A 57671-nucleotide genomic window follows, 5' to 3' on the forward strand; every position below is an offset into this window, starting at 1 on the left:
TAGCGAAACGACCGCCGTCCTGGGCGGCACCCTGACCGTCGGTGGGGCCGGAACCAACGCCGGCAGCTACACCCTGACCCCGGGCGGCCTCACCGCCACCAACTACGACATCAGCTACGCCACCGGCACGCTGACCGTGAACAGGGCCGCCCTGACCGTCGCCGCCAACGATGTCACCGTCGCCTTCGGTGGTACGCCAGTCTACACCGCCAATTACACCGGCTTCGTGAATGGGGAGACCGCCGCCGTCCTGGGCGGGACCCTGAGCTTCACCGGCGGCGGCACAGCCGCCGGAACCTATCGTGTCACGCCCGGCGGCCTGACCTCCCCGAACTACGTCATCACCTATATCGCCGGGACGCTAACGGTTCAGGCCGATCCCACGCCCACCGTCCTGCCGGAGGTGCCGTCCTCCACCCATTTCGTCGACCCGCCCTCAGGCAAGGTGCCCTTCGCCCCCACCCAGCCGCTTGTGGGCTCGGATGTCTCGCAAGGCGTCTATCGCGTCATCTACCTGGCGCCAGCCGCGTCGATCCCGTCCCCGGGCACCGTGATCACCAACACCTCGACCTTCTCCGCCGCCGGCCAGGACGGCACGACGGAAACGGAGTTCGAAATCGCCAAGCGTTGGCGCTGACCGCCGCCATGCCCCTCCTTTTCCGCCCCGCCATCGCCTTCATGTCCAGGAAATCCATGTCCGACCCCAAGGCACGCGTTCACCCGGCCGGCGCTTCCAGGGCGCCTTTCCTCGCCGCCCTGTTGGGCGGCCTGTCGTTAACCGCGCAGCCGGCCCAGGCGCAGAGCTATGACCGCATCGCGCCCAAGGAATTGCCGGCCAAGCCCCCCGCCGACCAGGCACCGGCACCGCCCGTACCGCCCGCGCCAGCCGCCAATTCGGACAAGGTGATCCTGCCCGCGCTGAAGGGCCTGGCCTTCGTGCCCGACCCGGCGGCGGTCCGCCCCCAGGGCAGCGCCGTCACCGGCGTTGACACGGGCGGCATCGATCTGCTGTCACGACCCGCTTTCCGCCCCATCGCGGAAAGCTATCTGGGCAAACCCCTGCGGCTGGCCGACCTGAACGACCTGGCGCGCCGCATCGTCGCCTTCTACCGCGAGAACGACCACCCGCTGGTCGACGTGCTGGTGCCGGAACAGGACATCGACAATGGCACCGTCCAGGTGGTGGTGCGCGAATTCACCGTGGGCAAGGTGGTGGCCCAGGGCAATGAGTGGTTCGACAGCGACCTGCTGACCCGCCATGTGAGCGCCAGCCCCGGCGACCGTGTGAGGGGCAGTCAACTATTGAACGAGGTCAACAGCCTGAATGAAAACCCCTTCCGCCAAGTGGATCTGGTCTACCGCCCGGGGGTGGCGCCGGGCACCACCGACCTGGTGCTGTCCACCCGTGACCGCTTTCCCGTGCGGATCTATGCCGGATATGACAACAGCGGCGCGCCCAGCACCGGCCGCGACCGCTGGAACCTGGGCTTCAACTGGGGCAACGCCTTTTGGCAAGACCACCAGCTGTCCTACCAGCTGACCACCAGCGACGATTTCTGGCACGACCGACCGGGGGACCGCGGCGCCTCCTTCATCGGGCACGCGGTCAGCTGGTTGGCCCCCCTGCCCTGGCAGGACCGCCTGATGATCTTCGGCAGCTATGAAGAGAGCGTGCCCCGGGTGGGCGGCGATTTCGGCCTGGTGGGCAAGAGCGGGCAGGCCAGCCTCCGGTACCAGATGCCCCTCGCGCGCACGTCCAGCTTCGCCCACCAGCTGGAATTCGGCTACGATTTCAAGACCACCAACAACAATCTGGCCTTCGGTGGCGTACAGATCTCGCGGACCGCTACGGAGATCAGCCAGTTCTCGGCCAAGTACGACGCCACGCTGGCGGACAGATGGGGCAGCATGGGCTGGGGCGCGACACTGGTCTGGAGCCCCGGGGGACTGACCGGTGACAACACCGACGCCGCCTTCCAGCCGGGCGACAGCCAATCCGGCCGCCTGGGAGCCAAGGCCAACTACCTCTATGTCCGCAGCGAACTGAACGGCCTGGTGAAGCTGCCGGCCGACGCCGCCTGGGCCACCAGGGTGGTGGGTCAGCTCAGCAACCGGCCATTGCTGGATACGGAACAGCTGGGCGCCGGCGGCGCCGACATCCTGCGGGGCTATGACGAGCGCGCGGTCAACGGCGATCAGGGCGTGCTGATCAGCACGGAACTGCGCAGCCCCGCCTTCAAACTGGTCGAGAGCGGACCCGGCGACGCCCTGCAGTTGCTGGCCTTCCTGGACTACGGCAGCCTGTGGAACCGCAACATCCCCGCCGGCGAAAGCGAGAACGTCAACCTGGCCAGCACGGGCGTGGGCCTGGGCTACACCTACGGCACCTACCTGACCGTGAAGGTCGCCTACGGCTGGCAGCTGCGCAAGCTGCCGGGTGCGGCGGAAAAGGGCGAGCTGAGCCACGTCTCGGTGACCCTGAGTTACTAGGGGGTATCATCGGCTCAGGTGGTATCCCCTGAGCCATGAGAGCCGGGCGGTGGTGGCGCGATACCGTCCTCAGCCCTCGGCCGCGACAAGGCCCAGGATCCAGTCCTGAAACGCCACGATGCCCGGGGTGGCCGGCCGGGACATCAACCGGGTTAGCCAGTAGGACCCGACCGTGACGCACAGGGCGAACGGCTGGACGAGGCGACCCTCGTCCAGCTCGCGCCGGAACAGGGCGGGCGGGGCCAGCGCCACGCCCTCCCCGTGGATCGCCGCCTGGACCATCACGGCGGAGGCGTCGAACAGGGGGCCCCGCGCCGTGACCTCCGGCACGCCGGCGGCCGTCAGCCACGCCGGCCAATCCTGGGCGCGGTAGGACCGCAGCAGGGGAATCCGCGCCAGATCGTGCGGCGCCGACAGGGTGGCGGCGATGGCCGGTGAGCAAAGCGGCGTCATCGGCGCGTCCATCAGGTGCCGGGCCTCGACACCGTGCCAGGCACCGTCACCGAAGCGGATGGCCAGGTCCAGGCTTTCGGTCCACAGATCCACCTTGTTGTTGTTGGTCATGATCCGCAGGTCGACGCGCGGATGCCGCGTCCGGAAATCCGCCAGGCGCGCGAACAGGAAGCCGACGGCGAAGGTCCCAACGACCCCCAGGTTCACGGTCTCCATGGGCCCCGTGGCGCTGACGGCCGTCAGCATGCGGTCCATCGTGGCGAAGGCGGAGACGATGGTGGGGGCCAGCGCCTGACCCTCATCGGTGAGGATCAGGCCCTTCGTGCTGCGCCGGAACAGGCTGACGCCCAGCTGTTCCTCCAAGGCCCGCACCTGATGGCTGACCGCCGATTGGGTCACGTGGAGTTCCTCCGCCGCCCGGGTCAGGCTGAGATGGCGGGAGGCTGACTCGAAGGCCCGCAGGGCGTTCAGCGAAATGGCGCTGAGGGTCATGGCCGATCCTGAGAAAAACTTGGGATGCGGCCAAGGTATCGTCGGTTGTGCCGCCAATCAAATCCAATGATCATAAGGGGCTAGTGGGAGACCTCCACAAATCCCCCCGAGGAAAAATACGATAGTGGCGGCATCCTGCCGCCGCCGTCAGCGCTCTCGCCACCTGCCTGGCGCCCCGCCCGCCCGCGTCCGTGAACCAGAAGGCCCATCGATGAACCGTCGCATCCCCCTGCTTGTCGCCCTCCTGTCCCTGGTGGCCAGCGCCCCCGTCCTGGCGCAGACCCCCGTTTGGCAACCCCCGGCCGGCCAGACGCAAACCCCGCTCTGGCCGGGCGCCGCCCCCGACGCGCGGCCCCTCCCCGGGCCGGAGACGGTGCGCACGAAACCGGATGGCTCGATGACGGTGGTGGAGAATGTTTCGCAGCCCACCATGACCGTCTATCCGGCCAAGGGGCCCAACACCGGCGCCGCCGTCGTCGTGTTTCCCGGCGGGGGCTTCCAGATTCTGGCCATCGATCTTGAGGGCACGGAGGTGTGCGACTGGCTGACGTCCAAGGGCGTCACCTGCGTCGTGCTGAAATACCGCGTGCCCAGTATCCCCTATGTCTGGCAATGCGATTGCCGTCCGCACAATCTGGATCTGTCGGTGCCATCGTTGCAGGACGCGCAGCGCGGCATGCGGCTGGTCCGCGCCCATGCCGCGGAATGGCGCATCGATCCGCACAAGATCGGCGTGCTCGGCTTTTCAGCGGGCGGATTCCTGGTGGCGGAAATCAGCACGCACTTCAATGATCGCCTCTATGCGCCGGTGGACGCGGCGGACCAGGAAAGCGCCCGGCCGGATTTCGCGGTCGCCATTTATCCCGGGCATCTGTCCGTGGCCAAAGGCGGCATCGCGCTCAACCCCGTCATCAAGAGCCACATCACCCGCCAGACACCGCCAACCTTCCTTCTGCAAAACGGGGACGACCATGTCGACAGGGTCGAGGATTCGCTGAGCTACTACATGGGGCTGAAGCAGGCGGGCGTGCCGGTGGAACTGCACGCCTATGCCCAGGGCGGCCACGCCTTCGGCCTGCGGCCGAGCACGCTGCCGGTATCGCAATGGCCCCGCCTGGTGGAAGCCTGGCTGGGAACGCTGGGGGTGATGTAGGGGGTGATGTAGACCCTGGATTTCGTCACCCGCCGCCATAAGCTGGGGGCGACCCGCCGGAAAAGCGACCGACCGGTGTCGGCGTGGGCGGGCCGCCTTCGTCGTTCCGATGCGGGCCGGCCAAGGCCGCTCAATCAAGGAGACGGGCGATGCGCGTGATGGTGTTGGTCAAGGCCACCGACGACAGCGAAAAAGGCATGCTCCCCACGGCGGACATGCTGGACGCGATGGGACGATTCAACGAGGAGCTGGCCCGGGCGGGCATCCTGCGCCAAGCCGATGGCCTCAAGCCCTCCTCCCAAGGCAAACGCGTCGCCTTTGACGGTGCCGGCCGGACGGTCATCGACGGGCCCTTCGCCGAAGCCAGCACGCTGGTCGCCGGCTTCTGGCTCTGGGAGGTCAAGGACATGGATGAGGCGGTCGCCTGGGTCAGGCGCTGCCCCAACCCCATGCCGGGACCCAGCGAGATCGAAATCCGGCCGCTGTACGAGAGGGCTGACCTGGTGCCGTGAAATCGCAAAGCCGGGGATCACAGCGGGGCGATGCCAGCGCTTGTGACGATCGTTTTTCTGCCACTTCCAAGCCATTAAAGCAAAATTCTGGCGGTAAAGACGCAAATATCTATTTTAATATTGCAAATTATTACAGATTCCGCCTTTTATAGCACTATTACAATCGACTTTTGCGCGTTTATTTTTGAGAACTTGCGTGAAATTTTGCCATTTAGCTGAGATTTCAACCAAGAGCGGAAATTTATACTTCCAATATCGGTGATTGTGACCTATCATACTGAAATCTGAGCATAGATCGCTAACATGTTGCTTCTTTGCATGCCGTAATAGCATGTGCTCAGAATCGAAAAAAATTAAACTCCACCTATCTTAGAGAGAAGATTGGGGCTCTCATGCAAACAAAATTAGCTTCTCTGACTCTGGCTGTGTCTTTGCTCAGTTCAGCATCAGCTCTTGCCGGCAGTGGTAATGCCATATTGCCATTATGGAGTGCGAACACATCGACGGGGGTCTCCGCAGGCACCAATGTGTACGTCACTAATATCACGAGCCATACGCTCAACATTGGTATGACCTTCTATGCCGGCGACGGCACGGTCACCTCGTGCCCAGTAACGGTGTCGAACCTAACCAATAGCAATACCCAAATTGCCGCTGGCGTCACCGCGCAGATCTCCGTGACCTGCTCGACGCTCACCACTGGTATCGCCCGTATCCAATGGTCGAACCAGTCTACCGATATCGACAATGTCGGTTTGGTGGCGTTTGGTATCCGCTACATAAATTACACCAGTGCCGGTGTAAGCAGCCACACCAGTGTTCCCGTGAATGGCTCTAACCCATTTTGATATCCCTCCAGGGTCGACCTGGATGCGCTGGAATTGACCAGCGAAATTCCAGCGTCGGTAAGGCCAGCTTCGGTAAGGGTTGCCATTCCACGCCATGGCCAGGAGGCCGATAGGCATACGGCATCCCATCCTTTGCACCTTTGCGCATCATCGCGCTGTAGCTGCCACCGCGCCCGGTAAACCACTGGACGCGGTGGCAGGCAAGAAACGACCGTCCAAAGGCCTAAGCCCGAAAGCGGGCGGATATCCTGCATGCCGACCCATCCAACCATGACAGTCGCTTGGGCCTGACCGGCCTGCGCGCCGTCGTGTCGGGCATGAGGATCAACTTAAGAGCGGAAGGACCACGCCAATGTTCTCGCCGCCCTAGTGACGCTGAGATAGGTGCCGTGGGGCGTTCCCCATTGGGCCAGCCAGGCCGGTTTTCGTCTGCGACCGGTCCGGAATGCCGGGCGGCCCGTCTAATTTCGTTCCTCGTCACCCTTTAAAGAAAAGGCGGAAAGGACCAACAGCCTTTTCAAGCTCCCGGACCCCGGCTATAAGCAAGTTGAGAGTGATTTGCATTTGCTAAGGGGCGCGGCGCGCCTGGGGACGGGACAGTGAGCAGTGTGACCAGAGAGCGGGCCGGCGACGCCGCGCCGGGGCGGAACGTTGTCGCGGGCCGGAACGCCGGCCGCCTTTCCTGGCGCGGGCCGGCGGGGGGCGTCACCGGCCGCTGGGTGATCTATCAACTCCACTGGCTGCTGGGCATCACCCTGGGTTTCGTCCTGGCGCTGATGGGCCTGACCGGCGCCACCATGAGCTTCGAGGATCAGATCATGCGGGCGCTGAGCCCCGGCGTGATCACCGTCGCGGCCCGCGACGCGCCGGCGCTGTCCCCCGACGCGCTGGTGGCCCGGGTGCGGGAGCAGCGGCCGGACACCCGGATCGAAGCCCTGGTCCTGTCCGCCCACAAGGATGAGGCAGCACGGGTGCTGTTCGCCGGCGGCGTGGGCGGCAACCGGGGGGAGCGCGCCTATGTCGACCCCTATGACGGCACGGTGCTGGGCCGTGCCACGGGGGAGGAGTTCTTCGCCTTCGTCCGCCGGCTGCACCGCTGGCTGGCCCTGCCCGGCAACGGCGACGGGGTGGGCCGGCAGATCACCGGTGCCGCCGTGCTGGCCCTGCTGTTCTTCTGCGCCTCGGGCCTGTATCTGCGCTGGCCCCGCCGGCCGCTGGACTGGCGCGCCTGGCTGAAACTGGACACCCAGGCCCAGGGCCGCGCCTTCCTGTGGTCGCTGCACGCGGTCGTCGGCACCTGGGTGCTGCTGGTCTATCTGGTCATCGCATTGACCGGGCTGTGGTGGTCATACGATTGGTACCGCGACGGGGTGGTCCAACTGCTGACCGGCCAGCCCCTGCCGGCGCGCGAAGGACCGCCCCGGGGTGGGCGCGAAGGTGGCGGGCGGGAGGGCGGCAAGGGCGGCGGCGAGGCCGCACCCGTGTCCGTCGATGCCGCCTGGGCCGGCTTCCTGCGTCAGGCCGGCGACCGCTACGCCGTGGCCCTGCTGAGCCTGCCGGGCAAGCCAGGTGGCCCCACGCGCATCCGCTATCGCCTGGAGGGCGCGCCGGCGGACCAGGCCTATGACGAGATGGCGCTGGACACCGCCAGCGGTGCCGCGAAATCCGAAAGCCGCTATCAGGACAAGGCGCTGGGCGCCCAGCTGATCGCCAGCGTGCTGGCCGTGCATCGCGGCAGCTATTTCGGCACCGGCGGGGCGGTGGTGTTCATGGTCGCGGCGGGCGCCATGCCCCTGTTCACCATCACCGGCCTGCTGCTGTACCTGGACCGCCGCCGCAAGAAGAAGGCGGCGCGCCTGGCGCGGGGCGCCGCTTCCATGGCGCCTGTCGCCGCTGGGTCCGATACCACCCTGACCATCGCCTACGCCAGCCAGACCGGCACGGCGGAGCAGTTGGCCTGGCGCACGGCGGGCGTGTTGCGGGGCGGCGGCCTGGCGCCGGAGGTGGTACCACTGGCCAAGCTGGACCCGAAGACCCTGCGGGGACGCCTGCTAGTGGTGGCCAGCACCTATGGCGAGGGCGAACCGCCCGACGACGCCCACGGCTTCGCCAGGAAGCGCATGGCCGCCCCCGCCGATCTGGCTGGCGTGGAGTATGCCGTGCTGGCCCTGGGCGACCGGCAGTACGAGACCTTCTGCGGCTTCGGCCGGGCGTTGGACCGCTGGCTGGCCGACAGTGGCGCCACCCGCCTGTTCGACGCCGTGCTGGTGGATGCCAATGCCGAGGGGGGGGATGCCCAAGCCCTGCACCAATGGCAGGAACAGCTGCGCCAGATCGGCGCCATCGCCGCCCCCGATTGGGCACCGGAGGCCTATAGCCGCTGGCGCCTGGTCGAGCGCCGCCTGCTGAACCCAGGCAGCGCCGGCGGCCCCGCCTATCACCTGTCGCTGGAACCGTTGGACCAGCCCCTGCCGGCTTGGGGCCCTGGCGACATCGCCCAGATCCTGCCGGACAACGACGCCACCGCCCACCATCGCGACTATTCCATCGCCAGTTTGCCGTTGGACGGCCGTTTGGACCTGTTGGTGCGCCAGCAGACGCGGCCCGACGGCAGCCTGGGCCTGGGCTCCGGCTGGCTGACGGCCGGGGCGGCGCTGGGGGGCGAGGTGCGGGTGCGCCTGCGGCCCAACCCCGGCTTCCACGCCCCCACAGCCCCCGTTCCCATGATCCTGATCGGCGCCGGCACCGGCCTGGCCGGCCTGCGCAGCCACCTGAAGCACCGCCAGGCCCGGGGCCTGGGTGATGCCTGGCTGCTGTTCGGGGAGCGGAGTGCCGCCACCGACGCCTTCCATGCCGGGGAGATCGCCGCCTGGCAGGCCGACGGCACGCTAGCCCGCGTGGACCTGGTCTATTCCCGCGACGGCGGCGGCTATGTCCAGGACCGTCTGGCAGCACAGGGTGACACCGTGCGGGCCTGGGTGGAGCGCGGCGCCGTGATCTATGTCTGCGGTAGCCTGCATGGCATGGCCCCGGGCGTGGACCGGGCGCTGGAAGCCATCCTGGGCCGCGAGCGCCTGGACGCGCTGTCGGCCGAGGGGCGCTATCGGCGGGACGTTTACTGAGCCATCCACCACCCCACACCAACAGGCGATACATGTTGTCTGTTGGTTAGGCCGCGACCGCGGCCGCCGGAGATTTCTGGGGAACGCAGTGGACTGGAAATCGAGGAAGCCAAGCGGCCGGATGGCCGCGCCCGGCATTTGAGGGGCGCGCGACTTAAGTCGCGCGCACAACCAAACGTGTCGGCAGGATCACCGAATCCGGATGTTCGCCGTTGATCAGCGCCAGCACGCTTTGCGCCAGGCGCACGCCGCCCTCCGTCCAGTTCTGGTGGACGGAGGTCAAGGCGGGGGTGTGGAAGGCGGCCATGGGCGTGTCGTCATAGCCGATGACGGACACGTCATCCGGCACCGTCAGCTTGGCCTCCGTCAGCGCGCGCATGGCGCCGAGCGCGATGGCGTCACTGCAGGCGAAGATGCCGTCGAAACCGCCTGACGCGTCGGCCAGCAGGCCCTGAACCGCCGCCACGCCGGCGTTGAAGGTGAAGTCGCACGGCACCAGGGCCGCCAGCACCGCCCCGGCCGAGGCCAGCGTTTCGGTGAAGCCATGCAGGCGTTCCGCGTTCTCGCGATGGCGGGTGTCGCCCAGGAAGACCAGACGGCGCCGGCCGGTCTCGACCAGGCGGGCGGCGGCCAGCGCCCCGCCCTGGTGGTTGTCGCTACCGACGAAGACGGGGTCGACACCCGGCTGCGGCGCCCCCCACACCACCAGCGGCACGCCGATGGGCAGCAGCTGGCGCACGGCGGTGTCGTCGGCGCCCTGGCCCAGCAGGATGGCGCCGTCCGCCGCATGCACCGCCGCCGCCGGCTGCGACTGGCCGGTGGTCAGCAGCACGTTGTATCCGGCGGTCGTCAGTTCCTGGCAAATGCCGCCCAGCAGATCCAGGGGGAAGGGGCCGGACATGGGACGTTCGGGCGTGGGCTTCATGTCCACCACCACGGCGATGGTGTGGCTGCGCTGCAGGCGCAGGTTGCGGGCCGTGGCGTTGAAGCGATAGCCCATCTCGCGGGCCAGGTCCTGGATGCGGCGGCGGGTATCCTCACGCACCGAGGGGCTGTCGCGCAGCGCGCGCGACACGGTGATGATGGACACCTGCGCCCGTGCCGCCAGGTCGGCCATGGTCAGCCGGCCCGCGTCCGTCCCCGGGATCGCATCGGCCGCCGTCTCAGGCGGGGCCGCCGGGCTGCGGGACTTGGCGGTGCGCGTGCTCATGCGGGATTCCGAAACCAGGAAGGGGGCCAGGAAGGGAAGATGCGCGGGTAAGCGGACATTCCGGGCGAAGACTGTTCCATAGCACCCCCTCGCTTGCCAAGCGGGGCCTCGCCGCCCGGCATGATGGAACCCATCCGGAGCCCGATGGCGCCCCGAGTCGAGCCGCCAGCCGGGCTGCGACCGACGGTGCCGCCCCGGCCTGTCCCCGTTCATGCGATACCGCGCCGCACAGTGCGTGACGGGCGATCGGCACACGGTCCCGCCGCTCTGGCCTACCATCGAATGACATCGATAACAACAGTGGCGGCGGCCGCCGCCCCTTGGAGGGGGTGGCACGGCCTTTCACACCAGAGACTTGGGACCGCTCCGGGCCAAATTCCAGCTGTTTTGCTGCATCCGCGAAGTGCAGGCGCAGCATAGATCCCCGGATCGTGGCCCGGATCGTGGCATAGATTCCACACTCCCCAGCGCGACGAAGACAAAATGATATCGATGTCTTGTTATCGATGTCATTCGATGATATCGCTGCATCCATTCAAGCAGGGGTGGCAACCGACCCAACCTGGGCGTGCCATTCCGATAAAGAAGCCTTGGGTCAGGGCGCGACGGGGCGAGCCAGTCCAAGTCACGATCACCACCAAGACAAATGGGGAGGGAAGAATGTCACGTCCGCAGAGGATAGGTGCGTTGTTGGGCAGTGTGGCGCTGGCGGCACTGCTGTTGCCGGCCTGGGGCCAGGCCCAGACGGCGGCACCCGTAGCACAAGGGGCCGCGGCCCCGCAGGCGGCCGCCGGGGCCGCCGACGAATTGCAGGAAATCATCGTCACCGGCACGGCGCGCAGCGACGGCATGAAGAAGCTGGACGCCAGCTTCGCCATCAGCACCATCAAGGCCGAGGATATCGTCGCCCAGCAGCCCAACGGCACCGCCGACCTGCTGAAGCTGACGCCCGGCCTGTGGGTGGAATCGACCGGCGGCACCGCCGGCCCCAACATCGACGTGCGCGGTTTCCCCGGCGGCGGCGACGCCCCCTTCATCACCATGCAGATCGACGGGTCGCCCATCTATCCGGCACCCACCCTGTCGTTCATGGACAACTCCACCCTCATCCGCCTGGACGACACGGTGGAGCGGGTGGAGGTGCTGCGCGGCGGGCCGGCCACCGTCTTCTCCAACGCCCAGCCGGGCGCCACCGTCAACTTCATCCAGCGCAAGGGCACGGACAATCCTGAAGGCAGCATCCGCCTGACCGTGGGTGACGAGGGGCTATACCGGGTCGACACCTATTACGGCGGCCCGATCACCAAGGACCTGAACTTCATGGTCGGCGGCTTCTACCGCTATAACGAGGGCATCCGCAGCACCCAGTATCCGGCCGACAACGGCGGCCAGGTGGTGGCCAACTTCACCAAGAAGTTCGACAATGGCGAGTTCACCTTCTACGGCCGCCGCACGGACGACAAGAACGCCTTCTACACCGCCATCCCGCTGGTCAGCAGCAACGGCGGCAAGACCATCTCGGCCTTCCCCGGCACCGATCCCGGCACCTTCAGCCTGTACAGCAACGACGTCCGCAACGTCACCATCGAGACCGCGCCCGGCCAGTCCAAGAACGTGGACATCGGCGACGGCCGCGGCATCCAGCTGACCACCCTGGGCAACACCCTGGATTTGGACCTGAAGGGCTGGCAGCTCAGCAACAAGATGAACTTCGTCACCGGCCGGGCCTTCACCCAGTCGGAATTCACCGGCTCCAACCCCGAGACGCTGGGCCAGTTCATCAGCGACACCGTCGCCTCGGCCAACGCCAATTCCGCCGTGGTGGCCGCGGCCGGCGGACTTGCCACCGGCGGATCGGCCAAGATCGTGGGCTCGGGTGCGGCGCTGACCAACATGAACCAGCAGGTCATTTCCGTCGGCATGTGGTCGGTGGACAAGCGCATCCAGTCCTTCACCGACGACGCGCGCCTCAGCCATGAGCTGTTCCCCGGCAACACCCTGACGGTGGGCGCCTATTTCGCCCAGTATTCGTCCAAGGACCAGTGGTACCTGGGCAACAACTACCTGCTGACCATGACCAACCACCCGCAGGCGGTGGACGTGGTGCTGAACAACGGCGCCAAGGCGTCGCGCGGCGGCCTGACCTCCGGCTCCTTCTACGCGCTGGACGCCAGCTATGACGGCACCGCCGTGGCCGGCTTCATCTCCGACGAATGGAAGATCACGCCGGACCTGCGCATCGACGCCGGTTTCCGCATGGAACACCAGAGCATCAACGGCACCATCAGTAACGACAGCACGGGCGATTTGGATAGCAACCCGCTGACGCTGTACGACAACGCCGCCAGCTACACCAACGGCACCTATTACGGCGTCAGTTCCCACCGGACGGAGCCGTCCTGGACGGTGGGCGCCAACTACTACCTGACCGACGACCTCAGCGTGTACGCCCGCGTCAACAGCGGCCATGAGTTCCCGCAGTTCGACGCCCTGCGCGGCGGCGACTATCAGATGGTCAACATCCAGCAGCAGGAAGTGGGCCTGAAGACGGCGTCGCGCTACTACAGCGCCTATGTCACCGGCTTCCACAACACCTTCTCCGGCCTGCTGTACCAGGCGGAGGTGGTGAACCCCGACGGCAGCGGCAGCCTGATCAACGAGATCTATGGATCGGAAGCCTGGGGTGCGGAGTTCGAGCTGGCGGTACGGCCCGTCACCAACCTGACGGTCAGCTTCCGCGGCACCTATCTGGACGCCAAGTACCAGGACAACCCCAGCTTCAACGGCAACGAGGTGCTGCGCCAACCCAAGTTCCAGTTCTCCATCGCCCCGTCCTACGAGATCCCGCTGGATTGGGCCATGCTCCGCCTGTTCGGCACCTACACCCACGTGGGCGACCGCTATGGCGACCCGAACAACCAGCAGCCGCTGCCGGCCTACGACACCCTCGACCTGGGCGTCTCCGCCGACTTCGACCGCTACACCGTGCAACTGACCGCCACCAACATCACCGACGAGCTGGGCATCACTGAGGGCAACGCCCGCGTGGTGGGCTCGGGCACCAGCAACAGCGGCGTGTTCCTGGGCCGTCCCCTGTTCGGCCGGTCCGTCCACCTCAGTGCCGCGGCCAAGTTCTGACCGCGTGGAGACAGGGAGGGCCGTCATGGCAAGGCGGCACTCCCCTCGCATGAGGCCGTCGCCCCGAAGACGGCCTCTGGGGATGGGCGGGCTCGGCCCCGATCCTTGGCCGCCCATCCCTCTTTTCCCTGTTCAATCGCCCACAAGGTGCCCGACCCGTGTCCACCGCCACCTCGATCACCAGCCCGTCGTCACCGTCATCCGCCGGCTTGACCGAAACCGACATCCCCGCCCGGCTGGACCGCCTGCCCTGGGGCCGGTTCCACAGCCTGGTGGTAGGCGCCCTGGGCATCACCTGGGTGCTGGACGGGCTGGAGGTGACGCTGGCCGGGGCCGTGGCCGGGGCCATGAAGGAAAGCCCGGTCCTGGGGCTGAGCAATGCCCAGGTCTCCGCCGCCAGCAGCGCCTATCTCATCGGCTGCGTGCTGGGCGGCCTGTTCTTCGGCTGGCTGACCGACAAGCTGGGCCGCAAGAAGCTGTTCAGCATCACCCTGCTGGTCTATCTGACCGCAACCGCCGCCACCGCCTTCAGCTGGGATTTCACCAGCCTGCTGCTGTTCCGCTTCCTGACCGGGGCCGGCATCGGCGGCGAATACGTGGCCATCAACTCCACCATCCAGGAACTGATCCCGGCCCGCGCGCGCGGCTGGGTCACCCTGGTGATCAACGGCAGCTACTGGCTGGGCGCCGCCCTGGGGGCCGTGGGCTCCGTCGTGCTGCTGAACCCCAACCTGCTGGGGCCGGACATGGGCTGGCGCGCCAGCTTTTTCACCGGCGCCGTGCTGGGCCTGTTCATCCTGCTGCTGCGCCGGGCCATTCCGGAAAGCCCGCGCTGGCTGATGACCCATGGCCGCGTGCCGGAGGGGGAGGCCATCGTGGCGCGCATCGAGGCCGGGATCGAGGCGGAAGGCCAGACCCTGCCCCCCGCCGGCCCGCCGGTGCGCCTGCGGGAGCTGAAAAGCGTGTCGACCGCCGCCGTGGCCAAGTCCCTGCTGCGCGACTATGGCCGGCGCACGGTGCTGGGCCTGTCGCTGATGACGGCCCAGGCCTTTTTCTACAACGCCATCTTCTTCACCGAGGCGCTGGTCCTGACCTCGTTCTTCGACGTGCCGTCCAGCGCCGTCGGCTGGTACATCCTGCCCTTCGCCGCCGGCAACTTCCTGGGCCCCCTGATCATCGGCCGCTTCTTCGACACCATCGGCCGTGTGCCCATGATCGCCGGCACCTACGCCCTGTCAGGCGTGTTGCTGATCGGCACCGGCATCCTGTTCCAGCAGGGCCTGCTGACCGCCACCACCATCACGCTGGCCTGGAGCGTCATCTTCTTTTTCGCCTCGGCCGCCGCCAGTTCCGCCTATCTGACGGTCAGCGAATGCTTCCCCCTGGAAATCCGGGCCGTCGCCATCTCGCTGTTCTTCGCCTTCGGCACCGGCGTGGGCGGCGTCTGCGGCCCGCTGGTGTTCGGCGCCCTGATCGACACCGGTTCACGCACCAACGTGCTGTGGGGCTACGTCCTGGGCGCCGGCCTGATGATCGCCGCCGCGGTGGCGGAGCTGGTGCTAGGCGTCAAGGCCGAAGGCAAGTCGCTGGAGGACATCGCCGCCCCCCTGTCGTCCAGCCCGCGGCACTAAGCCGCTGTTTCTTCCCGGGAACCGGCAGCGCCGCCGCCCGGTTATCCCTTCGACCCCTTCTCCGTTCGCAGATCAAAAAAGCGTGGATCGCCCGTGACAGCCTCCCTCCCCCCCCTCCCCGCCGCCCCCGACCAGACCGACCCGTGGATCGTCATCGCCCAGGGCGACAGCCCGGCGGCCCTGAAATGCGCGGAATCCCTGTTCACGCTGGGCAACGGCTTCATCGGCGTGCGCGGCGGGGTGGAGGAGGACGCGCGGTCCAGCGCGCCCGTTGTCCACCTCAACGGCGTCTACGAGGTGACCCCCATCCGCTATCATGAGAAGGCGCCGGGCTTCGCCGAGGCCAGCGACACCCGCATCCCCGTGCCGGACGGCACCCTGATCGGCCTGACCGTGGCGGGCGAGGCCCTGGACCTGGCCACCGGCACCGTGTTGGCCCATCACCGCTGGCTGGATCTGCGCACCGGCGTGCTGCACCGCGCCCTGCGCTGGCGTTCCCCCGCCGGGCGCACGGTGCGGGTGGCCAGCGAGCGGCTGGTGGTGGAAGACCACCCCGGCCCCGTCATCATCCAGTACCAGGTGACGGCGGAGGATTTCACCGACGAGGTGGTGATCGATTCCTGCCTGGCGCCGCATCAGCCGCCTGCGGCGGCCGAGGGCGGCGTGCACGACCCCCGCGTGGGGCCCCAGCCGGCGGAACCGGCCCTGGCCTTCCGCCGCTGGATCGAGAGCGGCGGCGAAGAGGGCGGCATCGAGGGTATGGTGCTGCGGGCCGGGCGCAGCCGGCAGGGCGTGGCCTCCGCCATGGCCCATACCGTGGCCGTCACCCACGCCGTTCCCATCCAGACCGCCCGCATCAAGGATGCCCATGCCGACAGCGGGGGCGCCGCCACCCACACCATCCGCGCCACCCTGTCGCCGGGCGCCGTCGTGACCGTGGTGAAGAGCGTCGCCTATGCCGCCGACAAGGATGTGGAGGGCGGACCGGCGGATGACGAGGCGCTGGCCCAGGCCGCCATCGCCGCCCTGAAGGCCGCCGCCGGCATCGGCCTGCCCGCCTTGCGCCAGGCCCGCACCCAGGCGCTGCAGGACTTCTGGCTGTCGTCTGACCTCGCCATCGACGGCGCGCCGGACCTGGAGCGCGCGGTCCGCTTCAACCTGTTCCAGCTGTTGCAGGGGGCGGGCCGCGACGGCCGCACCTCCGTCGGCGCCAAGGGGCAGAGCGGCGAGGGCTATGAGGGCCATTATTTCTGGGATGCCGAGATCTTCGCCCTGCCGGTGCTGGTCTATACCCGGCCGGCCGTGGCCCGCGCCATCCTGGAATACCGCCACCGCACCCTGGACGGCGCCCGCACCCATGCCCGCCTGATGGGCCACCGCAAGGGCGCGCTGTACCCCTGGCGCACCATCGGCGGGGCGGAGTGCTCCGCCTATTTCCCCGCCGGCTCCGCCCAGTACCATATCAACGCCGACATCGCCCACGCCGTGCGCCAATACATGGACGCCACCCGCGACGACGACTTCCTGGTGCGCTTCGGTGCCGAGATCCTGTTCGAGACGGCGCGCCTGTGGCTGGACATGGGGCACTACAACCCCCGCCGGGGTGGCCGCTTCTGCATCCATGAAGTGACCGGGCCGGACGAATACACGGCCATGGTGGACAACAACCTCTACACCAACGCCATGGCCCAGGCCCATCTGGAGTACGCGGCCGAGGTGGCGGAGCGCCTGGGCGCCGAGAGGCCCGAGGCCCTGGCCCACATCTCCGGCGCCATCGGCCTGGGCGCCGACGAACCCCAGGCCTGGCGCCAGGCGGCGGCGGCCATGTACCTGCCCTATGACGCGGCCAGCGGCATCCATCCGCAGGACGACAGCTTCCTGGACAAGAAGCCCTGGGATTTCGCCGGCACGCCCGCCGACCACCATCCCCTGCTGATGCACTATCACCCGCTGGTGCTGTACCGCCACCAGGTGTGCAAGCAGGCGGACGCCGTGCTGGCCTTCTGCCTGCTGCCCCACCGCTTCGAGCCAGAGGCGGTGCGCCGGTCCTTCGCCTTCTATGAGTCGGTGACGGTGCACGACAGCACCCTGTCGGCCGGCGTGTTCGCCCTGCTGGCGGCACGACTGGGCCAGATGGACAAGGCCCTGGCCTATTTCAATGAAACCGCGCTGGTGGACCTGCGCGATCTGCACCGCAACACCGGCCATGGCCTGCACATGGCGGCCATGGCCGGCAGTTGGATGGCCCTGGCGCAGGGCTTCGCCGGCCTGCACGCCCTGGGCGGCATCCTGCGCTTCAACCCCACCCTGCCGCCGGGCTGGACGGGCTATCGCTTCCGACTGGAGTTCCAGGGCAACCGGGTGGAGGTGGCCGTTGGTTGCGACGCCGCAACCTATCGCCTGCTGGCCGGGCCGGGCCTGGCGCTGAACCACGCCGGCCAGGTGGTGCACCTGACGCCGGCCGCCGCCGAACAGACCGCCCCAGTGGCCACCAGCCCGCTGGCCACCAGTGAGGGAGGCCCCCATGCCCCGCTTTGATGCCGTGCTGTTCGACCTGGATGGCGTGCTGGCCGACACCGCCCACATCCACTTCGCCGCCTGGCGCCGCCTGGCCGAGGAACTGGGCATTCCTCTGGAGCCCCGGTTCGAGGACAGGCTGAAGGGCGTGGACCGCATGACCTCGCTGGACCTGATCCTGGCCCACGGCAATGTCGAGCGGACGGTGGAGGAACGCCGCGTGCTGGCCGACCGCAAGAACGGCTATTACCAGGCCGCCATCGCGGAGCAATCACCCGACGACCTGTTGCCCGGCGCCCGCCGCGTGCTGGAGGAGGTGCGCGCCGCCGGCCTGAAAACGGCCCTGGCCTCGGCCAGCCACAACGCCCCGCCCCTGCTGGACCAGCTGGGCATCCGCCCGCTGATCGACGCCATCGCCAACCCGGCGGCGGTGAAGGCGCCCAAGCCGGCGCCCGACCTGTTCCTGGAGGCCGCCCGCCTTGTGGGCGTGGCCCCCGGCCGCTGCCTGGGCGTGGAAGACGCGGTGGCCGGCATCACCAGCATCAAGGAGGCCGGCATGGTGGCGGTGGGCATCGGCGACCCCACCATCCTGACCCGGGCCGATCATGTCGTGCCCGCCATCGCCGACTTCCACATCGGGGATTATCTGGGCTGACGGCGCCGCGCCGGCACCCTTACCGCTTGGGGGCGTTTGGGGGAATGTACCGCCGCTGGACGGCCGGTCGGCGTCAGTCCCGGGCTCAAAGCGCCGGTTCCGGCACCCGGGCGCCCTCGGCTTTCTGGGCATGGTGGAAATAGGACCGCCCCCAGGAGGTGCGGATCTCGTCATGCCGGGGGGCGCGGGCGAAGCCCGGCTGGCGCAGCGGCAGGGCCAGCAACTCCTCCCCCTCGCGCAGCAGCAGGTCCAACGCCTCCAGCCCGGTGACCGCCGCCATGACCGCGTCGGCGCCGAAGCGGGGCGCCAGGGCCTTCACCAGCGGCCCCGCCCCCTGGATTTCCATGCAGGCGTCCAGCACGGCGGCGGCGCAGGCGTCCAGCGCATGGCGCCGGGGCGCTCCGTCAACCGCGCGGCCATCCTCCACCAATGCCGTGCCGTCGGCGGCCGACGTCAGGGTCAGGGTCGCGTCCGCCGCGCGCCAGATATCCAGCTGTGCCGCCAGTGCTGCGTGCGCCGCCTCAAGCGCCGCGTCCGGCCGGTCCGGAATCATGTCGAAGTGATAGGCCAGGCGGGCCACGCTGTCGGCGGCGTGCGGGTAGATCTGGCTGTAGCCCGGCACCGGGCGGATGGTGACGCCGAAGGCCGCCGGGGTGTTGAAGTAAGGACTGAAGCGGTCGGCGCGCACGCGGTTGAAACCGCCCGGCGGGTGCAGGTGCGTCACCTTGGGCACCACGGCGGCGGCGGCCCGGTAATGGTCCGCCGTCTCGCCGGGGAAGCCGTAGAGATGGGACCAGTCCACCAGCACGCCGGCCTCCGCCGCCAGGCGCAGGGTCTGGACGTTGCGCAGCATGGTGGTGCCCTTGCGCATCAGCGCCAGCACGGGGCTGCTGAGCGATTCCACGCCCGGCTGGATCTTGCGCACGCCGGCCTGGCCCAGCAGGGCCAGCTGGCCCGCCCGCAGGTTGGCCTTGACCTCGTAATGCAGCAGCAGCGGCCGGTCCAGCGCCGCCAGGCGGGGCAGGAAGTCGGCGAAATAGCGGCTGTCCAGGATGTTGTCGACCACCATGATCTCGCGCCCGAAGCGCTCCGCCACATCGGTCAGCTCGGCATAGGCGCGGTCCTGGCTTTTGCTGCGATAGGCCATGCCCAGGCCGTTCAGGCCGCAGAAGGTACAGTGGTGCTTCTGCCCCCACCAGCAGCCGCGCGCGCTTTCAAACAGCGGGAAGGCGGGATAGCGCGCCGCCACCTCGGGCAGGCGGGCGCGGTCGGCATAGAAATCGGCGTAGTCCAGCGGCGGCAGGCCGTCCATGTCGGTGATCATGCCGGCCGGCACCGTGGCGGGCACGGTGGCACCGTCGGGCGCCCGGACGATGGTGCCCGGCAGGCCGGTCAGCTCCTGCCGGGCGCCGTGGCGGCGGATCAGGTCCGGCAGCACCTCCTCCGCCTCCCCGCCCACCACCACGTCGATGAAGGGGTACTGCCGGTGCAGTTCCACGCCCATCTCATCGCTGCAGTTGGCGCCGCCGAAGACAATGAGGATGTGGGGATGCGCCGCCTTGATGCGCCGCGCCAGCGCCAGCGAGGCCATGGTCTGCTGGAAGGAGGTGGAGAAGCCGACAACGGCGTAGCGCTTCCAATCGACCAGGCCGAAGCAATGCTCGATGAAGCCCGCCGCCTTGCCCCGCGCCGCCAGGATGCCCATCAGGCGCTGGGCACCGAAGTAGCGGCCATACTCCCCCGCCATCAGCCCGTTGAGGAAGGTGAACGGCTCCTGCTCCGGCGTGCCGTGGGCGGCACCGGCGAACACCCAATCGCCCACCATGGCCAGGAAATAGCGGCTGTCCTCCACCGCGGCATAGGCGTCGAAGCCGATGTATTGGGCGAAATCCAGATAGAAATGGCGGATATCCGCCGCCATCCCCCGCCGCGCCAGCGCGCCCTTGAGCAGCGACAGGCCGATGACCGGATAATGCAGGGCGGCGACAGGCATGGCCACCAGCAGGGTGCGGCCCGGCCCGGTCCCGTTGATCACCGATCCGTCCGCCATACGCACCCCCCCAAAGGAAATCATCACCACACAGCGACAAGCGCGCCCCGCCCGGATGTGCCGGAGGGACGCGCGATCCGCAAAAGCGTGTAAGCCGTCAGAGGAATTAGTACCAGCTAATAGGAATCGGCAAATCCGAGGTGGCCGCCGCTTCGTCGCGCTGTGTATCGCGCTCTGTCAAAGCGCGCAGAAACTCAATGCCGGCCCCGGATTCGGGGAAGCCAAGGGCGGCCAGGGTCTGTTCGGGATGGGTGAAGGATGTCTGATTCATGATCATTACTCCTCGCTCTGGTTAATATTCCTGGGTTCAGTACCATGTGAATGGCAGCGGGAACGCGGCCGACGCCGCTTGCATGTCATCGTCCTGAATGCCCCGCTCCGCCACCATGCGCAGGAACTGGATGCCCGCGTCAGACACCGTCATGCCCAGGGATTCCAGTACCTGACTCGGGTTTGCGGCGACTTGCAGAATATCTATCACCATCGTCATAGCTCATCTCCTCAGGATGGGTTGTCAGGCTGGCTCGAAAATTGAGAGGCTTAGACCAAGAGGTACTTCTCCAAAGTGGTCAGGGGGCCGTGACGACAGTCCGTCGAGTGCATCAGAAGTTCCCTAGCAGGTTGGCCCCCGGATGACGCCCGCAGGCGGGCACGCCCGCCTGCGGGCCGGAGGAGCGCGCTGCGCGCAAGAGCGTGCAAGCTATCAGAGGATTAATACCATTCGAGCGGCAAGGGCAGGTCTGACGTGGCCGCCGGTTCGTCACGCTGTGTATCGCGCCCCGTCAACGCGCGCAAAAACTGAATGCCGGCCTCGGATTCAGGGAAGCCAAGGGCAGCCAGGGTGTGTTCGGGAGGGGTGAAGGATGTCTGATTCATAATCATTACTCCTCGCTCTGGTTAATATTCCTGGGTTCAGAACCACTCGAACGGCAGAGGCACATCCGATACCACCGCGCATTCGTCATACTTGGTGTCGCGCGTCATGCAGGCGCGCAAGAATTGAATGCCCGCTTCCGATTCGGGAAAGCCCAAGGCGGCCAGGGCTTGTTCAATGGAACCGGTGGAAGGAGGTGAAGTGTGTTGCAATATCTATCTCCTTGATTAAATTAATAAAATCGGATGCACCTGCTGCAATCGCGCGGCACGATGGATGCGCGCATTGAAATGATAGCGCGGTCCAAAAAGTTGCAGCAGCCAAAATTATACTTCTTTCCTCCGAGAGGAAAACCCAAATAAAATCAGCCGCCACCTTAACACTTTGGAAGAAAAAATGTTCTGAAATTATTGAAAATTACCCACCCCATAAATTGCACAAGAAAATTATCTTAAGATCACGAGCGCGCGCCTGTTTTCAGGAGCGCGCCCGCAGAGCCCTACTATTTACAAGCTCAGTCCCAGCTATGCGGCAATGGTGCGGCGGCGATATGTGCTTCCAGATCGCCAGCTGCGGTCGTGAAGGACTGCCCTCCCAGCTTGCTGAAAAACGCTAACGCGTTGGGAGATGCGGTAAAGCCTAGAATCGACAGTGTATGGGTCGGATTATCGATTAATTGCTTGCGGAAATCTGCGTCAAGCAGGGCACGGCCCAAAATACTTTGTACTTCTTCGGTGGTCGGGCTACGCAACAATGGCGCCATTGGATCCTCCTAACACGATTGGTAGCAGCGAATTGCACCATTTTAATACTTAAAACCCACGAGAAAAGCAAATACTGGTTGCCACGTCGGCACAATAGCTAGCTCCTAAGCATGGGCAATCGAAGCGCGACAATCGTCCCCCCTAGAGTCCCGCTCCTGATTTCGAGGTTACCCCTTAACCGCTGTGTGACCTGATTGTAGGCCACGTGCAAACCCAACCCCGGATGGCCGCTTGCACGCCCTGTGGTGAAGAAGGGGTCACACACCTTTCCAATGAGGTCGTCGGGAATGCCGACGCCGTCGTCGGAGACGGTGATGACAACGCCGTCCAGGGCCGTGACAGCAGACAGGACCACCCGACCATCCGAGCGCCCGATGAAGGCGTGATCGATTGTGTTGGACAGAATACGGGTCAGGGCGTCGGTCAGTGACTCCGGCACCGTGCGCAGCACTAGGCCATCCGGCACCGCCGCAACCAACCGGATGGCGCTCCGGTCCAACGCAGGACGGAACAGCGTTACCAAATCGTCCAGCAGAATGGATAGGTCCGTTTCCAGAACCCTGCCACCGCTTTCGTCCACGGCTACTGCGGAGAAACTCTTAACCAGCGCTGCGGTCCGCAATGCATTCCGTTCGACGACAGTCGCCAAGTCAGCCCATTCCCCAATACCTGCTTCCAGAGCCGCGCGCGTCAGCCTGCCTTGGGCTATAGCGTCACGCAAGTCGACAACCCCACCGTGAAGACTCCCAGCTGCGGTCAACACCACCCCCAGGGGGGTATTTATTTCATGTGCTACACCGGCCACCAAGCGACCCAGCGAGGCCATTTTTTCCTGCTGTACTAACTGACCTTGAGTTGTACGCAGTTCTACTAGCGTAGCCTCCAACTCATAGTAGGACCGGGCATTCGCAATCGCGATTGCAGCATAGGCACATGCAGAGCGTAAGATTTCCAACGCCTGTGGGTTATAGGCGCCAATGTCACGGCTCTGTACCGTGATCAGGCCCAGAACACGGCCGGAAACCACCAGCGGCCACCAGACCGCGGCTTGGATATCCCAGTCGAGCGCGGCGACGCTGGCGGCCCACCGAGTAGCGCTGTCGCCTACGATTACAAGTTCTACCCCCTGGCGCAAAGCCTGAACCGCAGGCTCAGCCGCCTCAGCCTTGCGGGTAAACGCCGGCAAGGCCTGACCGTTGGCCACGAATTGGTCAAACACGAGCTGATGCCCGTCTACTGACAAGTGAGCAATGCCGAAGGCATCCAAAGGTACCAGGCCGGAGAGGTGATTGTGCAATGCCACATGGACTTCGGCCAAGTCCAGTGTGGCGGTCAACGCCAAGCCAGCATCACCCAATTGCCGCAGCGTCTCCGCCGAGGCCACCAGATCGCTATTGGCCTGGCGCAATTCCGCCGTGCGCATTTCGACCTGCTGGCGCAGCATCTCCGAACTGATGCGCAGCCGCTGTTGATAGCGACCGATCAACCAAGCCAGTAGCGCAATACCCAGCATGACTGCCACGGCCGAGTATAGGAACGTTTGGACCGTATACTGCGCCTGCCGCGTAGCCTCTGCAGCGCGCAGTTGCGCATCACGCCCGGTTTCCTCCACGATGCTGGTGAGTTCGGATTGCACGCGATCGAATACCGCTCCGAACGGCTCGATGAAACTGACGGTGCTAGCGAAATCAATGCCGAGCATGGAACCGACCCAGGCCACCGCACTTTTATAGTCGGCCAGACTGTGGATGATGTCGTCCAACCGTCGACGCTGGTCAGATGTGGCATAGGTATCCCGGTACGCGGAGAGATCCTGAATTAAATTATCGATCTGGCTAGAAATTTCAGATATTTCTTGGTCAACATCTACAGTCTGCCGGCCAGCGGACTTTACTGCCAGCAAGCGATTGAAATGAGCATTGGCGCGTTGAACCCGCGTGTTTATATCCGATAACTTAACACTTCCGACCAGATTGCGATCAACAATCTGGTCCAAGGCGCCAGTCAGCCGGTATAGCGTGCGCTCCCCCGTCCCGAATAGCGCGACCATGAGAAGGCCGGCCCCGAAGACCGGGGCAAGGATACGCAATGCGACCCGCACTTTTTCCACCAGACGCAACGATGGTGCGACGGCAGTGCTCCTACTCCAAACATCCATCCCGTCGCCCCGCGCCAACTTTTCCAATCGAGTGGTCCATCCCGGAAATCGTGGTTGCGCGTTCAGAGCCCCAACAGGGGTTACTGTGATACCACTCGCCTCGGTTGCGTCACAGAGTAAATTACTCCTTCACAGCCTTACCTCTTAAAAGCGGAACCGCCAGTATTCCGCAGGGGCCGGCGAAAAATTTCGAGCATCGACAGCACCGTCCAGCCGCTTGTCCGCCAAAGTGATGACCGTGCCAAACCATAAGGGCAGGGCTGGCAGGTTATCCGCATATGCCTTCTGCACCGCAGCCAAGGCCTGCTGTCGGGGCTCCACCGAACATCCCGCCAGCGTCAGCCCGTCCATAGCGATGTCCAGCGCCCCGATGCTGACGCCAAAAATATTGTTGCCCCGCCAATTATTGGCGGCGGAGGGAATCATGGACGAATGGAACCAGAAGCGTGCAGTCTCAAGTCCACCTTCCAGCGATTGCGAGAACCCGACCATTCCAGAATAACGGTCACGGGCATCGGCCACGTCGGCAGAGAGTTGGGAATCGACCTGAAGCTTCACGCCGACGCCAAGCGCCTTCCAGGCAGCCTCCAACTGGGGAGCCAAGGCCGCCCAGGGGAAATTCGGGCGGTAGCGCAACTCAAACTGCAGAGGAGCGCCCAAACTGTTGTAGCGGATGGCGCCCTTGCCTAAACGCCATCCCGCATCATCCAGCAGTTGCCCCGCCCGCAGTGGGTTGTAGGGATAGCGGGTCACAACAGAATATCCTGGCATGAAAGGGCTGAGCAGGCTTTGTGCCACAGTGCCCTTGTTGTCGAGGACAGATTTGACGAGACCATCTCTATTTAGCCCCAGCAGCAATGCCTGCCGGACACGAAGGTCCTTCAGAATGGGGTTGTCGAAATTGATCCGCAGGTGAGCGAGAAATTCGCTGGGAGCATAGAAAGCTTGGTAGCGGCTTCCCAATTCGTGAGCCAATTTCTGGCCCATGTCGAACACCAGAGTACTGAACACGTCCACTTTGCCGGCACGGACAAGGGTCTCAAGCTCCGCCGGTGTTTGAACTACGTGCAGGTTTACACTGCTGAAAAAGGGCGTGGTGGCTGGCCAGTAAGGATTCCGGCTGAAGTGCAACTCTCCTGTTTCTATCCGCGACACTACATACGGACCGCTGTATAAGCCTAGCGTCTCGGGATGCCGGATATAGAGCGAGTTTTCGAAATAGTGGCTCGCGTCGGCCTGCCATATCGCCCGCTCCAGATGAGAAGGCAGCAGAGGCGGCATATTCAAATCGCTCTGGCAAACAATACCATCATATATAATTTCGAATTGCCGGACGCCGACCACCCGGACCGCACGGATATGAGTAAGACCAAGATCCGAATCAACCAAGCCCCGTCCGGTCTTAGTCAGAACGTCCCATGTAAAGGCCATATCATCCGCAGTCATATCAACACCATCGGCCCAGCGCGCATCTGGCCTCAACGTGAAGATGGCAGTGGTGGACCAATTGCCATCCACCGCCTTCATCACCCGCAAGGTACCGTCCACTTCCGAGGGGGGTGACACGCAGTACACGCAAGAAAGCCGCCCCTGGACATCCGCTAAAGGTAGACGGTTCAGGAATTTCTTCACCCAAATATGCGCAAACTGGTCACCGACCAGCGGATGAAGATTGACCGGCCAAGCGCCAACAACCGCGGTAGTCACCAGAGGCGCTGCTACCTGGGAGGATACTTGCACTACCGGTTGCTGAGAGTTTGCTCCCGCCAAAGCTGGGCTGAGCAATGGCAACACCAACGACAGGACAAACAGCCTTAAAGATCGCCAGCCAGCCTTTCGCTGCCGCGACCATGCCTCCAACAAACCCACACAGCTCAACGCCAGCCCCGCTCTTGGAAGTATCGGACAAAAGGGTTTGGACTCCAGGCAGGCACTATCCTCCATTTCCCGCGTCAATTGCAAAGGTCCATTAACCTACCATTGACATGGAGCCACCCTCCCGGCCTCGCCGCCCTGGCTCAGTCAGAGTTCGTCCCGCCACCCCCGCCACATTCCATCTACCCTGCCCCTCTATAGACTGCTAGCTTATCTGCCCAAGCACAAACTCAACCGATGGGGGTAGTGATGCCGGACACCAGAATAGCCGACTCGCACGCGTTGTTGACGGACAGCAAGACGAAAGCCTTGGACGGCAGCCTGGCCATCGTGGGCACGGGCATGCAGGCTTTCGGCCACCTGACGCGGGAGGCCGAGGGCCATATCCGCCATGCCGACGTCGTGTTCCACTGCATCCGCGATCCGTTGACCATCGCCGACCTGCACGCCCTGAACCCCAACGTCATCGACCTGACCACGCTGTATGGCGCGGACAAGCGCCGCAGCCTGACCTATGTGCAGATGGCCGAGGTCATGGTGGCCGAGGTGCGGGCCGGCAAGCGGGTGACGGGCGTGTTCTATGGCCATCCCGGCTTCTACGTCGCCCCCGCCCGCCTGGCGCTGACCACCGCCAAGGCTGAGGGCTATGACACCCGCCTGCTGCCCGGCGTGTCGTCGCTGGACTATCTGTTCGCCGACCTGCGGGTGGACCCCAGCCAGGCGGGTTACCAGGCGCTGGAGGCCACCGACTTCCTGCTGCGCAACCGGCCGCTGGTGACCAGCGGGCACGTGGTGCTGATGCAGGTGGGCCCGGTGGGCGACCTGTTCCGCCCGGTGACGGACAACCTGGAACGCCGCGCCATCCTGTTCGAGCGCCTGATCGAGATCTATGGCGAGGACCATTGGTGCGTCGACTATGTCGGCGCCACCCGCCCGGGCCAGAAGCCGGTGCTGCGCCGCCTGCCGCTGAAGGCCTATCGCGACCCGGCCAACCTGAAGCGCCTGAGCAAGGCCAGCACCCTGTACATTCCGCCCAAGGACAGCCTGGACAACGACATGGCCATGGCGGAGCGGCTGGGCATCGGCGCCCTGGTGGGCAAGCCCGCCGTGGCGCCCACGCCCGACGCCACGCCCATCACCCTGGTTCCCTCCGCCCCGCCCACCGTGTCCCCGGCCTATTTCCAGGCCATGAAGACCATCGCCCTGGACCCCGCCGCCGCCCGGGCCTTCCGCGACGATCCGGTGCGCTACATCACCGGCTTCGGCACCCTGACCGGGGAAGAGCACCGCTGGCTGGCCGCAATCGCCAAGCCGTCCGCCCCGGCCAAGATCGTGGCGGCGGTGGAGGACGTCCAGGATCAGAACGTCAGCACCGAAGACGTTCAGGACCAGAATGTCTCCACCGAAGACGTCCAGGACCAGAATGTCAGCACAGAGGACGTCCAGGATCAGAACGTCTCCACCGAAGACGTCCAGGACCAAAACGTCAGCACCGAGGACGTCCAGGATCAGAACGTCTCCGTCGAAGATGTCCAGGACCAAAACGTCAGCACCGAAGACGTCCAAGATCAGAACGTCTCCGTCGAGGACGTCCAGGACCAGAACGTCTCCGTTGAGGATGTCCAGGACCAGAACGTCTCCGTTGAGGATGTCCAGGACCAAAACGTCTCCGCTGAATAAAAGCGGGCGAAGTCACCGTGGGGTCTTGGCAAACGGCCTGGATACGGCATCGTATCGGTCAGGCCCGCCAAGGCCCCATCTTTACCGGGAGGCGCACCTCGCGATAAATGGATTGATGGTCACGCCATGGCCGGCTGCGTTTAATCGGACCCACAGCCGGGTATAGTTGAGTCTGTCCGCTAGCGGATTCACGTTCCAAGGCAATTCCGCCTCTGCGCGATCCGCTTTAACGCCGTGGTTCGACGTGTAAGTGAGCCTCATGCCGGGTTTTTCTGGGATAATTGAACAATCATTCCGCAAAATCAGGCGCATGGGCGTCCTGGCCGCGGTCTGCTTGTCAATTTTCACGCCGTTTGCGGCCCACTCTGCGGAGATGTGGCATAATTCGGTTATCGATCTGTTCACCCGGTACAACGAAATCAAAGGCAACAGCATCGAATACATCACCGCCATCCAGCAGGACCGGGACGGCTTTCTGTGGATCGGCACGGCCAACGACTTGGCACGGTTCGACGGATATCACTTCAAGTCATACGGTGGCGGGGCGACGGGGCCCTATGGCCTGCCCGATAGCAACATCCGCACCTTGCATACCGACACCCAAGGACGGCTTTGGGTGGGCACCAGCGCCGCCGGCCTGGCGCGGTATGATCCGGCCACAGACCGCTTGGTGCGGATACCGCTGGAAACCTTGGGCCACATCGACGTTCACAGCATAGAGGATGACGGCGCTGGCGGTCTGTGGGTGGGCACGGAAAGTGGCCTGGACCATCTGCCCGCCAACCAGGCGACGCCCGACCACCTGCATGGCGTCGGCGGCCAGGCCGATGGAATCGTGGGCGGCAAGATCCAAGTGATGAAGCGCGACCACCTGGGATATTTGTGGGTGGGCACGGCGAATGGCTTGGCCTACCTGCCGCCCGGGCAAACGGAATTCCGCAACGCCCCGATGCCCCAGTCCGTCGCCATGGATGGCGTCACCGCCCTGTATGAGGATGGGCGCGGCCGCCTGTGGCTGGGCACCAGCCGTCACGGCGTCCTGCTGGTGCACCTGGATAAGGACGGCATACCCGCATTCCAGCCCGTGCCGGCGCCCTTCGCCGGCGTGGCCGGGGATTGGGTCAAGGCCATTCTGGAGGTGACGCCCGACATTTTCTGGGTCGGCACCATGGGCAATGGCATCCTGGAAGTCGATCTGGCGAACGGCACCGCCAAGGCCATCAAGCGCAACCGCACCGTCCCCGACAGCCTGCTGAACGACAACGTCCTGTCGTTATACAAGGACAAGGCGGGGCTGATCTGGGTGGGCACCTATCCGGGGCTGTGCCGCTTCGACCCCTCGGCGCGCGCCTTCCGCTTCCTGACGCCGATTTCCGCCAATCCGCAGACTGAGGATCGCAGCGCCCATTCGTTGATGGTCACCCCGGATGGCAAGTTGTGGCTGGGCCGTGGACAGGGCGGGGTCGACGTGCTGGATGCCACCGGCCAGCTGGTCGCCCATTTGGGCTCGGATCCCAGCAACCCCGATCATGCCTTGCCGGCCAAGGTGGCCCGATCCTTCGCCTTACAGCAGAACGGCACCGTCTGGGTGGGCACCCGCGACGGCCTGTACCGCACCGATCTGGACGCCAGCGCCGTGCGCCTGGTGCGGGTGCCGGGCCTGGATACCGCCCTGAACATCTCCAGCCTGCTATGGGACGGCAGCCAGCTATGGATCGGCGATGCCAATATCGGCGTCTGGTCCTACAACCCGGCCACCGGGGCCGTCCACCCCCTGGGCCAGGGCGAAGGCGGGCTGCGTGACCAACGCATCACCATGCTGCACCCGGCGGAGGATCACGGTCTATGGATCGGCACCTACAGCGGCCTGTATCTGGCCCGCACCGATACCGGCCGGGTGCAGAAGATAGACTTGGACAGCGGCAATTCCACCACCCTGACCAGCCACAACATCGCCTCGCTGGCGACCGACCGCCAGGGGCGGCTGTGGGCCACGCTCTACGGCCAGGGTGTCGCCATGGTGGGCCGGCCGGACGCCAACGGCCGGCGGCCGGTGAAATTCCTGGCCAGCGATATCGAACCCCAACTGGCCACCGCCAACGCGGCGGCCCAGGACGAGGACGGGTTCATCTGGGTGTCCACGGATACCGGCGTGGTGCGCATCGACCCCATCACCATGGCCATTCGCACCTTCCAGCGGTCCGACGGCGTGTGGTTGACGACGCACTGGTCCACCTCCGTCGCCACCGGCCCCACCGGCGAAATCCTGTTCGGGGCGGAGGATGGCGTGACGCTGATCCACCCCCGCCAGCTGGCGGACTGGACCTACGTGCCGCCGGTGGTGGTGACCCAGGCCTATATCGGACGCCGCCAGATTCCGGGCTGGCAGGTGGCGCACGCCACCACGCCCCTGATGGTGCAACCGGATGAGCGCGGTTTCCGCCTGGAGGTCGCGTCGCTGGACTTCTCCGCTCCGGAACGCAACCGCTACGCCTACAAGCTGGAAGGCCTGGACCGGGACTGGCAGGAGATCGACGGCGGCTGGCGGCAGATCGCCTATACGGGCCTGCCCCCCGGCTCCTACACCCTGCGGGTCAGGGGCAGCAACCGCGGCGGCCAGTGGTCGAGCGCGGAGCTGTCGGTGCCGCTGGCCATGCTGCCTGCCTGGTATCAAACCTGGTGGGCGCAAATCCTGGGCCTCGCCGGACTGGCCGGGGCCGTGGCCCTGCTGGTGCGGGTGCGCACCGCCTATCTGCGCCGGCGCCAGCGCGAGCTTGAGGCCGTGGTGGCCCAGCGCACCGAGGAACTGACGAGCGCCAACGCCGCGTTGACCCAGTCCGCCGCCATCCTGCGCCGCCTGGGCGACGCCGGACAGGACATCACCGCCACCCTGATCCTGGACGCGGTGCTGAGCACGCTGAAGCGCTATGTCGGGGAATTGCTGACCGGCCATCGCCTGGTGCTGTACCGCCTGCAGGGCGCCTATCTGGAACCGGCCACCACCGATGGCAGCGTGGTGGAACCCGTCTATCTGGATGACCCCATATCCCTCCCCGCCCGCGCCGCGCAAGGCCGCCAGGAATTGACGGAAGCGGTGGAGGACGGCATCGCGCTGGCATCGCCCCTGGTGGTGGAGAACCGGGTGCTGGGTGTGTTGGTGGTGGTCGCCAACCATGCCTATGGCGACCGGGAGCAGATGATCTTCCGCACCCTGTGCGCCTATAGCGCCATCGCCCTGGAAAACGCCGAATCCTACCGCCGCGCCGAGACCGCGTGGATGGAGACGGCGCAGGCCCTGGCCGACCTGCGCACCACCCAGTCCAAGCTGATCCAACAGGAAAAGATGGCGTCGCTGGGCCGTCTGGTGGCCGGCGTCGCGCATGAGGTCAACACCCCCCTGGGCGTGGTGCTGACCGCCGCCGGCAGCCTGCGCGGCAGCCTGGAGGACGTGCGCGGCAACATCGCCCAGGGCAGGTTGACCCGCAACGCGCTGGAGATCGGGCTGGCCGAATGGTCGGACCTGGCCGATCTGGTGGAGCGCAACACCAAGCGCACGGCGGCCCTGGTGAAAAGCTTCACCGCCATCGCCGCCGAGGACGGGGAGAGCAAGGTGACGGAGGTCGACCTGTCGACCTTGTTGCCCGACGTCGCCAACGTGGCCAAGACCGCCCTGGCCCAGGGGGCCATCGACCTGACGGTGGACGTGCCCTATGGCTTGGTCATTCCGACGGTGCCGGAATCGCTGGTCAACGCCCTGACCCACATCCTGGCCAACACCGCCGACCATGCCTTCGACCCCGGGGCCCATGGCCATGTCACGGTGACGGCGACGGTGGAGGGGGGCGTGGTGCTGATCGCCATCAGCGACAACGGCCGGGGCATCCCGCCAGACGTCCTGCCCCACATCCTGGACCCCTTCTTCACGACCGCGCGGGGACGCGGCCATCCGGGCTTGGGCCTGCATGTCGCCTACAACCACGTCACCCAGCGCCTGAAGGGTAACCTGACGGTGGACAGCGTGCTGGGCCAGGGCACCACGGTCACCCTGGTCATCCCTTCGCTGATCGGCGCAAGCCAGACCACCGCCCCCGGCGATCGCCTGCGCGCCTTTCGCGTCTGACGCCCAAGTCCCCGGTTTCCCGTCAGCCTGATCCGGTTTGCCCCGACCTGGGTTTGCCCCGACCTGGGTTTGCCCCGACCTGGGTTTGCGACGTCGCAAACCCGTACGCGTCGTCCTGATCGACGATCTATTGCGCCCATAATAGTTATTGTGTATAAGTTAATCCGTCGGCACGGGAGAACGGCCCATCACGGATGTCTCGCCCCCAGGGCGTCGCGTCCGGGCCCCCGGCCATCGGAGGAAACACAGCCAAGGAGGCCATGAGGCCCATGTCCAAATACGCGGATCGCTGGAAGACCGTCCTGGTCGATGTCGTGGACGGAATCGCCTGGGTCACCCTCAACCGCCCGGACAAGCGCAACGCCATGAGCCCCACCCTGAACCGGGACATGGTCGACGTGCTGGAAACCCTGGAAATGGACGGGGACGCGCAGGTTCTGGTGCTGACCGGCGCCGGCGACGCCTGGACCGCCGGCATGGATCTGAAGGAATATTTCCGTGAGACCGACAGCGGTCCGGAAATCCTGCAGGAAAAGGTGCGCCGCGAGGCGTCGACCTGGCAGTGGCGCCTGCTGCGCTTCTATTCCAAGCCCACCATCGCCATGGTCAACGGCTGGTGCTTCGGCGGCGCCTTCTCCCCCCTGGTCGCCTGCGACCTGGCCATCTGCGCGGATGAGGCGGTGTTCGGCCTGTCGGAAATCAACTGGGGCATCCCGCCCGGCAACTTGGTGAGCAAGGCCCTGGCCGACACCATCGGCCATCGCGCCGCCCTGCACCTGATCATGACCGGCGAGACCTTCACCGGCACGCAGGCGGCCCAGATGGGCCTGGTGAACAAGAGCGTCCCGCGCGAGGAGCTGCGGGCCGAGGTCACCAAGCTGGCCCAGGTGCTGCTGGCCAAAAACCCGGTGGTGCTGCGCGCCGCCAAGCACGGCTTCAAGCGCTGCCGCGAACTGACGTGGGAGCAGAACGAAGACTACCTGTACGCCAAGCTGGACCAGGCCCAATTGCGGGACCCGGAAAAGGGCCGGGAACAGGGCCTGAAGCAGTTCCTGGACGAAAAGTCGATCAAGCCGGGCCTGCAGACCTACAAGCGCGACGCCTGAGTCCTCGTGCTTGACACCGCGCGCGGGGTGCGGGACCACGCCCCCGCGCGGTAAGGATGGGGAAGCGGGGCCCTTACCCCAGAGGGGATCCTTACCCCTTGGGGGCGAAGGGGGCCCGACCGGGACAGACAATAAAATCCAAGGGAGGGTCGTTATGACCACCACCATCGACCTGCTGATCGGCGGCCGCGACGTGCCGGCCACCGGTGGCGCCACCTTCACGCGGGCCAATCCCATTTCCGGCGCGATCGTCACCGAGGCCGCCGCCGCCACCCTGGCGGACGCCGATGCCGCCGTGGCGGCGGCCCAGGCCGCCTTCCCCGCCTGGGCGGGCTTGGGGCCCGGGGAACGGCGCCAGCGCCTGCTGAAGGCCGCCGACCTGATGGACGCCCACACCAAGGACTTCATCGCCGTCGGCGCCGCGGAAATCGGCGGCATGCCCAACTGGTACGGCTTCAACGCCATGCTGGCGGCCAACATGCTGCGCGAGGCCGCGGCCATGACCACCCAGATCAATGGCGAGGTCATTCCCACCAACATCCCGGGCAACATGGCCCTGGCGCTGCGCCAGCCCTGCGGCGTGGTGCTGGGCATCGCGCCCTGGAACGCCCCTGTCATCCTGGGCACCCGCGCCATCGCCACGCCGCTGGCCTGCGGCAACACCGTGGTGCTGAAGGCCAGTGAGCAGTGCCCCGCCACCCACCGTCTGATCGGCGCCATCCTGAACGAAGCGGGCCTGGGCGACGGCGTGGTCAACGTCATCACCAACGCGCCGGCCGATGCCCCCGCCATCGTCGAGCGGCTGATCGCCAACCCCGCCGTGCGGCGCGTGAACTTCACCGGGTCCACCGGCGTCGGGCGCATCGTCGCCCAGCTCGCGGCCAAGCATCTGAAGCCAGCCCTGCTGGAACTGGGGGGCAAGGCGCCCTTGCTGGTGCTGCACGACGCCGACCTGGACGCGGCCGTGGAGGCCGCCGCCTTTGGCGGCTTCTTCAACCAGGGTCAGATCTGCATGTCGACTGAGCGCCTGGTGGTGGACGCCCGCGTGGCCGACGCCTTCGTCGACAAGCTGGCGGCCAAGGCCCGCACGCTGAAGGCCGGCGACCCAACCGCCGAAGGCTCCGTCCTGGGCGCGCTGGTGAATGTCCAGGCGGGACGGCGCATCAAGCACTTGCTGGACGACGCCGTGGCCAAGGGCGCCCGCCTCAGGGCCGGCGGCGACATCGACGGGGCCATCATGCAGGCCACGGTGGTGGATGGCGTGACGCCGGAGATGGCGCTCTATGCCGAGGAATCCTTCGGCCCCGTGGTCGCCGTGATGCGCGTCGATGGTGACGAGGAGGCGATCCGCGTCGCCAATGACAGCGAATACGGCTTGTCGGCCGCGGTGTTCAGCCGCGATGTCGCCCGCGCCCTGACGGTGGCCCAGCGTATCGAATCCGGCATCTGCCACATCAACGGCCCCACCGTACACGACGAGGCGCAGATGCCCTTCGGCGGCGTCAAGAGCAGCGGCTATGGGCGCTTCGGCGGCAAGTGGGGCGTGGCGGAGTTCACCGAGCTGCGCTGGGTCACCATCCAGACCGGCCCCCGGCACTATCCCATCTGAGCGGAAGCCGGCCATCCTTACCGTTTGGGGGAAGGTGGCCAGCCCCCCATGGCTTGCGTCCTTCCTCTCCCATCTCTCCCCGGAGATCAGGCAAAGTGACCCGTGCGGCCTCCCCTTCCCACTCCCCGTCTTCCGCCGACGCCGTGCGCTACCGGCCGGTGACGGTCAATCCCCTGCCCGTTGATCTGCGCCAGGACGCCAACGGCGTCTGGCATCTTCGATGCGCCGAGGAACTGGGCCCCTATCCCCGGCACCTGCTGGAACGGCTGGAAGCCGTGGCGGCGGCGCATCCCGACCGCACCCTGGTGGCCCAGCGTGGCGCCGACGGCGCCTGGCGGCGCCTCAGCTACGCCCAGATGCTGGCGGACGCCCGCGCCATCGGCCAGGCCCTGCTGGACCGCGGCCTGTCACCGGAGCGACCCGTCGCCATCCTCTCGGGCAGCAGCCTGGACCACCTGCGCCTGGCCACAGGGGCGCTGTACGCCGGTGTGCCTTACTGCCCCGTGTCCGTCGGCTACTCCCTGCTGTCCCGCGATCATCAGAAGCTGCGCCTGGTCATGGAAACGGTGACGCCGGGCTTGGTCTTCGCCGCCGACGTGCCGGCCTTCGCCGCCGCCATAGCGGCAACAGTGCCTGACGACGTGGAAGTGGTGGCCTCCACCGGAACCCTGGCCGATCGGACCGTCACCCCGCTCGCCAATCTGCTGTCCACCGTTCCCACCACCGTGGATGCGGTCTATCGCGGCCTGCCCCCCGAAACGATCGCCAAGTTCCTCTTCACCTCCGGCTCCGCCAGCACGCCCAAGGCCGTCACCACCACCCAGCGCATGCTGTGCGCCAACCAGCAGATGCTGCTGCAAAGCTTCCCCGTTTTCGGGGAAGAGCCGCCGGTGATCGTGGACTGGCTGCCCTGGAACCATACCTACGGCGGCAGCCACAATGTCGGCATCGCCCTTTACAATGGCGGCAGCTACTACATCGATGATGGCAAACCCACGCCGCAGCACCTCGATGAGACCTTGCGGAACCTGAGGGAAATCTCACCCACCGTGCACTTCAACGTGCCCAAGGGCTGGGAGGATCTGACGGCCGCGCTGGAAACGGACGCCGATCTGCGCCAGTCCTTCTACGCGCGCATGCGCATGTTCTTTTTCGGCGGCGCCGGCCTGTCGCAGGCGGCCTGGGATAGGCTGGACCGGGTGACCGAGGCCCACTGCGGCGCCCGCATTCCGGTGTTCGCCGGACTGGGCATGACGGAAACCTCGCCCTCCTGCCTGTTCACCACCGGCGGCTTCTCGCTGGGGACAAGCGCCGGCGCCCTGCTGCAGGCGGGCTATGTCGGCCTGCCCGCCCCGGGCTGCCGGGTGAAACTGGTGCCGGTGGGCGACAAGCTGGAGGCCCGCTTCGCCGGCCCCCATGTCATGCCCGGATACTGGCGAGCGGCCAAGCAGACAGCCGCCGCCTTCGACGCCGATGGCTATTACTGCACGGGTGACGGCCTGCGCTGGCTGGACCCCGCCCGCCCCGACCTGGGCCTGGTCTTCGACGGCCGGCTGACCGAAGACTTCAAATTGTCGTCCGGCACCTTCGTCAATGTCGGTCCCTTGCGCGCCAAGGTCATCACCGAGGGCGCCCCCTATGTGCAGGACGTGGTGATAACGGCGCCGGAGCGTGACGACCTGGGCCTGCTGATCTTCCCCAACCTGGAGGCCTGCGGCGCGCTGGCCGGGCTGCCCGCGGGCACGGCGGCAGCGGAGATCCTGACGACAGAACCCGTGCGCCGGCAATTCCAAGCGCTGGTGGATAGGCTGGCTGCCAGCGGCACCGGCAGCGCCACCCGCGTCGCCCGCGCCCTGGTCCTGGCCGAACCGCCATCGCTGGACAAGGGCGAGGTCACCGACAAGCGCTCCATAAACCAGCGGGTGGTGTTGACCCAGCGCGCCGCAGTGGTGGAGGCGCTGTATGATGGCAGTGCGCCGGGGGTCTACCGCCCCCGTCCACCATCCTGAGAGCCGGACGCGGGGGAGCCATCCAACCGACCGGTGTCGATTCCCCGGCTGGTGGTTCCCCTGGACGGCCAGAACAATTCCCGGGATACTCACCATCGCTATTGGCGCCCTTTCCCGGGCTGTTATAAGGGCGTGAACCGCCCACCCGCGCCCAAGCCCGTTTTTTTTGAGATCCCCCGCATGCCGGCCCTGAAGAACACGACGCCCGCCACCGATCCTTCCGATATCGACGATGTCTTGGAAGACACCTTGCCCGTGGCGGGGCCCGTGACGGGGCCCGCCACGGGCAAGGCTGAAACGGCGCTGGACTGCTCCAAGCTTGAGCGTTTCGTGGGCTTCAACCTGTCGCGGGCGGAAACCTTGGTGCGGCGCTTGGTGCTGGAACATCTGGCCCCTTGCCAGCTCACCCTGGCCGAATTCTCGCTGCTGAGCCTGGTGAGCGTTAACAAGGGCGTGAACCAGCGCCAAGCGGGGGAGGTTCTGGAAATCGCCCCGCCCAACATGGCCCATCTGGTTGATCGGCTGGCCAACCGCGGCCTGCTGAAACGGGTGCGCGGCCGGCAGGACCGCCGGGTACAAATGCTGAGCCTGTCGGAGGCGGGGCTGGAGATGTTGGCCCGTGCCGAGGGCCTGGTGGAGGAGCAGGAGGCCAGGGTCTCCGCCGTGCTGACCGCCGATGAACAGACCCAGCTGCTGGCCCTGCTGAACAAAATCCGCACGCTGTAAGCGGCGCGCCCGATTCGGGCCAGCGCGCAAATTAAACAGGCTTTAGCTTTCTCCCTGGGCGACAACCACGAGCGAATCCGGCCCGCCGGATAGATAACGAACCGGTTGCAGGTCCGTGAAGGGCCGTCACCCCCCCTATGCGCGCCGATGAACCAGGGGGCGTTGACAGCCGGCGACGGGGCCCGTAATAGCTATCTCCGGCAATGGATTTCTGCCAGGCCGCCACCGGCGACCGAACCGCCCCTTTCACGGGGCTGATGATTCCTACCCTCGGTGTCTTTCACCTGACGGTCGGAGTCTGTCCATGCCCTATCCTTACTTCAGTTCCGGATCCCGCTTTATGATTCCCTGCCGCCTGATGGCGTCCTGGGCCGCGCAGACGCGCGCGCTCCTGAAATGGCTTTTGCTGACGGCACCTCTGGCCGCCGTGATCGGCAGCGCCTGCGCCCTGTTCCTCTGGGGGCTGGACAGGGCGACCCAAGCGCGTTTCGACCATCCGGGTCTGCTTTACGCCCTGCCCCTGGCTGGCATCGTCATTGTCTGGGTATATGGCCGCTTCGGCGGACGGGCAGACGGCGGCAACAACCTGATCGTGGACCAGATCCATGAGCCGGGTGCCGGCGTGCCGCTGCGCATGGCGCCCCTGATCCTGCTCACCACCATCGCCACCCACCTGTTCGGCGGCTCCGCTGGCCGGGAGGGCACGGCGGTGCAGTTGGGCGGCAGCCTGGCCAGCGGTTTCGCCCGGCTGGTGAAGCTGCCCCCCGCCGATACGCGCCTGGTCCTGATGGCCGGGGTGGCCGCTGGTTTCGGCGCCGTGTTCGGCACCCCCATCGCCGGCGCCATCTTCGCCCTGGAGGTGCTGAGCTTGGGTCAAATCCGGTATGAAGCCCTGCTGCCGTGTCTGATCGCCGCCCTGGTGGGCGACTGGAGCTGCCATGCCTGGGGGATTGAGCATACCGCCTATGGCATCGCCGCCGGCAACGGTGGCTTTCACCTGCAGGGCCTGCTGCTGGCCAAGGTGACGCTGGCGGCGGTGGTGTTCGGCTTGGGGGGGCTGGCCTTTTCCGAAGCCTCGCACGGTGCCGCCAGCCTTGTCCGCCGCCTCTGCCCCCAACCACTGCTGCGTCCCGTGCTGGGTGGCCTGCTTCTGATCGCCTTGGTTCAGCTGCTGGGCACGCGTGACTATCTGGGGCTGGGTGTGTGGTCGACCGATCCCCGCGCCGTCACCCTGCCCGGCCTGTTCAGCGCCGGATCCTATCATCCCTTGAGCTGGTTGTGGAAGGCGCTGTTCACCATCACCACGCTGGCCACGGGCTTCAAGGGCGGCGAGGTGACACCGCTGTTCTTCATCGGCGCGGCCCTGGGCCATGCCCTGGCGGGCATCCTGGACGCCCCGACCGATCTGCTGGCCGGTCTGGGCTTTATCGGGCTGTTCGCGGCCGCGGCCAACACGCCGTTGGCCTGTACCCTGATGGGGATTGAACTGTTTGGCGCCGCCCACACGCCTTACATCGCCGTCGCCTGCTTCGTCGCCTACGCCTTCAGCGGCCACTCCGGCATTTACTTGTCGCAGCGCATCGGCGTGCCCAAGGCCCCGCTGAGTCCATCCTTACCCCCTGGGGGCACCTTGCGGCAGGCGCGGGAGCTGCCACCGGCCCCCGTGACCCTGCATCGCCAGATCCGCGTTCTCCTCAAGCGCAGATTGCGACGTCGCAATTAGCGCAGGATCTCGTCCAGGCGCCGGCGCAGCTTCTCCAGCCGCTCCCGGTCCCCGGCCGCGAGGCCGGACGGACCAATCTCGACCTGAGCCAGGTCCCGCTCAATACGGGTGATGAGACGTGAGGCAGGCATTGGCGGCTTGGGCGTGGTCGGTGGCTCAGCCGTTTCGGATGGCTTGCTGGCCGCACGCAGCGCCTTGATGGTGGCGCCGGCCTTGATCAGGCCCCACAGGCGATGGCGGGCGGCGTCATCCTCCGCGTCCGCCAGAATGAACAGGTGGCTTTTGCTCACCTGGCCGCGATACTCGGGATATTCCGCCAGGATGCTCTCCGGCAGGCGCACCAGGGCCAGCAGGCGCGACACCTCGGACTTGCTGAGACCCACGGCGCCGGCCAATTGATCCTGAGTATAGCGATGGGCCTCGCCCAAGCGTGACAAGCCCCAGGCCACCTCCAGCGTGTCCAGGTCCTGACGTTGGAGATTCTCGATCAGCGCGATCTCATCCACCCCACCCTGGGTGACGATGGCGAAGATGGTGGGTTTGCCCAGCAGGCGGTGCGCGCGCCAGCGGCGTTCGCCGGCGGCGATCATATAGCCACCCTCCGCCCGCTTGCGCACGACGATGGGTTGAATCAGCCCCTGGGTCCCGATGCTGTCCGCCAGTTCCTTCAGGGCCGTCTCATCGAAATGGCGGCGCGGCTGGTCCGGATTGGGAGACACCTGGTCCAGGTCCAGCTCCACCAGCTCCGGGAAATCCTCCGACGTGCCGTACAGCTTGTTGAGCGGCTTGGCCGTGGCGGGCAACAGGCTGGCCGCTGTCGCCGCCAGGGCGGGATTGGTGCGGGCCAGTTTACGCGACATGGGCAACGTCCTCTCCATCCGCCTCAAGCAGGGCTTGGGCAACCTCGCGGAAAGGTGCCACGGTTGCCGGGTCGGATGCCACATCGATGGTGGGCTGTCCGGCGGCCACGGATTGGGGGAAGATGGTGGCGCGTGGCACCGGCGTGAAGATGCGGATCGCGCCGCCGAAGCGGGCCTCCAGATCCGCCAGTGTCGCCCGGTCCTGGGTATGGCGGGCGGTGTACATGGTGGGCAGGATGCCGATGACGCTGAGGTCCGGGTTACCGCGGCGGCGCACCTTGCTGATGGTGTCCAGCAACAAGGGCACGCCCATCAGCGCCAGCATCTCCGTCTGCACCGGAATCAGCACGCCGTCGGCCGCCGCCAGCGCGTTCAGGGTCAGCATACCCAGGTGCGGTGGACAATCGATCAGGATGTAGTCATAAGCCCGGCGCACCATGGCCAGCCGCTCGCGCAGCACCAGAGTGCCCATGGGCTCGGCGATCAGTTCGGTTTCCGCCGCCGACAGCAGGATGGTGGAGGGCAGCAGGTGGAAGCGCCCGTCGCACACCGGCACGGCGGCCTGGCCCGTGGCCTGGTCCTTCAGCATGACGTGATAGGTGGTCTTGCCCGCCTCCGACATGTCCGCCTGGCTGATCCCCAGATGCACGGTGGCACTGGCCTGGGGGTCGGCATCCACCAGCAGCACGCGCTGGCCCAGTGCGGCCAAGGCGGCGCAGATGTTGACGGACGCGCTGGTCTTGCCCACGCCGCCCTTCTGGTTGGACAGGGCGATGATGGTTGCCGTCTGCCGGGCGCGGCGGCGGGGGGTGAGCAGATCGATGACCGCCTGGGGAATCTTTTCCCCCCCGGTTTCCCAGCGCGAAATGCGCCCCTTATCGTACTTGCGGCCCAGGCTGGCGTTCAGCCAGTCGGCGAAGGTCTGTTGGGTTTCGCCCCGCGCTTCGCGCGCAATCCGCAATGCGGCGCCATCCATGGCGTATCCCTTCCGTGCTTGGCCCCAAGATGTGGAGCAGCATAGAAGAAGCCCCACCACACGGTCAACTGGCGTCGTTGTGTTTCGTCAACGTCCACAACGCCGGTTGCGACGTCGCAACCTTCATACCCGCCCCTAACCCTTACCCGGCGGGGGACTCCTTGCGGCGCGTAGGGGCGATGATCTCCACCCCCGTGATCGAGCCCGATGTCAGCGACGCGAGAACGCCCCGGATGCTGGCCTCATGGTTCATGCGCGCCGTCTGCGCCGTGGCGGGATGACCCGCCAGCAGGACCAGGCGGCGCTCACCCCGCGCCGTCTCCTCGATGCGCTCAACCTCCAGGTCGCGCAGCAGGGGGGCCGGCACGTTCTTGGCCAACAGGGCGTGCCGTGCCGCGGCCCACAGGGCGTTGGCGTCGTCCGTGTCGGGCAGGGGGGTGGATTCGACCACCGCCGGCTCCAGCTTCTCCACCTTGCCGATACGGCGGGCCCGGCGGCCCACGCTGTGCCGTTCCCGCTCCAGGAAGGTGTCGGCCACCTCATCCTCGTCCTTGGCGAAGAAGTCCAGCGTGACCTCCTCCACCTTGCGGCCGCGGCGCACCATCTTCGCTTCCGGCATTTCCACCCGGAAGGGCGCTAGCTGGTTCACCTCGGCGATAGCCCGGTCGATGGTGCGGGTGCGCAGGATACCGAAATCCTTGTACGCGCCCTCCGGCACGTTCAGCAGGCGGCGCAAAGTGTCGATGTCCAGCGCCAGGGACGGGAAGTCCATCTGGTAGCGCTGCATGCCGATCTCATAGAGTTTCAGGGCATAGGTGCTGGTGACCTTGACCATGGCCGGACCGGAGAGCCGCGCCCACAGCTTGGAGGCGCGCTGCAGTTCCAGGAAGGCGTCGGTGAACTGGAAGTGGATATCGGCGCTGTCGTTCTCGATCTCCTCCTCCGGGCGGACATAGCTGCTGAGGATGCGCAACTCGGCGCGCGACCGGCGGCCACGGAAGGGTCCGATGACCACCAGGCTGGACTCGTAGATTTCCTTCACCGCGTCGAAGATGCGCTCGTTGCCCTTGTGGTTGCCGCGCACCACCTTCTTCGGCAGGCGATAGAGCTTATTGGCGAAGTTCTGGCTGCCGGCCAGGTGGATCATGAAGTTCAGCATCTTCTGCGCCGGCAGCGACAAGCGCGAACCGTTGGCGGGGTAGGAATAGACCGCCTCCGCCGCCTTGATCAGATGCTTGTAGCCGTCGCGCTCAAAGGTCGTCGCCGCCACCTTGGCCGTCAGGCCCAGCGTGTTCTCCTCCACCAGAACCGGCACCGCCGGCTCCAGCCCCCGATCAGCGTCCATGTCGATGACGATGCCGGGCACCGCCACGTCCTGGGGACGATAGGGCATCAGCGCGTCCTTTGATGACACAAGGCGATCAGCCGCCAGCCCGGACGGTCTCAAGACCGGTTTATCGCTTTTGCGCGCCATGCCATCATCCCGTGAACGAATGGCGGCACTGTATGGGCTTCCTTACACGGGCCGCAAGTAAGGAAAGGGTCTAAGGCCCTGATTTCCCATATCCTTACTCCCTGGGGGTGAACTGGCGTTCAGCCCTTACGCCCTGGGGCGGCAGGCGACTCGCCCCCACCGGTAGGGATAAATCCCCCAACTGGTAAGCATGATGGCGAAAAAACCCAGGATCCGCCGGGACTTGAGCGTCCTAGAATCCTTTTTGAAAAGGAACACCTATAAAAGCAGGCTGTTTTTGGAGGTTAAAGGCTCAACCAGCTTGAACCGGACAGCCCTAACACACGATCTGCAGCGACTCGTGAGGTAAGGATGGATACCTCGGCCGCCATCCGAACAGCGGCAGGGACATCCGGACGTCATGATCCATTCCCGAACCGTCCCCGCTTGCGAAAGCCTTACCGCGTGGGGGATGGGCGCGGCTGTATCCTTACCGTCTGGGGTCGATTGAAGGATCATCCTTACACGCTGGGGGCACGCGATGGCCCGCCCACCCTGTGGAAATGCCAACTAACGCTTTGTAACTGCGTGGGTAATGGGTTGGCGGGCTGGCAATGCGGGTTCGGCGAGGCGATGTATCCAGGAATCGACCCCACGGCGTAAGGATAGGCGACCAAGTCCAGTAAATGCGCGGAGTCGCGTTCCCCCGGGACGTAAGGATGTGTTTCTTGTGCCGCGGGTCACGGGGCGTACCGGCCGGAAAGCGCGACTCGCCCCCATCGGGTAAGGATACCGGCCAGGCAGCGCATCAACGTTCCCCCAGCCGGTAAGGCTGGACCCCCGAACGGTAAGGATGGCATCACCCCGATCCCAGGCGTGGCCTGGTCCCGCAAGTCATGGGGGCAGGGTGGACCCGATCAGATTTTCATGCGGTTGAAGACAAAGCTGGGCAGGTTGCGGATGATCATCATGATGCCCATCCAGAACCAGGGGGTATACAGGGTGGTGGCGCCCCTGCGGGCCGCGCGGTCGATATCGGCCGCCACCTTCTCCGGCGTGGCCCACAAGGGGCCGCCCTTGGCCAGCCCATCGGTCATGGGCGTGTCGATGAAGCCGGGCTTCACCGTCAGGACCTTGACGTTGGTACCGGCGAAGCGGTGGGCCATTCCTTGCGCGAACAAGGCCAAGCCGCCTTTGGCGGCGCCATAGACATAGTTGGACTTCCGGCCGCGGTCCCCGGCCACCGAGGCGATGGCGATCAGCGTGCCCTGGCCCTGGCGTTCCATTTGGTTGGCGGCCACGGTTAGCCAGGCGCAGGCGCTGATCATATTGGTGTTGAGCTGGCGGGTCATTTCCGCGATGTCGCCCTCGGCGGCCTTCTGATCGCCCAGGATGCCGTAGGCCAGCAGCGCGGTATCAACCCGGCCGCCCAGCTTGGAGGCCATCTCCGCCCACGCGGCATCGAAGCCGGCCGAGGGCGATGCCAGGTCATGGACGGCCAGGTGCACGTAAGCCGCCCCCCGGGCTCTCAGATCGGCGGCGATGGCGTCCAATCGACGGGGGTCGCGGCCGGCCAGCACCAGCCGCGCGCCCTGGGCCGCCTGCAGGCGGGCGTAGCGCTCCGCCACGGCGGAGGTGGCGCCCAGGACGACCACGGTTTGGGGTTGCCCGCCGTGGGATATCTCGCTCATGCGCGCGCGCTCCTCTCCGGGACCTGCCCCATCCGTCGCCAGAAATCGGACATGAAGGCCGGGTCGATGTGGTGTCTGAAATCCGCCAGGGCCGGATATCCCGCTGTGAACAGGCTGGCCGGCATCCGCGCGTCCTTGGCCGGGTACAGCCGGCCGCCGGCCGTGGCGACGACGCTGTCCAGATCGGCCAACAGACCCAGGGTGCGGGAACCGTGGTTGGGAAAGTCCAGGGCCAGGGTGGTGCCCGCCATGGGAAAGGACAGCAGACCGGCCGGCGCCCCGTCGCCGAAGTTCTTCAGGACGACGAGGCACGATCCGGTGCCGGCGGCGGCGATGCGGGCCAGCAACTCGCGCACGGCGTCCCGCGCCGTACCGGGGGGGATCACGCATTGGTACTGGTAGAAACCTCGGGGACCATAAACCCGGTTCCAATGCAGCACCCCATCCAGCGGATAGAAGAATCCGTCGAAATGGCAGCGGCCGGCGAAGCTGGCGCCCGGTCTATTATAATAGGCGGTGTTGAAGGCGCGCAGGGTGGGGCGGTTGATCAGGCTGATCGGCGGTGTCAAGGGTACCGCCAGCGTGCGCCCACCCGGGTGGGCCGTCAGCGGCCCGCTGACCGCATGGCGCCCGCGCGAGAAGATGCCCCGGCCCAGGGCCGCCCCTTGGCTTAAACAGTCGACCCAGGCGACATTATACGGCCAGTCCAGGCTTTCCGCGGCCAGATCGAAGAAGCGGTCGACATGGTCAAAACGCATGTTCTCCACCTCCATATCGGAGGAGGTGATGGGCTGCAGCTGGATTTCCACCCATTCGATCAGACCGGTCAAACCCAGGCCGCCGATGGTGGCCCGGAAAAGGTCCGGGTCGTTGTCGGGGCCACAGGTCCGAAGGGACCCGTCGGACCGGCGCAGGCCCAAGGCCCGCACATGATGGCCGAAGGTGCCGGCCGCATGGTGGTTCTTGCCATGGACGTCGTTGGCGACGGCGCCGCCCAGGGTGACGAACTTCGTGCCGGGGGTCACCGCCACGAACCAGCCGCGGGGCACGGTGATGGTGTGGAGGTCGGCCAGGCTGAGCCCGGCATCCGCCCTCAGCACCCCGGTGTTGGCGTCAAAGGCGTGGCAGCGGTCCATATGCCGGGTGACCAGCAAGCCACCCCCGCCGTTGAACGCGCTGTCGCCATAAGACCGCCCCAGGCCGTGCGGCAACACCGTACCGGTGCGCGCGACCAGCGTGGTCAACAGGGACCCAGCCTCCTCCCGGAACCGCGGGGTCTCCACATCGTGCTCGACCATGGCCAGATTGCCCCACGAGGTGACCGTCTGGCGCATGGGTCAAACCGCGGCCAGGACGACGGCCATCATGATGGCGCCGGTGATCAGGCTGCTGCGGTCCGTTGCCGCGAATACGACGGGGTCGTCATGCAATTCGCCACGATGGGCCAAAAGCAGTAACCGGCTGATCCAGTAGAGCAAGGGCGGGCAGGCCAGCCACAACAGGGTGGGGTTACGGTACAGGACGTGAACCTCGGGGCTGTTGAAATACAGCGCCAGCACCAGCACCGAGCAATAGCCGCTGGCGCTGGCCAGGCCGGACAGGATGCTCAAATCCTCCAGTCGATAACCGCGCCCCTTGGGATTACCCTTGTTGGTCTTGAGTTGGCCGACCAGCTCGACATAGCGCTTGATGAGGGCCAGGCAGAGGAAGACGAACACGGAAAATCCCAACAGCCAGGCGGAGGAGGGCCGCTCGGCGGCGGCGCTGCCCGCCAGGATGCGCAATGTGTAAAGGCCGGCCAGCGTCAGCACGTCGATCAACATGTAACGTTTCAACTGAAGCGAATAGGCTAGTGTGATGAGATAATAGAGGGCCAGAATCACCAGGAAGCCCGTTGAAACCACCAGCGCGCACGCCGTGGCCACACCGAGCAAAAGTGGCACCAGAAGCGCCCCCTGCGCCAGCGGTAGCCGCCCGCTCGCCAGGGGACGGTTGCGCTTTGTCGGGTGGGCCCGGTCGTTGGGCAGATCCAGCAAATCATTCAGCAGATAAGCGCTGGACGCCGCCAAGCCATAGGCCAAGGCGGCCAGCAGGCTGTCGGAAATGGAGCGGACGGTCAGGTCGTGGCTGGCCAGCAGGGGGACGAACAGCAGCAGATTCTTCAGCCACTGATGAATACGCATCGCCTTGAGATAGATCTTGAATCCCGTCCTGGCGCCCGGCAGTTCCACCGCATCCGGGCGTTCCGCCTTCAGGCGCAGCACCAAACGCCGCGACGCGTTTGTCGCGATCGCGATACGGCACCGGCGCCAAACCGGGAAATCCACCCAATCGTTGCCGATATAGTCAAAACCGCGCTCACCGAACTGATGGCATAGCCGTTCGGCTTTGGCTTCGCCGGAAAGGTTAACGGACTCATCGGAGCCAAAGACACCATCAATGAAACCAAGGTGACGGGCGAGCGCTTCAACCAGTCGGTAATTGGAGGCTGATGCCAAGTAAATTGCGCGACCCTTGGCCCTCTCCTGAAGGATAAAATCCACGATAGGCTGATTTAGCGGTATAGTTGCCACGTCCAAATCCGCTTTGTCTGCGAGATAGTCCTTCAGCCAGGCTTTGCTGCGAAGCGGTAGGCGCCAGACGCCGATCGCCGCGATTGGGCGATTTGCAAGTATGGTAAAAAAATTCTCAATGATCAGATCGGATCGGATTAGGGTGCCATCAATGTCGACCACCAGCGGGACCTCGGTGGTGTTGCCGGCAAGAGGCGCCGAGGGTCCGTGTCCAGCACCGTTCATCGCACAAGTTGTCCCTAGAAATGACCGTGGATATGCTGCATCTCCGCGAGATCTTACGAGATCTTATAAGCATCATGCCGCCGGTGCTGATTAGTGCGCAGACAAGCCATAGGGCTGGTCCGTGCGTCAATCTCAAAAAAGACTCGCGCGCAGGACGAGGCTGATCTGTGTGGCGTCATGGTCCGCGCCGGCGTGCCGCTGGCCCTCCGGTGGCGACCGAATCGCTGCATGTGCGAACAGTTAGATCGGGCCCCTGTTGCAGCACTGTTGGTCGCCCAAATGCGACGCCGGGCCCCAATATCACCAGAGGTTATAGGCCTAAGGGCATATTATGCGGTTCTCTTGGCCCCAATCCCCCCCGTCAACCGCTGGTGTGCGCGGTTACATCTAAAATTAAGGCGGTAATCTCCTTGAATCCGACTTGTGCTTCGCCAGCGGCCTGAATTATACAATTCATCACGCGGTGCTGGCGGGACGCGTCATCATGTTCGCCATAAAATTTAACCGGTTAACGTCAGCGCCGCTGGGCAGGCGGCCATTTTCATCAAAGTGACGTTCACAGCGGGGGTATAAAGTCATGCCGACACTTCCTGGTGGAACTCAGGTTGCCACCCAAGGTATTACCAATGCCGATCAGACGGCGCTGACGACCGCCCTTGCGGCGGTTGCGGCTGCGTCTTCGATAACGTCGATTACGGCGACTTCTGTCAGCGTTGCCGCGTCCAGCGCACCGACGGCGACCTTGTCGACGGCGATCACGTTTGGCACATCGCAGGTTTCCTCCGTCGCCAGCGTGGTCGTGACGAACTCGACCAGCGGCAGCGTCTTGTCGGCGGTTAATTTGTCGTCGACCTCGGCCGGGACCAGCGGTTCCAACGTGGTGACGAACGTCGTCGCCGACAGCAGCCTGACATCGGTGGTGCTGACGGGCACCGCTTCTGGCAACACCACCGCCCTGTTCCTGGACGCCAGCACGGGCGGCAAGGTCGTGGTCGGCGATGGCGGCAACGATTTCCTGGTGCTGAGCGGTAGCGGCACGTCCAGCGGCACGGCCAACACCGTCGTCGCCGGTGTCGGTAACGACAGTGTCATCGGTTCGTCCACCAACGACATCATCTCGTCGTCGGCCGGTAACGACATCATCAACGGTGGTGCTGGTAACGACAGCATCGTCGGCGGCAGCGGCTTCGATACGCTGGGTGGTGGTGCTGGTAACGACACGATCGTCGCAGGCTCCGGTGGCGCCTACATCATCGGTGAAGCTGGCAATGACAGCCTGGTCGGTGGTGCCGGCAAGGACACCTTCATCTTCTCGCCGGGCGATGGTAACGACACCGTTTCCGGCTTTGACCCGACGAAGGACGTTCTGGGCTTCACCAGCACGAACTACAGCGGCAAGTCCTTGGATCTGGGTTCGCTCATCGCCAATGCGACGGTTTCGGGTGGCAACACCATCCTGACCCTGCCGGACGGCAGCACGATCACTGTTCAGGGCGTGACCGGTATCAGCGTGAACTGGTTCACCAGCAAGGGCTGAACCCTCGGTAAAGAACGGATATGAGCTATGGCGGGCCTTGTGGTCCGCCATAGTCGTTCTTGCGCCCAGCATTGTTACGGGGCAGGTTTAGACACTGATCCCCTTTTCCTCTCGGTAGGCTTCATGCAGCCCAATGCTCTGGCGCCGGTCGGCGCATCTTCGGTCGCGAACGCGGTTTCCGGTGGCGATCCTTTGCGGGCAACCCCAAAGGTCATGGCCTTGCCGGCGGGCACCTATTTCATCACCGCGCGTCTCGCGGGTGAGGGACGTCAGCAGATAAAGGGCGTCAACTTTCCCTGCGTCCAGCTGTCGTCCCTGCCGGAAGCGGGGTGTAAACCGCTCCAGTTCCTCACCCCGGATGGATTGTCCCCCTGCGTGTGGCTATCTGGGGGATCGACTGGCGCGGCGGTGGTTGTCACGGCGCAAACCGCCCCCTTGCTGATCACCACGCTGGCATTAACCGGACAGTTGTCGACCTGTATGAATGTGGGGGTGCAGCGGCTCGGTGATGAGACTGTGGTCCACAATGTGGATGTGCAGCTGACCGCGCACATCCAGCGGTTGGGAGATCGGACATTCGCCGGTGGTGAATGGGCGTCGGCCGGGGACCACCTCCTCTGGATTGAGTCTTTCTCCGTAAATGGCTCGCCCGAGCTGGCTGATGGCCTGGAGTATTGCGCGCTCAACCCGGTTGACCAGAGCGGTACGTGGGTGAAGGCTGGCACTCCGGCAGGCTCACGCGGTCGCGGTATGCCCTTGCTGGGGGCGGGCTTTCGTTTGGTCGGGCCGTTGGCCTCCACCCACCGGGTGGAATATGCGATACGGTTCCTTCGCCATGGCGAAGTTGTGGGGCAGGACGGCGCACTGTGCCGATCCAACCAGCCTCAGGATCCTGTGATGGCCCTGAAGGTCGCGATCCTGCCACGCTAAGGCGCGAATAAGCGATGTCCGGCCTGACACCTGCTCATGGTGAGCGCCTGCTCGATGAGATCGATGCGGCCCTGGCCCGTATGGACCATGAAAGGGCTATTGCACTATGTCAGGCCGCTCTTCCCCACACCGATAAAAGGCTTTCGATCCTTCGCAAGCTGGTGCACGCTACCTTGGGGGCGGGGCACCTGCAGGACGCATCATTGTACGTCCGTCAGCTGGTACGGGCCGCGGATCCGCCTCTGGTCGATGACCTGGTCCTGCAGGGGGTGGTCGCCCTGGCGCGACGACAGCCGGAGGATGCCGCCGGTTGTTTTGAGGCGGCGCTGGACCGTGATGTCGTTCATCCGTTGGCGGCCTTGGGTTTGTTGCAAGCGGCTCAGGTGACATCGCCGTCCACGGTCCACGCAGTTCTTCCCTGTCTCGTGCCGGCCTTATGCTGGAACGCCGAAACAAGCGGGGATTGCCTGCGGGCGTTGCGTGGTTTGGTGGCCGGGGGTCTGCTGCCCGCCGTCGTTTTCGCCACCGCAGGCCATATTGAGGGGTTCGCCACTCCGGGTGCGGTGGCGGAGCTGATATGGAACCGCCATATTCTCGGGCGTGCGGTCTGTGGCGCTCGCTCTGACGCGTCTGACGGCGATATGGCCGTGCCGGCATTCCGTTTTGTCATCCCCACGGCACTGGCTGGCCGGGTGGATTTCCATGTTCTCGTCAATGGTGTGGCGGCGTTCGGTTCCCCCATCGCCGCCCCGGCTACCCGCGTCCCCCGTCTGGTGGCCAGCTTCTTCCAGGCAAAAACGCTGGAGGCGGAAGACGCCGCGGAATGGACGGTCCACGCCTGGGATGCGGCTTATCCTCAGAGGCCCGTCGCCATCGAACTCAGGGATGACGCCGCCTGGTCGCGTCGCTTGGTATTCCGGCCGGCAATCAAGGCTTCTGCCAGTGGCGAAGGCGGGCAGGCGGCATTCCCCCAAGAGGTAAGGACCCCGGCGTCAGGGGTGCGTCCGTTCTTCGCCATGACGGGGGAACCCGCGTTCTGGCAGGGTGGCATGCTGCCAGCGGGCAATCGGGAGCATCGCCGAAATAGGCCCTCGCCCTCCCGGTCTGGCAGGGTCCTGCCGGCTCGTACTGTCGATGTCATCGTGCCTGTTTATGGTGATGCTGATGTCACGCGCACCTGCCTTGCCGCCTTGCGCCATAGTCTGGAGACACGGGCGAACTATCCCGGACAAGGGATCCCGGTGGAGGTGACCGTTATTGTGGACGGGCCGCCGGATGCGGCGGTAACCGATCTCGTGGATGAGGTCGCCGCCCAAGGCTGGGCAACCGTGTTACGCAACCCGGGTAACCTTGGTTTCGTACGAACGGTCAACCGGGGCATGGGTTTGCACGTCGACCGTGATGTGGTTCTCCTCAACGCCGATACGGTGGTGCATGGCGACTGGCTTCGGCGTCTGGCCGTGGCCGCTTACAGTGCCGATGGCATTGGCACTGTCACTCCCTTGTCCAATGACGCCACCATCCTGAGCTATCCGGGCGAAGGCACGCCCTTGTCCGAGGTGTCGGTCCCCCTCTTGGACACCCTCGCCGCCGCCACGTTGCCGGAGCGTGTCGCCGATATCCCGACAGGCGTCGGCTTCTGTTTCTATATCCGGCGGGATTGCCTTGAAACCGTCGGCTATTTCGACGCCGAAACATTCGGGCAGGGTTATGGCGAGGAGAATGACTTCTGCTGGCGCGCCCGTGCCCAGGGGTGGCGCCACGTCGTCGCCCTGGATACCCTGGTTGGGCATGTCGGCGGGTCATCATTCGGGGCTGAAAAGCGGGACCGTATCCAGGCGGCCCTCGCGGCGCTTGATCGTCGTCATCCGGATTATCAGCCTGCAGTCCACGCGTTCATCGCGGCCAATCCGCTGGCGGCGGCCCGGCGCGCCCTGGACTTGGCCTGGGCGCAATCCATGGGCCCTCGCCCCTACCTGCTGCTGTGTCCTCGCTTGGGTGGGGGGACCGACCGCTTCGTCGATGAACAGGTCGCTGCGCTGCGGGCAGCCGGGTTGGGCGTTTTGCTGTTGCGTGCCGAAGGCGCGAAGGACGCACCCCGTGTGCGGCTGGAGGTGCCGGATGCTCCCCAACTGCGGTCCCTTGTCTATGATGGTGCCACGGAACTGCGCGAACTGATGCGCGACCTCGCGTCGTTAGGTGGGGAGCGGCTGATCGTTCATCACGTGCTCCATGCCACCGACGCCCTGTTGTCGGCGCTGGTGGCCCGATGGCCCTACGAGGTCCATGCTCACGACTATGTCTGGATTTGTCCGCGCATAAACCTGGTGGATGGCAGTGGCCGCTATTGCGGCGAGCCGGCGGCCGCTGTTTGCGAGGAGTGCATCCAGACCAACGGCCATATGCTGCGCCCCGGCTTGTCCGCGACGTCTTGGCGGCGATCGATGGCCGAGTTCCTGGCGGGCGCCGCCCGGGTGATCTGCCCCAGCCATGATACGGCTCGCCGTCTTTCCGCCTATGCCCCCGACGCCCGCATGGTGGTGCAGCCCCACCCGGACGTGGCGATGCCACCGGCCGTTCCTGTGGCGGCAAGCCCAGGGCTTGTGCGCGTGGCCGTCGCCGGCGCCATCGGGGACGTCAAGGGGTACGAGGTGCTGTTGGAATGCGCGCTGGACGCGGCCGCCCGGAACCTGCCTCTTGAGTTCTGCTTGGTGGGCTACAGCCGGGATGACGGCCCCCTGCTGACGACGGGCCGTGTCCTTCTCACCGGACGCTATGGCGCCGGCGAGGGGGTGGATCTCATCCGCGCCAGCGGCAGCCATCTGGGGTTCCTACCCTCGGTTTGGCCGGAGACATGGTGCTACACCCTATCGGAAATGCTGGCGGCTGGACTGTTGGTGGCTGCCTTCGATCTGGGCGCGCAGGCGGAAAGGCTGCGCGCCCGTGGCAGCGGTATGCTGTTGCCGCTGGGGATGCCTGTGTCGCAGATCAACGATGCCCTGTTGGAATTGGCGCGCCGTCAGGGGATAGTGCCCATATCCGGGGCCGGTTTCGCCACCGGGCCGGCGTCTGTGTGAGTTTGGACATTCAGTATGGTTTTTGATCCCCAGTTGGCCCGCACGGTCCTGCATGTCGGATGTGGCGTCCGCAAGCCGGAGAAGCTGCACAGCCTTTTTCGCAGCGGCGAATGGCGGGAAGTTCGGCTGGACATCGATCCTGGGGTGGCGCCCGATATCATCGCCTCCATCACCGACCTGTCCATGGTTGCGGACGGCAGTGTGGATGCCGTCTGGTCCTCGCACAATGTCGAGCATCTCTATGCGCATCAGGTTCCGGTGGCCCTGGCTGAATTCCGCCGGGTGCTGAAGCCGGAGGGGTTCGCCCTGATCACCTTGCCTGATTTGCAGGCGATCGCCCGCCTGGTGGCGGAGGATAAGATCGAAGAGGCGGCTTACTTGTCGCCCGCTGGCCCCATCACCCCGCTGGATATGATTTTCGGCCTGCGCAGCGCCGTTGCCAGAGGCAACGAGCATATGGCCCACCGCACCGGCTTCAGCGCACAGACCCTGGGTAAGGCGCTGATGGGCGCAGGCTTTCGTCATGTGAAGGTCAGCAAGGACGACGCTTTCAACCTTTGGGCCATCGCGTACGTCACGGCCCCCGTTGGGGCCGTGGACGCTTCATGAAGCTGCTGTTCATTCATCAGAACTTTCCTGGACAATACCGGCACTTGGCGGCGCGCATGGCGGCGGCGGGGCATGAGGTGATGTGCCTGGGCGACAAGGCGAATATTCAACGGCAGGAATTGCCGTCGGGAATGTCGCTTGTGGGCTATCCATCGCCAGCGGGCGCCACCCCGGGCATCCATCACTATGTGGCCGGATTCGAAGCGGCGGTGCGCCGGGGGCAGTCGGTGCTCCGCGCCACCATGGAACTGAACCGGATCGGGTTCTCCCCCGATGTCATTTGCGCCCATCCAGGGTGGGGCGAGTCCTTGTTCCTGAAGGATGTGTTCCCGAAGGCCAAACTGTTGGCCTATCTGGAATTCTACTACAACGCCCAGGGCAGCGACGTCGGCTTCGATCCCGAGTTTCCCGGCGTTCTGGATGACCTGTTCCGCATCCGCATCAAGAACAGCGTGCTTCTGCATGGCTTGCAGTCCATGGACTGGGGGATCGTGCCCACCCGCTGGCAGGCGGAACAGACCCCCGCCGATTTCCGCTCGCGCATCACCACGGTGCATGACGGGGTCGACACGCGCCTGGTGCGCCCGGATCCCGCCGCCCAACTCACGGTGACGCCGCAAGGAGCGACGGAACCCCTGGTTTTGCGTTCGGGGGATGAGGTCGTGACCTTCGTCAACCGCAACCTGGAACCGTATCGCGGCTTCCACACCTTCATGCGGGCATTGCCGGAGCTACTGCGCCGCCGGCCGAATGCCCAGGTGGTTATTCTGGGCGGCGACGATGTCAGCTATGGCGTGCGCCCCAAGGATCATCCCAACTATCGCGCCCAATATCTGGCGGAGGTGGGCGGCCAGTTGGACTTGGCTCGTGTCCATTTCCTGGGACGGGTGCCCTACGCGACCTTCCTGTCGGTGTTGCAGGTGTCGGCCGTGCATGTCTATCTCACATATCCCTTTGTCTTGTCCTGGTCGCTGATGGAGGCCATGGCGGCCGGATGCCTGGTGGTGGCGTCGGATACCGCGCCGGTGCGGGAGGTCATCCGCGACGGGCGCAACGGCCTGCTGGTTGATTTCTTTGCCCCGGATGGGCTGGCCGCGACGGTCGCGGCGGCGTTGGAGGACCCGCGCCGTATGGAGCGCCTGCGTCGACGCGCGCGGGAAACCGTCGTTGACCGCTATGATCTCGAGACGGTCTGCCTGCCCCAACAGATGCGTCTGATCGAGGAACTGGCGGCTGGTCGGCTGGTCGCGCGCCGGGTACCGGCTCCCGGAGGGGCCCCCAGGGCGGCCCCCAAGGGGTAAGGAAGCGGGTTTTTCTCCGCCGCCGACAGGCTTCTGTCAGGAAACGCGTGGAAACTGGGTCCCCATGTCCCATATTGGGACGGGCCCTGTTTGGATTTGAGGTGGGGCGCCGCTGGCACCCGCGCGCCGCTCTTGGAGTTGAGATCCATGCCTATCCTCCGTTCCGCCCAGCCAATGCTGTCCTCCCTGCTGCTGACGGTGGCGCTTCTGGCCGCCAGTGGCCCGGCACGGGCGGGGGACGCTGATCAGACGACGGCGCCGGAAAAAGGTGGCGTGGCGAATGAAGGGCCGGTGCGCCCCCCCGTGCTGGATGGTCCGGGGGCCGCCGCCGCCGCCGATGACCGGGACGATGGCATCGTGGCCGCGCGTCCGCCCGAGGATGACGGCTGGCGGTCGAAGGATACCAGTTGCCGTGTCGGCGGCAGTGTCACCATGGGTGTGGGCTTCGGCGGCGGCATGGTGGAGCGGGGCGCCGGCGCCACCTTGAATTATGGCCAGGATGGCAACCCCTTCCGTCCTTGCGCGGACACGGGCATCGGCTTTTCGCTGTCGGTGTCACAGAGCAATGTCAGCGGCCATCCCCGCAACGGGGCTTGGGGCACCGGCGTGTGGGGCGGCGGGTTCGACGGTGGCGACGGATACCCCTACGGTTACGGCTCGCCTTACAGCTATGGGTCGCCCTATGGCTACGGTCGCTGGACGGACCGCGGCGGCATGGACAGCTGGTTCGCCAACCGCACCCGCCCCTGACGTCGTTTACACCCGGGCGCTGTGCAACGCGTCCAGCCGATCCAGCAGCGTCTTCACCGACAGGGGCTTGAGGAAGAAGGCGTCGGCCCCACCCGCACGGGCGGTGGCCTCGTCCACCTCGGCGCTATGGCCGGTGCATAACACGCAGATCAGGCCCGGGTTGGGCCCTTTGGCGGCATGGATCAGGCTTAACCCCGTCATGCCCGGCATGGTCTGGTCGGTGACCAACGCGTGATAGCCCTGTGACTTGTCGACCAGCAGCGCCAGCGCCTCCTGGGGGTTGTTGCAGACGGTGACGCTGTGGCCGCGCCGGGACAGCCCCTCCTGCAACAGTTCGCCCATGGCGTCGGTGTCGTCCACCACCAGCACCTTTAGGCCGCGTGGCTTGACGGCCGCGGTAGCCGGCGCGCCTTCCCCAGGGTGACGCGCCCCGTCGTCGCCTACGGTCGGCTCCCGCGCGTTGGATCCCAATCCGGACAGACAGGGCAGGGTGATGCGGATGACCGTGCCGGTATCCAGGCGGCTGGCCACGGCCAGGCCCCCACCATGGGCCTTGATGATGCTGCTGACGTTGGCCAAGCCCAGGCCGGTGCCCTTGTCCTGTCCCTTTGTGGTGAAGAAGGGCTCGAACATACGCGCCAGGTGATCGGGCGACAGGCCGGTGCCCTGGTCGGTGACCTCCAGCACCACATGGGGCCCGTCCGCCGTCGGCAGGATTTCCTGCACCGTCCAATCCGCCGGGAAGGTGAAGGGCAGGGGGCCGCGGTTCAGGCGGATGCTGATGTCCCCGGTATCCTCCCGCCGGGCGTCGTGGGCATTGATGACGAGGTTCATCAGCACCTGCATCATCTGCGTCTGATTGACCCGCAGCGGCGGCAGCCCTTCCTCGGTCATGCAGGTAAGACGGGTGGTGGCCGGCACGGTGGAGCGCAGGACGACCTGCGCGTCCTCGACGATGGCACGGGCGGCCACCACCTCCTGCACGCCGGCATCGGTGCGGGCGAAGCCCAGGATCTGCCGCACCAGATCCTTGGCGCGCGCACCCACGGCGACGATGCGCTCGGCATAGCTGCGGGCCGGGGACTCCGCGGGCAGGTCGGCCACCAGGAACTCCGCATAACCCAGCATGGCGCCGAGCAGGTTGTTGAAGTCGTGGGCGACGCCGCCGGCCAGCCGGCCCACCGTTTCCAACTTGTCCTGCTGCAGGATCTGGCGTTGCAGGACCTGGCGCTCCCGTTCCGCGCGGTCACGTTCCGATACATCCCGGGCCACCACTAGAATGTCGCCGCCAGGGTCGTTGCTGGCGGTGAACTCGACCGCTTCCACCCGATGGCCTGACAGGGTGGTCCAATTGTCCACGACGCCGGTCCACATCCCCCGGCGTGCTAAGCTGTCGCTGATCTGATGGCGCAGTCCCGCCAATGCGGCGGCCGTCTCCGGTGTCACGAACTGCGAGATCCGCCGCCCCAGCAGCGTGTCCGCCTCCATGACGCCCAGCAGGCCAAGCGCCTGGCCATTGGCGTACAGCACGCTGTATTCCCGGTTCATCATGAAGATGGCGTCATGGGCCACGGCGATGCAGGCGGCCATCCGTTGCAGGTCCAGGCGCAGGCGGTCGCGCTCCACCAGCGTCAGGCGGAAATCCTCCAACCCCCGGGCCAAGTCGCCAATGACGTCCGGGCAATCCTGGTCGGGCAACGATTGGCCATAGTCGCCCTGGTTCAGGCGCTCCACCCCACCTTGCAAGCGATGCAGCGGCTTGGCCACGATCAGGCGCACGGCCAGGATCATCAGGCCGGTCAGCAGCAGGGCGCACAAGACCCCGGCCATCAGGATCGCCGTGCGGATGCCGGCGAAGGGCCGGGCCAACCGGTCGATCGGCACGTCCATGACCAGCAGGCGCCGTCCTTCGCCTGGGATCAGGTCCACCGGCCAGGTGAAGCGGCGTAGCCGCGAACCGTCGGACCGTGTGCGCTCCAGGCTGTAGGGTTGGGCCTGGTCGATGAACACCCGCTCCCCGATGGAAAACTGATAGTCGGGCCCGTCGCCAAAGGTGGCGGCGCTGCCCAATCGGGACGGATCGGGATGATAGCCCCAAACCCCCGCGGTGTTGATGATGGCGATGGGCGCGCCGAAGGGGTGGCGCCCTTCATAGACCTGGGCGCGATCACGCTGGTCCAGATCTATGCCCGCGACCCCGATGAGACGGTCGCCCACCATGGCCGGCATGGCATGCGAGACGAGGACGGTGGGCGACCCCTGGATGGGAAAGATGTAGGGCGGAAGAATGGTCAGCCGGTGGCTGCGGGCGGCCCGGGCATAATAGTCCTGGGTGGTGAAGTCATCGGGTGGGGACTGCAGCAGAACCGTGCCTTCCTGGCTGGTGGCGTACAGGGCGTAGCGGCCGGTGCCGGCCATGCCGACCTGCATATCCTTGGTGTCCCGCGCGGCGTTGTCGGGCCCCAGGGCGTCCGGCTCGGCGTAAAACCAGACGCCCACGGCCTCCGGGTGCAGTGCTGCCGCTTGGCGCAAATATTCGGTGATCTGCCGGCGGTCGGCCAGCGTGGGCGCCTGGCCCTCCCGTTCCCGCGTGGCGGCCAGGGCGGAAACCATGCGCGCGGCACCTTCGGCGATGGTTATCTCCCCCCGGATGCCGGCGCTGATGGCCTGGGCCTCCCGTTGCGCGGTGTCGCGGCCATAGTCGTTGATGAACCGCTCCACCACCTGCTGGCTGAGGTGGACGGTGACCAGGATCATTCCTCCCAGCATGAGGC

At 65.8% G+C, this 57671-nt stretch carries 41 protein-coding genes and 1 riboswitch (1 of these 42 only partly in view); of the genes, 23 read left to right on the forward strand and 18 right to left on the reverse strand.

Annotated features, from left to right (window positions below):
- Positions 1-637: MBG-2 domain-containing protein (locus FHS74_RS16885; RefSeq protein ID WP_184802639.1), on the forward strand; the 637-nt coding region annotated here is incomplete at its 5' end.
- A gap of 56 nt (positions 638-693) precedes the next feature.
- Complete coding sequence (locus FHS74_RS16890) at positions 694-2490, forward strand: ShlB/FhaC/HecB family hemolysin secretion/activation protein (RefSeq protein ID WP_184802641.1); 1797 nt, start codon at positions 694-696, stop codon at positions 2488-2490.
- Positions 2491-2559: 69 nt separating this feature from the next.
- Here the strand turns inward: FHS74_RS16890 and FHS74_RS16895 are convergent, their stop codons facing one another.
- Positions 2560-3435 carry a LysR family transcriptional regulator gene (locus FHS74_RS16895; protein WP_184802643.1) on the reverse strand — a complete coding sequence of 292 codons (876 nt, stop codon included), beginning with the start codon at positions 3433-3435 and terminating at the stop codon, positions 2560-2562.
- A gap of 211 nt (positions 3436-3646) precedes the next feature.
- Between FHS74_RS16895 and FHS74_RS16900 the strand changes: the two genes are divergently transcribed.
- The 4 genes from FHS74_RS16900 (at position 3647) to FHS74_RS16915 (ending at position 9070) form a co-directional block, all read left to right on the forward strand.
- Positions 3647-4588, forward strand: coding sequence for an alpha/beta hydrolase (locus FHS74_RS16900; protein ID WP_184802645.1), 942 nt, complete (start codon positions 3647-3649; stop codon positions 4586-4588).
- A gap of 149 nt (positions 4589-4737) precedes the next feature.
- On the forward strand, positions 4738-5100 hold the full coding sequence (locus FHS74_RS16905) for a YciI family protein (protein WP_184802647.1): 363 nt from the start codon (positions 4738-4740) through the stop codon (positions 5098-5100).
- Between the two features lie 392 nt (positions 5101-5492).
- Positions 5493-5948, forward strand: a complete 456-nt coding sequence (locus FHS74_RS16910) for a hypothetical protein (RefSeq protein ID WP_184802649.1) — start codon at positions 5493-5495, stop codon at positions 5946-5948.
- A 599-nt stretch (positions 5949-6547) separates the two neighbouring features.
- Complete coding sequence (locus FHS74_RS16915; protein ID WP_211106356.1) at positions 6548-9070, forward strand: PepSY domain-containing protein; 2523 nt, start codon at positions 6548-6550, stop codon at positions 9068-9070.
- Between the two features lie 154 nt (positions 9071-9224).
- Here FHS74_RS16915 and FHS74_RS16920 read toward each other — a convergent pair whose 3' ends face one another.
- Positions 9225-10280, reverse strand: coding sequence for a LacI family DNA-binding transcriptional regulator (locus FHS74_RS16920; RefSeq protein ID WP_211106357.1), 1056 nt, complete (start codon positions 10278-10280; stop codon positions 9225-9227).
- Positions 10281-10940: 660 nt separating this feature from the next.
- On the opposite strand from FHS74_RS16920, the gene FHS74_RS16925 reads away from it, so the two are divergent.
- The 4 genes from FHS74_RS16925 to pgmB all read left to right on the forward strand — a co-directional run bounded on the left by FHS74_RS16925 (position 10941) and on the right by pgmB (position 18221).
- Positions 10941-13418 (forward strand): TonB-dependent receptor, encoded by a 2478-nt coding sequence (locus tag FHS74_RS16925; protein ID WP_184802651.1) that lies wholly within the window; start codon positions 10941-10943, stop codon positions 13416-13418.
- A gap of 158 nt (positions 13419-13576) precedes the next feature.
- Positions 13577-15049, forward strand: coding sequence for an MFS transporter (locus tag FHS74_RS16930; RefSeq protein ID WP_343066931.1), 1473 nt, complete (start codon positions 13577-13579; stop codon positions 15047-15049).
- 93 nt (positions 15050-15142) lie between these two features.
- Positions 15143-17587, forward strand: coding sequence for a glycosyl hydrolase family 65 domain-containing protein (locus FHS74_RS16935; protein ID WP_184802653.1), 2445 nt, complete (start codon positions 15143-15145; stop codon positions 17585-17587).
- Entirely contained in the window at positions 17574-18221 is a 648-nt protein-coding gene (pgmB, locus tag FHS74_RS16940; protein WP_184802654.1) for a beta-phosphoglucomutase, read from the forward strand. Before FHS74_RS16935 ends, pgmB begins: the two co-directional genes overlap by 14 nt.
- An 85-nt stretch (positions 18222-18306) precedes the next feature.
- Here the strand turns inward: pgmB and FHS74_RS16945 are convergent, their stop codons facing one another.
- The 8 genes from FHS74_RS16945 to FHS74_RS16980 all read right to left on the reverse strand — a co-directional run bounded on the left by FHS74_RS16945 (position 18307) and on the right by FHS74_RS16980 (position 25774).
- On the reverse strand, positions 18307-20271 hold the full coding sequence (locus FHS74_RS16945; RefSeq protein ID WP_184802656.1) for a RiPP maturation radical SAM C-methyltransferase: 1965 nt from the start codon (positions 20269-20271) through the stop codon (positions 18307-18309).
- A gap of 106 nt (positions 20272-20377) precedes the next feature.
- On the reverse strand, positions 20378-20542 hold the full coding sequence (locus FHS74_RS16950) for a hypothetical protein (RefSeq protein ID WP_184802658.1): 165 nt from the start codon (positions 20540-20542) through the stop codon (positions 20378-20380).
- A 36-nt stretch (positions 20543-20578) separates the two neighbouring features.
- Complete coding sequence (locus tag FHS74_RS16955; RefSeq protein WP_184802660.1) at positions 20579-20761, reverse strand: hypothetical protein; 183 nt, start codon at positions 20759-20761, stop codon at positions 20579-20581.
- 221 nt (positions 20762-20982) lie between these two features.
- Entirely contained in the window at positions 20983-21147 is a 165-nt protein-coding gene (locus tag FHS74_RS16960) for a hypothetical protein (RefSeq protein WP_184802662.1), read from the reverse strand.
- 36 nt (positions 21148-21183) lie between these two features.
- Positions 21184-21357, reverse strand: coding sequence for a hypothetical protein (locus FHS74_RS16965; RefSeq protein ID WP_184802664.1), 174 nt, complete (start codon positions 21355-21357; stop codon positions 21184-21186).
- A gap of 302 nt (positions 21358-21659) precedes the next feature.
- Entirely contained in the window at positions 21660-21908 is a 249-nt protein-coding gene (locus FHS74_RS16970; RefSeq protein WP_184802666.1) for an Os1348 family NHLP clan protein, read from the reverse strand.
- Positions 21909-22006: 98 nt separating this feature from the next.
- The gene (locus tag FHS74_RS16975) at positions 22007-23905 is read right to left on the reverse strand and encodes an ATP-binding protein (protein WP_425491310.1); all 1899 of its coding nucleotides are present in this window, start codon (positions 23903-23905) and stop codon (positions 22007-22009) included.
- A gap of 306 nt (positions 23906-24211) precedes the next feature.
- Positions 24212-25774, reverse strand: coding sequence for an ABC transporter substrate-binding protein (locus FHS74_RS16980; protein WP_184802670.1), 1563 nt, complete (start codon positions 25772-25774; stop codon positions 24212-24214).
- Positions 25775-26191: 417 nt separating this feature from the next.
- Here FHS74_RS16980 and FHS74_RS16985 point away from each other — a divergent pair, with 417 nt between their 5' ends.
- The 7 genes from FHS74_RS16985 (at position 26192) to FHS74_RS17015 (ending at position 38915) form a co-directional block, all read left to right on the forward strand.
- A complete protein-coding gene (locus FHS74_RS16985; RefSeq protein WP_184802672.1) occupies positions 26192-27622 on the forward strand; it encodes an SAM-dependent methyltransferase in 1431 nt (476 codons plus the stop codon).
- A gap of 373 nt (positions 27623-27995) precedes the next feature.
- Positions 27996-31742, forward strand: coding sequence for a two-component regulator propeller domain-containing protein (locus tag FHS74_RS16990; protein ID WP_184802674.1), 3747 nt, complete (start codon positions 27996-27998; stop codon positions 31740-31742).
- Between the two features lie 269 nt (positions 31743-32011).
- Positions 32012-32848, forward strand: coding sequence for a p-hydroxycinnamoyl CoA hydratase/lyase (locus FHS74_RS16995; RefSeq protein ID WP_184802676.1), 837 nt, complete (start codon positions 32012-32014; stop codon positions 32846-32848).
- Between the two features lie 154 nt (positions 32849-33002).
- Entirely contained in the window at positions 33003-34457 is a 1455-nt protein-coding gene (locus tag FHS74_RS17000; protein ID WP_184802678.1) for an aldehyde dehydrogenase, read from the forward strand.
- Positions 34458-34552: 95 nt separating this feature from the next.
- Positions 34553-36466, forward strand: coding sequence for an AMP-binding protein (locus FHS74_RS17005; RefSeq protein WP_184802680.1), 1914 nt, complete (start codon positions 34553-34555; stop codon positions 36464-36466).
- Between the two features lie 180 nt (positions 36467-36646).
- Positions 36647-37192 (forward strand): MarR family winged helix-turn-helix transcriptional regulator, encoded by a 546-nt coding sequence (locus FHS74_RS17010; protein WP_184802682.1) that lies wholly within the window; start codon positions 36647-36649, stop codon positions 37190-37192.
- Between the two features lie 190 nt (positions 37193-37382).
- Positions 37383-37466, forward strand: a riboswitch (Fluoride riboswitch).
- An 84-nt stretch (positions 37467-37550) separates the two neighbouring features.
- A complete protein-coding gene (locus FHS74_RS17015) occupies positions 37551-38915 on the forward strand; it encodes a voltage-gated chloride channel family protein (protein WP_246463193.1) in 1365 nt (454 codons plus the stop codon).
- On the opposite strand, the gene FHS74_RS17020 is transcribed toward FHS74_RS17015, so the two are convergent.
- The 7 genes from FHS74_RS17020 to FHS74_RS17050 form a co-directional block, all read right to left on the reverse strand.
- Complete coding sequence (locus tag FHS74_RS17020) at positions 38912-39775, reverse strand: ParB/RepB/Spo0J family partition protein (protein ID WP_184802686.1); 864 nt, start codon at positions 39773-39775, stop codon at positions 38912-38914. The two genes, FHS74_RS17015 and FHS74_RS17020, sit on opposite strands and share 4 nt — an antisense overlap.
- Complete coding sequence (locus tag FHS74_RS17025) at positions 39765-40751, reverse strand: AAA family ATPase (protein WP_281384660.1); 987 nt, start codon at positions 40749-40751, stop codon at positions 39765-39767. The genes FHS74_RS17020 and FHS74_RS17025 overlap by 11 nt, the downstream gene beginning before the upstream one ends.
- Before the next feature lie 142 nt (positions 40752-40893).
- Positions 40894-42144 carry a replication initiation protein gene (locus tag FHS74_RS17030; RefSeq protein ID WP_246463194.1) on the reverse strand — a complete coding sequence of 417 codons (1251 nt, stop codon included), beginning with the start codon at positions 42142-42144 and terminating at the stop codon, positions 40894-40896.
- Between the two features lie 977 nt (positions 42145-43121).
- A complete protein-coding gene (locus tag FHS74_RS17035; protein WP_184802690.1) occupies positions 43122-43895 on the reverse strand; it encodes an SDR family oxidoreductase in 774 nt (257 codons plus the stop codon).
- Positions 43892-45229 carry an FAD-binding oxidoreductase gene (locus FHS74_RS17040; RefSeq protein ID WP_184802692.1) on the reverse strand — a complete coding sequence of 446 codons (1338 nt, stop codon included), beginning with the start codon at positions 45227-45229 and terminating at the stop codon, positions 43892-43894. Before FHS74_RS17040 ends, FHS74_RS17035 begins: the two co-directional genes overlap by 4 nt.
- Positions 45230-45232: 3 nt before the next feature.
- On the reverse strand, positions 45233-46693 hold the full coding sequence (locus FHS74_RS17045; protein WP_184802694.1) for a UbiA family prenyltransferase: 1461 nt from the start codon (positions 46691-46693) through the stop codon (positions 45233-45235).
- 633 nt (positions 46694-47326) lie between these two features.
- Positions 47327-47569 carry a hypothetical protein gene (locus FHS74_RS17050; protein WP_184802696.1) on the reverse strand — a complete coding sequence of 81 codons (243 nt, stop codon included), beginning with the start codon at positions 47567-47569 and terminating at the stop codon, positions 47327-47329.
- A gap of 4 nt (positions 47570-47573) precedes the next feature.
- On the opposite strand from FHS74_RS17050, the gene FHS74_RS17055 reads away from it, so the two are divergent.
- The 6 genes from FHS74_RS17055 to FHS74_RS17080 all read left to right on the forward strand — a co-directional run bounded on the left by FHS74_RS17055 (position 47574) and on the right by FHS74_RS17080 (position 54897).
- Positions 47574-48230 carry a hypothetical protein gene (locus tag FHS74_RS17055; protein WP_184802698.1) on the forward strand — a complete coding sequence of 219 codons (657 nt, stop codon included), beginning with the start codon at positions 47574-47576 and terminating at the stop codon, positions 48228-48230.
- 123 nt (positions 48231-48353) lie between these two features.
- The gene (locus tag FHS74_RS17060) at positions 48354-49160 is read left to right on the forward strand and encodes a hypothetical protein (RefSeq protein ID WP_184802700.1); all 807 of its coding nucleotides are present in this window, start codon (positions 48354-48356) and stop codon (positions 49158-49160) included.
- 14 nt (positions 49161-49174) lie between these two features.
- Positions 49175-52237: a glycosyltransferase gene (locus FHS74_RS17065; RefSeq protein ID WP_184802702.1), complete on the forward strand. Its 3063-nt coding sequence runs from the start codon at positions 49175-49177 to the stop codon at positions 52235-52237.
- A gap of 15 nt (positions 52238-52252) precedes the next feature.
- Positions 52253-52846 carry a class I SAM-dependent methyltransferase gene (locus FHS74_RS17070; RefSeq protein WP_184802704.1) on the forward strand — a complete coding sequence of 198 codons (594 nt, stop codon included), beginning with the start codon at positions 52253-52255 and terminating at the stop codon, positions 52844-52846.
- The gene (locus FHS74_RS17075) at positions 52843-54147 is read left to right on the forward strand and encodes a glycosyltransferase family 4 protein (protein WP_184802706.1); all 1305 of its coding nucleotides are present in this window, start codon (positions 52843-52845) and stop codon (positions 54145-54147) included. The genes FHS74_RS17070 and FHS74_RS17075 overlap by 4 nt, the downstream gene beginning before the upstream one ends.
- 147 nt (positions 54148-54294) lie before the next feature.
- Positions 54295-54897 (forward strand): hypothetical protein, encoded by a 603-nt coding sequence (locus tag FHS74_RS17080; protein ID WP_184802708.1) that lies wholly within the window; start codon positions 54295-54297, stop codon positions 54895-54897.
- Positions 54898-54903: 6 nt separating this feature from the next.
- Here FHS74_RS17080 and FHS74_RS17085 read toward each other — a convergent pair whose 3' ends face one another.
- Positions 54904-57671: the 3' portion of an ATP-binding protein gene (locus FHS74_RS17085; protein ID WP_184802710.1), read on the reverse strand. 55 nt of this gene lie beyond the right edge of the window; only the last 2768 of its 2823 coding nucleotides appear in the window; the start codon falls outside the window, past its right edge — the gene reads right to left on this strand; the stop codon is at positions 54904-54906.

The organism is Nitrospirillum iridis (assembly GCF_014205765.1).
In the GTDB taxonomy this organism is placed as follows: Bacteria; Pseudomonadota; Alphaproteobacteria; order Azospirillales; family Azospirillaceae; genus Nitrospirillum; species Nitrospirillum iridis.

Coding starts and splice junctions, on each gene's coding strand:
- FHS74_RS16890 (WP_184802641.1), top strand. CDS start 694: ATGTCCGACCCCAAGGCACGCGTTCACCCGGCCGGCGCTTCCAGGGCG.
- FHS74_RS16895 (WP_184802643.1), bottom strand. CDS start 3,435: ATGACCCTCAGCGCCATTTCGCTGAACGCCCTGCGGGCCTTCGAGTCA.
- FHS74_RS16900 (WP_184802645.1), top strand. CDS start 3,647: ATGAACCGTCGCATCCCCCTGCTTGTCGCCCTCCTGTCCCTGGTGGCC.
- FHS74_RS16905 (WP_184802647.1), top strand. CDS start 4,738: ATGCGCGTGATGGTGTTGGTCAAGGCCACCGACGACAGCGAAAAAGGC.
- FHS74_RS16910 (WP_184802649.1), top strand. CDS start 5,493: ATGCAAACAAAATTAGCTTCTCTGACTCTGGCTGTGTCTTTGCTCAGT.
- FHS74_RS16920 (WP_211106357.1), bottom strand. CDS start 10,280: ATGAGCACGCGCACCGCCAAGTCCCGCAGCCCGGCGGCCCCGCCTGAG.
- FHS74_RS16925 (WP_184802651.1), top strand. CDS start 10,941: ATGTCACGTCCGCAGAGGATAGGTGCGTTGTTGGGCAGTGTGGCGCTG.
- pgmB (WP_184802654.1), top strand. CDS start 17,574: ATGCCCCGCTTTGATGCCGTGCTGTTCGACCTGGATGGCGTGCTGGCC.
- FHS74_RS16945 (WP_184802656.1), bottom strand. CDS start 20,271: ATGGCGGACGGATCGGTGATCAACGGGACCGGGCCGGGCCGCACCCTG.
- FHS74_RS16950 (WP_184802658.1), bottom strand. CDS start 20,542: ATGAATCAGACATCCTTCACCCATCCCGAACAGACCCTGGCCGCCCTT.
- FHS74_RS16955 (WP_184802660.1), bottom strand. CDS start 20,761: ATGACGATGGTGATAGATATTCTGCAAGTCGCCGCAAACCCGAGTCAG.
- FHS74_RS16960 (WP_184802662.1), bottom strand. CDS start 21,147: ATGAATCAGACATCCTTCACCCCTCCCGAACACACCCTGGCTGCCCTT.
- FHS74_RS16970 (WP_184802666.1), bottom strand. CDS start 21,908: ATGGCGCCATTGTTGCGTAGCCCGACCACCGAAGAAGTACAAAGTATT.
- FHS74_RS16985 (WP_184802672.1), top strand. CDS start 26,192: ATGCCGGACACCAGAATAGCCGACTCGCACGCGTTGTTGACGGACAGC.
- FHS74_RS16990 (WP_184802674.1), top strand. CDS start 27,996: ATGTGGCATAATTCGGTTATCGATCTGTTCACCCGGTACAACGAAATC.
- FHS74_RS16995 (WP_184802676.1), top strand. CDS start 32,012: ATGTCCAAATACGCGGATCGCTGGAAGACCGTCCTGGTCGATGTCGTG.
- FHS74_RS17000 (WP_184802678.1), top strand. CDS start 33,003: ATGACCACCACCATCGACCTGCTGATCGGCGGCCGCGACGTGCCGGCC.
- FHS74_RS17010 (WP_184802682.1), top strand. CDS start 36,647: ATGCCGGCCCTGAAGAACACGACGCCCGCCACCGATCCTTCCGATATC.
- FHS74_RS17015 (WP_246463193.1), top strand. CDS start 37,551: ATGGCGTCCTGGGCCGCGCAGACGCGCGCGCTCCTGAAATGGCTTTTG.
- FHS74_RS17020 (WP_184802686.1), bottom strand. CDS start 39,775: ATGTCGCGTAAACTGGCCCGCACCAATCCCGCCCTGGCGGCGACAGCG.
- FHS74_RS17025 (WP_281384660.1), bottom strand. CDS start 40,751: ATGGATGGCGCCGCATTGCGGATTGCGCGCGAAGCGCGGGGCGAAACC.
- FHS74_RS17030 (WP_246463194.1), bottom strand. CDS start 42,144: ATGCCCTATCGTCCCCAGGACGTGGCGGTGCCCGGCATCGTCATCGAC.
- FHS74_RS17035 (WP_184802690.1), bottom strand. CDS start 43,895: ATGAGCGAGATATCCCACGGCGGGCAACCCCAAACCGTGGTCGTCCTG.
- FHS74_RS17040 (WP_184802692.1), bottom strand. CDS start 45,229: ATGCGCCAGACGGTCACCTCGTGGGGCAATCTGGCCATGGTCGAGCAC.
- FHS74_RS17045 (WP_184802694.1), bottom strand. CDS start 46,693: ATGAACGGTGCTGGACACGGACCCTCGGCGCCTCTTGCCGGCAACACC.
- FHS74_RS17060 (WP_184802700.1), top strand. CDS start 48,354: ATGCAGCCCAATGCTCTGGCGCCGGTCGGCGCATCTTCGGTCGCGAAC.
- FHS74_RS17065 (WP_184802702.1), top strand. CDS start 49,175: ATGTCCGGCCTGACACCTGCTCATGGTGAGCGCCTGCTCGATGAGATC.
- FHS74_RS17070 (WP_184802704.1), top strand. CDS start 52,253: ATGGTTTTTGATCCCCAGTTGGCCCGCACGGTCCTGCATGTCGGATGT.
- FHS74_RS17075 (WP_184802706.1), top strand. CDS start 52,843: ATGAAGCTGCTGTTCATTCATCAGAACTTTCCTGGACAATACCGGCAC.
- FHS74_RS17080 (WP_184802708.1), top strand. CDS start 54,295: ATGCCTATCCTCCGTTCCGCCCAGCCAATGCTGTCCTCCCTGCTGCTG.